Origin of the sequence: Clostridium thermosuccinogenes, from assembly GCF_002896855.1 — a bacterium.
GTDB classification, from domain to species: domain Bacteria; phylum Bacillota; class Clostridia; order Acetivibrionales; family DSM-5807; genus Pseudoclostridium; species Pseudoclostridium thermosuccinogenes.
In genome coordinates, this window is the sequence record NZ_CP021850.1 from 3633307 (window position 1) to 3690977 (window position 57671).

General features: G+C 43.2%; 51 protein-coding genes, 3 tRNA genes, 1 pseudogene and 1 other annotated feature (2 of these 56 only partly in view). Of the genes and pseudogenes, 16 read left to right on the forward strand and 39 right to left on the reverse strand.

Going from position 1 to position 57671, the window contains the following annotated elements; all coding sequences use genetic code 11:
• Window positions 1–260, reverse strand: partial view of a hypothetical protein gene (locus tag CDO33_RS16010; RefSeq protein WP_242973932.1) — the 5' portion only. It extends 145 nt beyond the left edge of the window; the window shows 260 of its 405 coding nt (coding positions 1–260); it begins with the start codon at window positions 258–260; the stop codon falls past the left edge of the window.
• 589 nt (window positions 261–849) lie between these two features.
• Here CDO33_RS16010 and CDO33_RS16015 point away from each other — a divergent pair.
• From CDO33_RS16015 to CDO33_RS16060, 10 genes are all read left to right on the forward strand, one after another.
• On the forward strand, window positions 850–1923 hold the full coding sequence (locus CDO33_RS16015) for a mannose-1-phosphate guanylyltransferase (RefSeq protein WP_103082303.1): 1074 nt from the start codon (window positions 850–852) through the stop codon (window positions 1921–1923).
• A gap of 28 nt (window positions 1924–1951) precedes the next feature.
• Entirely contained in the window at window positions 1952–2875 is a 924-nt protein-coding gene (locus CDO33_RS16020; RefSeq protein ID WP_103082304.1) for an O-fucosyltransferase family protein, read from the forward strand.
• A gap of 19 nt (window positions 2876–2894) precedes the next feature.
• Window positions 2895–3860 carry a thiamine pyrophosphate-dependent dehydrogenase E1 component subunit alpha gene (locus tag CDO33_RS16025; protein ID WP_103082305.1) on the forward strand — a complete coding sequence of 322 codons (966 nt, stop codon included), beginning with the start codon at window positions 2895–2897 and terminating at the stop codon, window positions 3858–3860.
• Window positions 3861–3933: 73 nt separating this feature from the next.
• Entirely contained in the window at window positions 3934–4977 is a 1044-nt protein-coding gene (locus CDO33_RS16030; RefSeq protein WP_103082306.1) for an alpha-ketoacid dehydrogenase subunit beta, read from the forward strand.
• Between the two features lie 13 nt (window positions 4978–4990).
• Window positions 4991–6040, forward strand: a complete 1050-nt coding sequence (locus CDO33_RS16035) for an NAD-dependent epimerase/dehydratase family protein (RefSeq protein WP_103082307.1) — start codon at window positions 4991–4993, stop codon at window positions 6038–6040.
• A 128-nt stretch (window positions 6041–6168) separates the two neighbouring features.
• On the forward strand, window positions 6169–7350 hold the full coding sequence (locus tag CDO33_RS16040) for an O-fucosyltransferase family protein (protein WP_103082308.1): 1182 nt from the start codon (window positions 6169–6171) through the stop codon (window positions 7348–7350).
• The gene (locus CDO33_RS16045; protein WP_103082309.1) at window positions 7340–8431 is read left to right on the forward strand and encodes an O-fucosyltransferase family protein; all 1092 of its coding nucleotides are present in this window, start codon (window positions 7340–7342) and stop codon (window positions 8429–8431) included. The genes CDO33_RS16040 and CDO33_RS16045 overlap by 11 nt, the downstream gene beginning before the upstream one ends.
• Window positions 8391–9350, forward strand: coding sequence for an O-fucosyltransferase family protein (locus CDO33_RS16050; RefSeq protein WP_103082310.1), 960 nt, complete (start codon window positions 8391–8393; stop codon window positions 9348–9350). The genes CDO33_RS16045 and CDO33_RS16050 overlap by 41 nt, the downstream gene beginning before the upstream one ends.
• 33 nt (window positions 9351–9383) lie before the next feature.
• Window positions 9384–10316: a phosphotransferase family protein gene (locus CDO33_RS16055; protein WP_103082311.1), complete on the forward strand. Its 933-nt coding sequence runs from the start codon at window positions 9384–9386 to the stop codon at window positions 10314–10316.
• Window positions 10317–10381: 65 nt separating this feature from the next.
• Window positions 10382–10834, forward strand: coding sequence for a DivIVA domain-containing protein (locus tag CDO33_RS16060; RefSeq protein ID WP_103082312.1), 453 nt, complete (start codon window positions 10382–10384; stop codon window positions 10832–10834).
• Window positions 10835–11011: 177 nt separating this feature from the next.
• Here CDO33_RS16060 and CDO33_RS16065 read toward each other — a convergent pair whose 3' ends face one another.
• A complete protein-coding gene (locus CDO33_RS16065) occupies window positions 11012–11956 on the reverse strand; it encodes a GDP-L-fucose synthase family protein (RefSeq protein ID WP_103082313.1) in 945 nt (314 codons plus the stop codon).
• Window positions 11957–12230: 274 nt separating this feature from the next.
• Here CDO33_RS16065 and CDO33_RS16070 point away from each other — a divergent pair, with 274 nt between their 5' ends.
• Window positions 12231–13595, forward strand: a complete 1365-nt coding sequence (locus CDO33_RS16070; protein WP_207655289.1) for a DDE-type integrase/transposase/recombinase — start codon at window positions 12231–12233, stop codon at window positions 13593–13595.
• 287 nt (window positions 13596–13882) lie between these two features.
• Here the strand turns inward: CDO33_RS16070 and gmd are convergent, their stop codons facing one another.
• Window positions 13883–14938 (reverse strand): GDP-mannose 4,6-dehydratase, encoded by a 1056-nt coding sequence (gene gmd / locus CDO33_RS16075; RefSeq protein ID WP_103079661.1) that lies wholly within the window; start codon window positions 14936–14938, stop codon window positions 13883–13885.
• 356 nt (window positions 14939–15294) lie between these two features.
• On the opposite strand from gmd, the gene CDO33_RS16080 reads away from it, so the two are divergent.
• Window positions 15295–17163: a DNRLRE domain-containing protein gene (locus CDO33_RS16080; protein ID WP_103079662.1), complete on the forward strand. Its 1869-nt coding sequence runs from the start codon at window positions 15295–15297 to the stop codon at window positions 17161–17163.
• 87 nt (window positions 17164–17250) lie between these two features.
• Here CDO33_RS16080 and CDO33_RS16085 read toward each other — a convergent pair whose 3' ends face one another.
• From CDO33_RS16085 to CDO33_RS16180, 20 genes are all read right to left on the reverse strand, one after another.
• Entirely contained in the window at window positions 17251–17964 is a 714-nt protein-coding gene (locus CDO33_RS16085) for a histidine phosphatase family protein (RefSeq protein ID WP_103079663.1), read from the reverse strand.
• Window positions 17965–18149: 185 nt separating this feature from the next.
• Window positions 18150–18995, reverse strand: a complete 846-nt coding sequence (locus CDO33_RS16090) for a GNAT family N-acetyltransferase (RefSeq protein ID WP_103079664.1) — start codon at window positions 18993–18995, stop codon at window positions 18150–18152.
• Window positions 18996–19429: 434 nt separating this feature from the next.
• On the reverse strand, window positions 19430–20398 hold the full coding sequence (locus tag CDO33_RS16095; RefSeq protein WP_103079665.1) for a helix-turn-helix transcriptional regulator: 969 nt from the start codon (window positions 20396–20398) through the stop codon (window positions 19430–19432).
• A 503-nt stretch (window positions 20399–20901) separates the two neighbouring features.
• Complete coding sequence (locus CDO33_RS16100) at window positions 20902–21456, reverse strand: D-glycero-alpha-D-manno-heptose-1,7-bisphosphate 7-phosphatase (protein ID WP_161496393.1); 555 nt, start codon at window positions 21454–21456, stop codon at window positions 20902–20904.
• A gap of 156 nt (window positions 21457–21612) precedes the next feature.
• Entirely contained in the window at window positions 21613–22098 is a 486-nt protein-coding gene (locus CDO33_RS16105) for an NUDIX hydrolase (RefSeq protein WP_103079667.1), read from the reverse strand.
• An 811-nt stretch (window positions 22099–22909) separates the two neighbouring features.
• Window positions 22910–23404, reverse strand: coding sequence for a GNAT family N-acetyltransferase (locus tag CDO33_RS16110; protein WP_103079668.1), 495 nt, complete (start codon window positions 23402–23404; stop codon window positions 22910–22912).
• Between the two features lie 45 nt (window positions 23405–23449).
• Window positions 23450–24037, reverse strand: a complete 588-nt coding sequence (locus CDO33_RS16115) for a flavin reductase family protein (RefSeq protein WP_103079669.1) — start codon at window positions 24035–24037, stop codon at window positions 23450–23452.
• Window positions 24038–24119: 82 nt separating this feature from the next.
• The gene (locus CDO33_RS16120; RefSeq protein WP_103079670.1) at window positions 24120–25799 is read right to left on the reverse strand and encodes a putative ABC transporter permease subunit; all 1680 of its coding nucleotides are present in this window, start codon (window positions 25797–25799) and stop codon (window positions 24120–24122) included.
• Window positions 25799–26518: an ABC transporter ATP-binding protein gene (locus CDO33_RS16125; protein WP_103079671.1), complete on the reverse strand. Its 720-nt coding sequence runs from the start codon at window positions 26516–26518 to the stop codon at window positions 25799–25801. Before CDO33_RS16125 ends, CDO33_RS16120 begins: the two co-directional genes overlap by 1 nt.
• A gap of 208 nt (window positions 26519–26726) precedes the next feature.
• Complete coding sequence (locus CDO33_RS16130; RefSeq protein WP_103079672.1) at window positions 26727–28475, reverse strand: NADH-dependent [FeFe] hydrogenase, group A6; 1749 nt, start codon at window positions 28473–28475, stop codon at window positions 26727–26729.
• A 19-nt stretch (window positions 28476–28494) separates the two neighbouring features.
• Window positions 28495–30291 (reverse strand): NADH-quinone oxidoreductase subunit NuoF, encoded by a 1797-nt coding sequence (nuoF, locus tag CDO33_RS16135; protein WP_103079673.1) that lies wholly within the window; start codon window positions 30289–30291, stop codon window positions 28495–28497.
• A gap of 15 nt (window positions 30292–30306) precedes the next feature.
• A complete protein-coding gene (locus CDO33_RS16140; protein WP_103079674.1) occupies window positions 30307–30675 on the reverse strand; it encodes a (2Fe-2S) ferredoxin domain-containing protein in 369 nt (122 codons plus the stop codon).
• Window positions 30659–31225: an ATP-binding protein gene (locus tag CDO33_RS16145; protein ID WP_103079675.1), complete on the reverse strand. Its 567-nt coding sequence runs from the start codon at window positions 31223–31225 to the stop codon at window positions 30659–30661. The genes CDO33_RS16140 and CDO33_RS16145 overlap by 17 nt, the downstream gene beginning before the upstream one ends.
• A 176-nt stretch (window positions 31226–31401) precedes the next feature.
• A complete protein-coding gene (gene nuoE / locus CDO33_RS16150) occupies window positions 31402–31896 on the reverse strand; it encodes an NADH-quinone oxidoreductase subunit NuoE (protein WP_103079676.1) in 495 nt (164 codons plus the stop codon).
• Window positions 31897–32239: 343 nt separating this feature from the next.
• Entirely contained in the window at window positions 32240–33157 is a 918-nt protein-coding gene (gene metA / locus CDO33_RS16155; RefSeq protein WP_103079677.1) for a homoserine O-acetyltransferase MetA, read from the reverse strand.
• 87 nt (window positions 33158–33244) lie between these two features.
• Window positions 33245–33964 carry a PHP domain-containing protein gene (locus tag CDO33_RS16160; protein ID WP_103079678.1) on the reverse strand — a complete coding sequence of 240 codons (720 nt, stop codon included), beginning with the start codon at window positions 33962–33964 and terminating at the stop codon, window positions 33245–33247.
• A gap of 190 nt (window positions 33965–34154) precedes the next feature.
• Window positions 34155–34493: an AraC family transcriptional regulator gene (locus tag CDO33_RS16165; RefSeq protein WP_103079679.1), complete on the reverse strand. Its 339-nt coding sequence runs from the start codon at window positions 34491–34493 to the stop codon at window positions 34155–34157.
• 74 nt (window positions 34494–34567) lie between these two features.
• On the reverse strand, window positions 34568–35893 hold the full coding sequence (locus tag CDO33_RS16170; protein ID WP_103079680.1) for a [Fe-Fe] hydrogenase large subunit C-terminal domain-containing protein: 1326 nt from the start codon (window positions 35891–35893) through the stop codon (window positions 34568–34570).
• Window positions 35894–36015: 122 nt separating this feature from the next.
• Entirely contained in the window at window positions 36016–36450 is a 435-nt protein-coding gene (locus CDO33_RS16175) for an ATP-binding protein (protein WP_103079681.1), read from the reverse strand.
• The gene (locus CDO33_RS16180; RefSeq protein WP_103079682.1) at window positions 36441–36794 is read right to left on the reverse strand and encodes a DRTGG domain-containing protein; all 354 of its coding nucleotides are present in this window, start codon (window positions 36792–36794) and stop codon (window positions 36441–36443) included. Before CDO33_RS16180 ends, CDO33_RS16175 begins: the two co-directional genes overlap by 10 nt.
• A 275-nt stretch (window positions 36795–37069) precedes the next feature.
• On the opposite strand from CDO33_RS16180, the gene CDO33_RS16185 reads away from it, so the two are divergent.
• The gene (locus CDO33_RS16185) at window positions 37070–37240 is read left to right on the forward strand and encodes a DUF1540 domain-containing protein (RefSeq protein ID WP_103079683.1); all 171 of its coding nucleotides are present in this window, start codon (window positions 37070–37072) and stop codon (window positions 37238–37240) included.
• A gap of 85 nt (window positions 37241–37325) precedes the next feature.
• Here the strand turns inward: CDO33_RS16185 and CDO33_RS16190 are convergent, their stop codons facing one another.
• Window positions 37326–38987 carry a uridine kinase family protein gene (locus CDO33_RS16190; RefSeq protein WP_479690666.1) on the reverse strand — a complete coding sequence of 554 codons (1662 nt, stop codon included), beginning with the start codon at window positions 38985–38987 and terminating at the stop codon, window positions 37326–37328.
• Window positions 38988–39490: 503 nt separating this feature from the next.
• On the opposite strand from CDO33_RS16190, the gene CDO33_RS16195 reads away from it, so the two are divergent.
• Entirely contained in the window at window positions 39491–41098 is a 1608-nt protein-coding gene (locus CDO33_RS16195) for a peptide chain release factor 3 (protein WP_103079685.1), read from the forward strand.
• Between the two features lie 18 nt (window positions 41099–41116).
• Here CDO33_RS16195 and glpK read toward each other — a convergent pair whose 3' ends face one another.
• The 14 genes and pseudogenes from glpK to CDO33_RS16260 all read right to left on the reverse strand — a co-directional run bounded on the left by glpK (window position 41117) and on the right by CDO33_RS16260 (window position 55035).
• Window positions 41117–42613, reverse strand: coding sequence for a glycerol kinase GlpK (gene glpK, locus CDO33_RS16200; protein WP_103079686.1), 1497 nt, complete (start codon window positions 42611–42613; stop codon window positions 41117–41119).
• Between the two features lie 97 nt (window positions 42614–42710).
• Window positions 42711–43082, reverse strand: coding sequence for a DUF1667 domain-containing protein (locus CDO33_RS16205; RefSeq protein WP_103079687.1), 372 nt, complete (start codon window positions 43080–43082; stop codon window positions 42711–42713).
• Window positions 43083–43236: 154 nt separating this feature from the next.
• A pseudogene (locus tag CDO33_RS16210) lies at window positions 43237–44205 on the reverse strand (NAD(P)/FAD-dependent oxidoreductase); the annotation flags it as partial.
• Entirely contained in the window at window positions 44202–45668 is a 1467-nt protein-coding gene (locus CDO33_RS16215) for an NAD(P)/FAD-dependent oxidoreductase (RefSeq protein WP_202849463.1), read from the reverse strand. The gene CDO33_RS16215 and the pseudogene CDO33_RS16210, both read right to left, overlap by 4 nt.
• A gap of 281 nt (window positions 45669–45949) precedes the next feature.
• Window positions 45950–46627 carry a glycerol-3-phosphate responsive antiterminator gene (locus CDO33_RS16220; RefSeq protein WP_242973775.1) on the reverse strand — a complete coding sequence of 226 codons (678 nt, stop codon included), beginning with the start codon at window positions 46625–46627 and terminating at the stop codon, window positions 45950–45952.
• A gap of 396 nt (window positions 46628–47023) precedes the next feature.
• The gene (locus tag CDO33_RS16225; protein ID WP_103079691.1) at window positions 47024–47506 is read right to left on the reverse strand and encodes a spore coat protein; all 483 of its coding nucleotides are present in this window, start codon (window positions 47504–47506) and stop codon (window positions 47024–47026) included.
• 74 nt (window positions 47507–47580) lie between these two features.
• Entirely contained in the window at window positions 47581–47703 is a 123-nt protein-coding gene (locus tag CDO33_RS21520; protein ID WP_274540213.1) for a hypothetical protein, read from the reverse strand.
• A 152-nt stretch (window positions 47704–47855) separates the two neighbouring features.
• On the reverse strand, window positions 47856–48404 hold the full coding sequence (locus CDO33_RS16230; RefSeq protein ID WP_161496724.1) for a hypothetical protein: 549 nt from the start codon (window positions 48402–48404) through the stop codon (window positions 47856–47858).
• 842 nt (window positions 48405–49246) lie between these two features.
• Window positions 49247–49322 (reverse strand) — tRNA-Lys (locus tag CDO33_RS16235).
• 4 nt (window positions 49323–49326) lie between these two features.
• Window positions 49327–49403, reverse strand: a tRNA-Gln gene (locus tag CDO33_RS16240).
• Between the two features lie 53 nt (window positions 49404–49456).
• Window positions 49457–49533, reverse strand: a tRNA-His gene (locus tag CDO33_RS16245).
• A gap of 136 nt (window positions 49534–49669) precedes the next feature.
• On the reverse strand, window positions 49670–51604 hold the full coding sequence (locus tag CDO33_RS16250) for an NAD(+) synthase (RefSeq protein WP_103079693.1): 1935 nt from the start codon (window positions 51602–51604) through the stop codon (window positions 49670–49672).
• Window positions 51605–51986: 382 nt separating this feature from the next.
• Complete coding sequence (locus tag CDO33_RS16255) at window positions 51987–54653, reverse strand: valine--tRNA ligase (RefSeq protein ID WP_103079694.1); 2667 nt, start codon at window positions 54651–54653, stop codon at window positions 51987–51989.
• Between the two features lie 136 nt (window positions 54654–54789).
• The gene (locus CDO33_RS16260; protein ID WP_242973777.1) at window positions 54790–55035 is read right to left on the reverse strand and encodes a hypothetical protein; all 246 of its coding nucleotides are present in this window, start codon (window positions 55033–55035) and stop codon (window positions 54790–54792) included.
• 42 nt (window positions 55036–55077) lie between these two features.
• Window positions 55078–55298, reverse strand: a binding site (T-box leader).
• 427 nt (window positions 55299–55725) lie between these two features.
• Here CDO33_RS16260 and argJ point away from each other — a divergent pair.
• Together argJ and CDO33_RS16270 are read left to right on the forward strand one after the other, a co-directional pair.
• Entirely contained in the window at window positions 55726–56931 is a 1206-nt protein-coding gene (argJ, locus tag CDO33_RS16265) for a bifunctional glutamate N-acetyltransferase/amino-acid acetyltransferase ArgJ (protein WP_103079695.1), read from the forward strand.
• A 100-nt stretch (window positions 56932–57031) separates the two neighbouring features.
• Window positions 57032–57457 carry a chemotaxis protein CheW gene (locus tag CDO33_RS16270; protein ID WP_161496394.1) on the forward strand — a complete coding sequence of 142 codons (426 nt, stop codon included), beginning with the start codon at window positions 57032–57034 and terminating at the stop codon, window positions 57455–57457.
• Between the two features lie 24 nt (window positions 57458–57481).
• Here CDO33_RS16270 and CDO33_RS16275 read toward each other — a convergent pair whose 3' ends face one another.
• Window positions 57482–57671, reverse strand: the final stretch of a protein-coding gene (locus tag CDO33_RS16275; RefSeq protein ID WP_103079697.1) for an amidase domain-containing protein. 332 nt of this gene lie beyond the right edge of the window; 190 of the gene's 522 nt are visible here — the last part of the coding sequence; its start codon lies beyond the right edge, outside the window; it ends in the stop codon at window positions 57482–57484.

Here is a 57671-nt window from a genome sequence, read left to right on the forward strand (position 1 = left end):
TTCCCCCGGGAAGAATCCGTTAAGAATTGATCCCATAAACTCTCGTTGGCAACAAAATTATAATATCCCTTAACAAAATATCCGTCTTTTTGTGCCATTTCAGGCGTATAGTCCGACGGCATATCGTTAAAGCCTTCATAATTGCCTTCACTATCGAAAGAAAACTCCAAGGAAGAGTTTATATTTTCTTTTTTATTACACCCTGCAAAGAGAATCATAATGCAAATCAAACATGCTACCATCGAGGCCAATATTTTCATAATCAGCCCTCCCCTACCCCTTTCTTTATGTAAGGCATCCACTCCTTCATGTGTCTTCCCTGTTCAATCATTTATTATAATTGCAAGCCCGGCCAACTACATGCTTGTTCCTGAGATGCCCGGAAATTTAAAATATGCATTCCAGCTTGCCTATCTTGTCTGTGCTGCTTCTCTACGCTGGAAAATCCTTGTATCATCTTGTATCATAATATACATTTTATAGCGCTATTGCCTTCCAATCAATATAACACATATACAAATGTTTACTTGATTTTTTATCAACTCTTTGTCCCGCCAGACAATGTGAGCCGGCATGGACTGCTCCATTTTGCTCTACAGGCAAATGTCTTCTGAGTCCAGACGCTGTTTTCCTTGGGATTTTGATATAAACATCAACCGTTTCAGAGATAATTTTGAGGCTCAATCATCGTATCCTTCGGATTTTACCGCTTATATGAGCGCTCCATAGGAACCTTATCGAACTTATTTACATAATATAAACTAAAGTCGTTGTCTCAGGATGGTCCTGTATTGGCACACTTAACAATTAATACTTATTGAAGAATGTATGATGAAGGAGTGCAAAAATATGCAAAAATATGCAGTGCTCATGGCAGGTGGTTCGGGAACAAGGCTTTGGCCCCTTTCAAAGGAAGCCAGTCCGAAACAGTTTATTCTCGTAGAGGATGACAGTTCCATGCTGGTTCAAACCATTAAACGGCTATGCAAGGTTGTTCAACCGGAGCAATGCTATATTGTAACAAGCCGGCTATTGGCGGATATTACAAAAAAGGCAGTGAGCGGATACATTCCGGAAGATAATGTCCTGTCGGAACCGGAGAGGAAAAACACTGCCGCATGCATTGCTTTTGCAACACTTTTGTTGCAGAAAAAGTGCAAGGAAGGGGTTCTATGCTTTGTACCGGCCGATGGATATGTAAAGGATACGGAAGGATATGCAGAAGCTTTGCAGTTAGCATTCGACACCGCCGAACGGACCAACGGTCTTGTTGTAATCGGAGTCAAACCTGCCTATCCTGCAGACGGATATGGTTATATACATGTTGAACCCGTAACTGATGCCGGTGTCAAAACATCACGAGTTCTGAATTTTATTGAGAAACCGCCCCTGGAAGTTGCCCAAGAGCTTGTTCGCTCCGAAGATTACTTATGGAACTGTGGGATTGTGGTGGGCACAATGTATGCCATTATACGGAATATAAAGGAACACATTCCCGAGCATTACCATAAGCTCTCGGAAGCATTGGATAAAGATGAAAACCAAGCATCCGCCCTCTTTGAGAAAGCCTACCACGATATCCAAAGCATCTCCTTTGACAACGGAGTTCTTGAAAAATGTGCCCAATCCCTGTATGCCGTAAGGGCATCCTTTGATTGGGATGATATCGGCAGCATCGATGCTTTGGCAAAAACTCTGGAAGCGGATTCCGAAGGCAATCGGGTAAAGGGACGCCATATCGGAATTAATACAGCCAACTCCATAATTTACGCGAAAGATATCGCCATTTGCACAATAGACATCGATAACTTGATTATTGCCGGCACAAAAGACGAAGTGCTGGTTTGCCCCAGGGATAAATCCCAGAAGATTAAAATTCTAGTGGATAAATTAAAGCAGCAGGGCCATGAGGATCTCCTCTGAGGACCAAAGCATACATGGGGGAGATCGAATGAGCAGAACAAAATTCTTATTAATAAGAGAAATCGGTGCAGGATTATGGAACGAGATGCACCATGTTCTAACCCAGCTGCTTGCTGCGGAAATCATGCAGAGGATTCCTGTGGTTTACTGGGGTAAAGGCAGCTTATATGCCTCATCCGATGATTCTAACGCCTTTGAACAGTTTTTTGAGCCAATATCCAGCTATAGCGTGCAGGATCTGGCAAAGAAGGAGTTTTCTTTTCACCCGCAAAGGTGGAACAGTGGAAATATCCTCATGCCCGTATCGGGATTTTCCGAAAATGACGAACATTTGACAATGAACCCTTTGGAGGAATGTGAAGCGGATGTCTGTGTCCGGGATATTTATATCGACATGGGAAAAATCATCCCTTTGATACCGGAATGGCATCCGCTCTTCGGGCTAAAGCGAAGGGATTTATTTTACCACCTGATATGCAAATACATCCGCCTAAAAGAAGAAGTCCAAGCATTTATCGATGATTTTTACAATGAGAATATGAAGGGTACCCCTTTGTTGGCAGTGCATATCAGAAGCAGCGATAAAATCGTGGAGGTACAGCATCTGCATGAGTTAAATGAGCAGTATCCAAAGGAAATAGATAAGGTCCTTCAGGCAAATCCGGGTATACGGATATTTTTGATGACCGACTGCATTGAAATACTGGAAGAGTACAAGAAAAGGTATGGACATCTCATAATCCATACCAATTGCAGAAGGGTCCCCAGGAACGGTCAGGGTGTGCACTTCCAGGAATATCCGGATAACAAGCTGAAGGGTTTTGAAATAATCAGGGACGCATGGCTTGCTGCAAAATGTGACTTCTTTATAGGCAACGGATATTCCAATGTGTCATTAGGCATTTATGAGTTAAAGAATTGGGAGAAGGAAAGGATCAAGCTTTTATATTGACTGAAAGGAGGAAGTATATATGGAAAAAAGTAAATTGATCGAAATGTACAGAACCATGCGGCTTATCCGCTTGATTGAACAGAGGATCAATGATGAATACAAGTATGATGAAATCAAAACGCCCATCCATCTATCCATAGGACAGGAAGCAGTCGCAGCGGGTGTTTGCATACACTTAAGAAAAGATGATTACATTTTCGGTACCCACAGAAGCCATTCCCAATATATCGCAAAAGGCGGAGATATCAAAAAAATGATCGCAGAATTATATCTGAGGAAAACAGGATGCGCTTATGGAAGAGGCGGGTCAATGCATCTTGTTGACCCGGATGTGGGTATACTCGGGTCTTCCGCTATTGTTGGCGGCAGTATTCCGTTGGGCACCGGTACGGCTCTGGCATCCAAGCTTCTCAACAACGACAGGGTAACTGTTGTCTTTTTTGGTGACGGTGCCGTTGATGAAGGTACATTTCACGAAAGCCTGAACTTTGCTGCGCTGAAAAAGCTGCCTGTAGTATATGTGTGTGAAAACAATTTTTATGCCATCAACTCCCACCAGCTGGCACGGCAGGTCGGGGACAATATTTACAAATGGGCGCAAAATTATGGAATGCCTGGCTATCAGATTGACGGAAACGATGTATTGGAAGTTTCCGATTATGCTGAAAAAGCCATTTCCCGATGCCGAAACGGTGAAGGTCCCACCCTGATTGAATGCCTGACCTACAGGTGGAAAGGGCATATCGGAACGGTGGACGATGTAGGAGAAGGCTACAGGCCGAAAGAGGAATACGACTACTGGATTTCCAAATGCCCGATAAAACGCTTCACGGAATACCTTAAAAATATGGGAGTTTTGACTGACGAGCTCATTAAAAACATCGATCAGGAAATATATGATTTGATAGAAGAAGCATTCTGTTTTGCGCAGAACTCTCCAAAGCCCTCCCCCGATGAACTGCTGAATTTCGTATATGCAGACTAGAAATGAGGAGTAAGAGCAGGATATCGAGGGATGAGAATAATGTGCACTGTCTATTGGAAAGGAGGAAATTTATATGCCGTGGACGACAGTTCAAGTAGAAAAACTGGATAACTTTTTCATAAAAGGCGATTCTACGGGTGATCGCGTGCTCACCTATAGGGAAGCGCTGCATGAGGCTTTTGACCAATCGCTGGCAAGGGATCCGAAAGTGTTCATCATGGGTGAAGGTGTGGACGATGTTGCCGGCGTTTTTGGAACCACCAAGGGGTTGAAGGAGAAGTATGGTGAAAACAGGGTATTCGATACTCCTATATCGGAAAATTCATTGACAGGGATAGCTGCCGGTGCTGCCATGGCAGGCTTGAGGCCTATATTCATTCATGCGAGAATGGATTTCCTGCTGCTTTCCCTGGATCAATTGGTGAATCACGCATCCAAATGGTGTTATATGTTCGGAGGAAAGGTAAAGGTTCCCATGGTAGTAAGAACTATCAGCGCCAGGGGATGGGGATCCGGAGCACAGCATTCCCAGTGTATCCAAGGTATGCTCATGAATGTCCCCGGTTTGAAAATCGTTGCCCCTGCCACCCCCTACGATGCCAAAGGACTGATGGTATCCTCCATTATCGACAACAGTCCGGTTCTGTTTGTGGAGCATCGATGGCTGCATAAAACAACGGGACATGTTCCCGAAGAGCTCTATTCCATTCCCATCGGCAAGGGTGTGATCCGTCGGAAGGGAGAAGATATCACCATTGTTGCCGTGTCCTATATGCTTGTGGAGGCATTGAAGGCTGCTGAAAAGCTCCAGGAATCAGGCATATCCGCTGAGGTTGTAGATCCCCGGACATTGAAGCCCCTTGATGAGGAGATTCTGTTGGAATCCGTTGCAAAAACCGGAAGGCTGCTGATTGCCGACACCGGATGCAAAACTGGCAGCGTAGCTTCGGAAATAGCTGCTGTTGCGGCTGAAAAAGCATTCCACCTGCTGAAAAAGCCTATCAAACGGGTATGCTGTCCGGATACTCCAACGCCCACCAGTGATGTGCTGGAAAAAGCTTATTATCCTACTGCAGAGGATATTTTCAACGAAGCAGTAAAATTAGTAAAAGAATGAAAAGAGGATGATTATGGATAGGTTTATTGAGCAAGATTGCCTAGAGTACATTGAAAAAATCGATCTGACCCCGTTAAGGGGTAAAACTGTTTATATTACAGGAGCTAACGGGCTTATTGGTACGTATGTTATTTATATGCTTCATCTTGCCAATATCATCAAAAACGCCGGGATCAACATTGTCGCTGTCAGCAAGAGCCCTCCCGGCAGCCACCTTAAAGACATTTTCAAGGATCGTTATACATTTTATTCGGCGGACCTTATCCGCCCGGATTGCAATTGCTTCGAAGAGAAGGCTGATTATATCATTCATGGAGCCACCTATGCCCAGCCGAAAAAATTTATTCAAAACTACATGGAAACCATTCATCTGAATACAACAGTAACCGAAAGGCTGCTGAAAAAAGCAAAGAACGATGGTGCCACCCTGTTGTTCTTAAGCTCTTCGGAAGTATATGGCAATCCCGATGAGGAGCATGTTCCCACCGGGGAGGATTACCCCGGCTTATGTTCTCCTGTGGATGTTCGGGCAATCTACTCCGAGTCGAAGCGCATGGGTGAAACCTTGTGCTTTGCCTATAGGAATTTTGAAGGGGTCAACGCAAAAATCGCCCGCATTTCTATGACCTATGGACCCGGTATCGGATTGAAGGATGAAAGGGTCCTTGCTCATTTTTTGCGGCAGGCCTTGTATGAAAAAAAGATTACCATGCTGGATGACGGAAGCAAGATCAGAACATTCTGCTACATCGCCGACTGTGTATTGATGCTGCTTTATATAATGCTCTACGGGAAAGATTTTGTATATAACGTGGGAGGAAAAGACAGCATCAGCATTCGTTCCCTGGCGGAAGAAATATGTATGCTGACCGGAAGCACCCTGTCCCAGGAGATCGCATACAAGGAAAACCTGCAGAACGTCAAGGTTTCCCCTAAGCTGGTTAAGCTCGATATTACAAAAGTGATCACCGAATTTTCCCTACCGCCCTTCAAGCCTTTCCGGGAAGGCTTGATCCGCACCATCGAATGGAACAAGGCAGTTAACGGGTTATCAGGCTTTTAATCTAAAGCCTGAAACCCCTCCCTACCCGGGACCTTTATCTTTCCATAACCTTGCACACAAAATAGAGGGTATACATAATATAAACTTGAAGAAAAGAATAAATGGAAAAATTGTGAGGTGAACCTTACATGGCAGGTGACAGATTCCTTTTAATTAAGCCTTGGAGTTACAGGTTATGGTCTGATGTGGAACATGTCCTGGGTCAGCTTTTAATAGCCGAGATCACCAACCGTATTCCTGTTATCTATTGGCCGACCCACTGTCTGCATAATGGATTTATTCATACAAACGGATTTGAACTGTATTTTGAACCTGTATCCAACTATAGCATTTTTGATTTAACCAAGCCCGAATACACCTTCTATCCACCCGTCTGGGATGCAGACAATCTGCTGGTGGAAGATACTTGTAAGGATACCTGGATGTACAGAAGCATCGGCGATCTTATAAGCAGTGACGCTAATGTGGTCATCGGGGATGTATATTTTTCGATATCAGAAATCATTCCTTTCGTCAAGAAGGATAATGCAGCATACGGAATGACAGCCACAGAGATTTATCGTTACCTTTACAATAAATATATAAGACTCAAAAGGGACATTCTTATGGAGGTGCAGGGATTTTACCAGTCATGGCTCAAGGACGGGCATCCCCTGCTGGCAGTACATGTTCGTAGGGAAGAAGACGACAAGATCATCGACGTAAGAAAAGACATAGTAGATGAGCACTACTGGAGGAGAAACAGCAGAAAATATGGTACAAAGAATGCAAAGAAACAGAAAATAAAATACCGGTTTAGAGGAAAGGCGAAAATATTGAAAGCCAATACCCAATATCATTCTGAAATCCAAAAGCTGATAAACAAGTATGCGATTAAGAAGATATTCCTTCTCACCGACAGTGAGGAAGCGGTGGAAGAATACCGGAACATGTATGGTGATATGGTTGTGTATACAGACTGCAAGCGATTATCCGGCAGCGACCCGTCATACTACATGGAAAATCCCATGGTGAAAAGAAGACGAGGCATAGAGTCGATTAAGGACGCATATCTGGCCGCTCAGTGCGACTTTTTTATAGGAAACGATTTTTCAAGCCTGTCCCGGGCAATATCCCGGATAAAAGACTGGCCGGATGGAAATGTCAAGCTTCTTTTCCGACAAAGGGAAAAACGCAAATACCCCGTCAATGTAAAAATGATTGTGTCAAATGAAAAGAAAATGTTCCAGTCCTTTGTGAAGTTTATGGAAAAGCTCTACAACAAAATAAAGAAAAAACTGCACATTGGGGGTGACGAAAATGACAGCTGATCGATTTCTGCTTATAAAAAGCTGGGGTTGCGGTTTCTGGTCAGACGTAGACCATGTGATGGGACAGCTGCTGGCTGCTGAACTGACCAACCGGATTCCTGTCGTTTATTGGGGAACAAACAGCTTGTATTCCGAATCATTTAAAGGTAATGCTTTTGAGTTATATTTTGAGCCAGTATCCAATTACACAGTGGAAGAATTGATCCAGCCTGGTTTTACTTATTATCCGCCTATCTGGAATGAAAAAAACCTCAAGGTAGAGGATTTGGATAAAGTAGCCTGGGCTTACCGGAACCTGGGCGATATGATGAATAGCAATGCCAATGTGGTGGTCAGTGATACCCACTATTTCATCCGCCCAATTATCCATTACATTCCTAAGAGCCACTGGGCTTACGGAATGACTGCCCACCAGATATACCGATGCCTGTTTGATAAATATATCAGGCTGAAGCCTGATATCCAGGAAGAAATACAGGAGTTTTATGATGAACACATGAAAGAGTTCCATCCGCTGCTAGGGGTCCACATCCGTGGCGGCGACAAGGTAAAAGAAGTAGAAAACTTGTCGCACTTGAACAAAAAGTATCATCAAACAATACAAAACTTTATTAATAAGTATGATATCAAGAAAATCCTATTGTTGACAGACTGCGAGGATATTCTCACCGACTTTCAAAAGAGGTATGGTCAGATGGTGGTCTTTACCGATTGTAAAAGGGGACAGCTCAATGACACGAAAAACGCTCCCCATCTTACCAGCTATTCTGAAAGAAGGCGTAAAGGGATAGAGATCATCAAGGATACCTACCTGGCATCCATGTGTGACTTTTTTATTGGCAATGGGTATTCCAACGTATCATACACAGTAAAACGCCTGAAGGATTGGCCGGACACCAATATTGTCCTTTTTTACAGAGATCTGAAGCATGAAATGAAGTTGGCTAAAAAGCGTGTGAAAGCAGACCGGAAGAGAAGAAAATCGGAAAGAATTCGCCACAGATCAGAATATCCTGAATTATACGGAGGTGTGAATACGTATGCAGACGAACCGATATCTATTGATAAAATCATTGGGTAAAAGCATTTGGGCCGATGTGGATCATGTTATGTGCCAACTTCTTGCAGCAGAATTGACCAACCGGATTCCGGTCGTGTACTGGGGTATGGAAAGCCTGTATAGTGAGTCCATAGCTACAAATGCATTCGAGTTTTTTTTCGAACCGGTTTCCGCACTTACGGTCAATGATATTGTCCGTCCGGGATATTCTTTTTATCCGCCTACATGGAATATAGAGAAAATTCTTGCAGAAGACAGTGACAGGTTTAAAATGGAATACCGGGATTTGAAAAGCCTGATGAAAAGTGACGCCAATATCGTTGTCAGTGACATTTATTATCCCTTAAGCTCCATATTGGCATGGACCAACAGGTCGCATTGGTCTTACGGAAAAACTCCTTATCAGGTTTACCGGTGTCTTTTTGATAAATATCTGAAGCCAAAGCCTGAAGTGAAACGGGAAATCAAAAAATATATCAATACGACCCCCGATTTCAGGGATGAAAAGCCGATACTCGGAATTCACTGCCGTTCCAATGCTATTGTGAATGAAGTAGCACAGCTTTATGATTTGAATGAGCTGTATAAGCCTTATATCTGGCACTATATTGTACGGTACAACGTCAGACATATATTTTTGATAACCGACTCCAATAAAATACTGAAAGAATACAAAAAGCTGTACGGCGTGAATGGAATGCTTTTATATAGCGACAGCAAAAAACGTCCCCTAAAAGAGCGGATACCCACTTACCTTCAGGACTACCCGAACAAAAGGCACAAAGGCGTAGAACTCATCAAGGATACCATTGAGGTCATAAAGGATACGTACCTGGCTGCACAATGCGACTTTTTCATAGGAAACGGTTATTCAAACCTGTCCAATACGGTGATGAGGCTTAAGGATTGGCCTGAAACCAATATAAAACTATTATATTAAAAGGTTATTTCCAATGGAGAGGAGGAATAATTTTTGAATTCCAATGAACTCAAATACATGGAATTGATAAAGAGCAGATACCCCCAGCTGGATCTGTCAAAAATTGAATTTAATAAAACCGATGGCAGTTATAGCGATGTCGCTATTGTAAATAATGAGGCGGTGTTTAAATTTGCAAGGTATGACTGGAGCGCTACCTACCTGAGAAACGAAGCGGACGTGATCCGCTTCATCCAGGATTTTGTTGATTTGCCTTTACCGGATGTGGAGCTTGTTGATCAAAACGTAACCAAGCGTCGTTTTATCAAGGGTTCGCCTTTATATAGAAACCTTTTGTTGAAATCGGATTATCAGACACAGGATGCCATTGCCAAGCAGATTGCGACTTTTTTACATCAATTGCATACCATCCCGGTAAAAAAAGCACAACATGCAAACATCGGCTATTCTCAAATGAACCGTACACAGGAAGAATGGCTGGCCGAACTGGAAACCATGCAAAGAAAGATATTACATTACTGCACAGACTATGTAAAAGAGTATTTGCGGCAGATTATACAGCCTGTCATTGACAACGAAAAATTTTTTGATTTCCAGTCCGTGCTTATTCACGGAGATTTAACGCCTAACCATATACTGTTTGACAAATCGTCCCGAAAAGTCAGCGGCATTATAGGCTTCAGCAATGCAGGATTTGGCGATCCTGCCTATGATATAGGAATGCTTATAGATCATCTGGGAGAGAATTTTGTCAAACGGATGAGCAGATACTATCCAATTTCTCCTGCATGCTTGGATAGAGCCAGATTTTATGCTTATATCAGCAATTTTATGTGGTTCAGGGATGTATGCGACATGATTTCAACACGGGATTTTTCGCGTTTTCAAATTCCAGCAAAGGATCGGGACATTTTCCCTTTGGGGACATTAACCACGGCATTCGAAATTAAAGCGTCAAAAAAATGAATTGTGATATCCCGCTCAGTTCCTGAATAAAATTGTTACAGGAATATGTGTTGGGAGATGGTCGTGTGAATTACACCTCTACTGATTTAAGCCGCCTCACATTCAAGAAAGCACTTTTTGATGGGTACAACAAAAAGCAGGTAGACAGCCTGCTTGCAAAAGTCATTGAAGACTATACGGAAATGAGCAACAGCATTCATGATCTGAAAAGCCAGATATCCGCTCTGAATGAGACAGTGCAGCATTACAAGGTACTTGAAGAATCCCTGCAGCATTCCATCCTGGTTGCACAACATACTGCCGAGCAAATCAAGGCAAATGCATGCGACAAGGCAAAAAACATCGTGGAAGAAGCAGAGGTAAAAGCACAAAAAATCATCGAAAATGCTACCAATGAGGCCCGTAAACTTCAAGCAAAATATGAAGGGCTTAAAAATGAAGTATATACATTCAAAACAAAATCGGAGGCATTGCTCCAGGCTCAGATGGATGTTCTCAAGCAATTGTTTGCCGAATAAAAGAGTATTAAAAAAAGAAACAGGGGGACGGATTTTTTATATGTTCCACTTGCATTATACAGTAGAAACATGAAAACTGTTTATTGCAAGAAGGAACATATTTTTATGGCATGGAAATTAAATGCCGTTTGATATCCCCCTGTACTGACTGTGCCAAAGCTACTTCCCTTTTCCTTCCTATACCTGGGAGTTATTCTTCAGCATGTTTACGTAATATTCGTATTCCCTCTTGATTCCTTCCCTTATATCCATTTTTGGCTTCCAACCGGTGGCTGAAATCTTGGAATTGTCCAAAACTCTCCGAGGCGTTCCATCGGGTTTTGTGGTATCAAATACAATTTCACCCTGAAAACCTACAACATCCCGAATAATCTCAGCAAGCTCCCTTATGCTGATTTCCCTTCCGGAACCGATATTTATAAGCTCACTGCTTTCATAGTTCTGCATCAGATAAAGACATGCTTCGGCCATGTCATCCACATATAGAAATTCTCTAAGAGGCTTGCCCGTACCCCACAATTCAACGAAAGGCCGGTTTTCAAGCTTCGCTTTGTGGAATTTTATCATCATGGACGGGATAACATGGGAGTTGTATTCATCAAACCTGTCATTGATGCCGTATAGGTTGGCAGGCATTACCGAAATATAACGGGTGCCATATTGCTTGTTGTAAGACTGGCACATTTTGATACCCGATATTTTAGCCAGGGCGTAAGCTTCATTGGTAGGTTCCAGCGGGCCGGTAAGCAGGTATTCTTCTTTAATCGGTTGTGGGCATAATTTCGGATAAATGCATGCACTTCCAAGGAACATCAGCTTTTTCACTTTATTCTTAAAAGCGCTGCGAATCACATTGCATTCAATGAGCATGTTCTCCATGATGAAATCCGCAGGGTAAGTATCGTTTGCATGAATTCCTCCTACTTTTGCGGCAGCCAGAAACACATATTCCGGTTTTTCCTCTTCAAAGAATTTTTCGCATTCTGCCTGATTGGTTAAATCCAGTTCCTTATGTGTCCTCCGGATAATGTTCTCATATCCGTTTTGCTGAAGGCATCTGACAATGGCTGAACCAACCATTCCGGTATGTCCAGCCACATATATCCTACTGTTTTTTTCCATATAACCCCCTCCTTAATCCAATTGGTAGTGTCAAAAGTTTTGATATGCTTTTGACCTCTAACCCTTGGTTTTACTTGCTTTTATATTATTAAGGGTTTTACCCTCATTTAACTGGAAATTAAGAATGTATAGAAAGGCAAAGGTACTTGCCCTTTTTTTGGTATAATGTTGTTGCTGGACAACCCCCAAAGAAAGGAGTTAAGTACCTTTGAACAACATTATAACAGTTTTACTACTATACATTCAAATACAAGCTAAAATTATCATTTACCTCATGTGTGCACTCTTTAGTAAAGGATCCGTCCGCAAGTACTACGATGAGCCTGTTAGGAAGCCTTACCGCAAGCTTGTGGTGGATACCATGCCGATTATTGAGACACTTGAGAAGCTTGATTATAAGCAGCTTATTTCAAATCATCTCAAGGAAACCGGTAAGCTTATAACCCCTATTACAAGGAGAAAAGCTTCTACAGTCCCTGATACTATGGCCTGCCCAAGATGTGGAGCTCCTCATGAATACCTTTACGACAATACCGGTGGTAAAGGCCAGTACTTATGCAAAGTCTGCAAGTGCACTTTCAACAAGAAAAACCGTTACCTAAAAAATCTCATCTTCCTCTGCCCCCACTGTGGAAGGACACTGGAACTTAAGAAAGAGCGTAAGGACTTCAACGTACATAAGTGCACCAACTCCAAGTGCCCCTATTACCTTGACAGGCTCAATTCCATGTCCGAGGAAGACAAGCAGCGCTACAAGTCTTCTCCACATGATTTCAAGCTCCATTACATCTACAGGGAGTTTGATATTGACTTTGAGCCTTTGGTAAGAAAGCCTTCCCAGCCTCCGAGTGTAGATATATCAAGGCTTTATGTCTCTCCTCACGTCCTGGGGCTGATACTTACATACCATGTCAATTTTGGCCTTTCTACCCGGATGACAGCTGCCCTTATGCGTGAAGTACATGGTGTAAGTGTTTCTCATCAGTCGGTATCAAATTATGCCGATGCTGTTGCCACAAACATTAAACCCTTCATTGACAACTACAAGTATGATCTCTCAGATTCCATCTGCGGGGATGAGACGTACATAAAGGTTCTGGGCAAATGGCATTACGTATTCTTTATATTCGACGCAGTAAAGAAGATTATCCTCTCATACCCCGTCTCTGCCAACCGTGATGTTAAAGCTGCAATTTATGCTCTTGACGAAGCATTGTCCAAGTTCGATAAGCTTCCTGAGGATCTTACCCTGATCTTTGACGGGAACCCTATTTACATGCTTGCTCAACACTATTTCGCCCAGTACGGCATCCACTTTGACATAAAGCAGGTAATCGGTCTTACCAACGACGACCCTATCTCCGAAGAATACAGGCCTTTAAAGCAGATCATCGAAAGGTTAAACCGCACCTTCAAGGGAAACTACAGACCCACCAACGGTTTTAACAACTATGCAGGTTCAGTATCCTTCCTTACACTGTTTGTAGCCTACTTCAACTTCCTAAGGCCTCATTCCTCTCTGGAAGGCAGGGTGCCGGTGGTCTTAGAAGAGCTCAAAGACCGGCCTAATATGCCTGCCAGGTGGGTTACACTCATTAAAATGTCCCAAGAATACATCAAAGCCCAACAATCTGCTTAAGGAACGAAATTCATCCTCTTATTTTTGTAGCATAGCATAGCAAAACAGTCGCCGCCGAACCTGTGGAGTTTGTGGGTAACCCGCTGATTTGAGGGGTGTGGGTAACTTGTGTGATAAAGTGTTGGCAACACGCTTTTCGTTGCCAATGCTTTATCCACTTGTTATCCATGCCTCGGGCGGGTTATCCATCAAATCCACAGGTATTATATTCCCATGGTTTTTCTTGTTGCTTATTTGGTTTCCAATGTGCATATTTGGTAAATACTCTCATTTCTGGCGTCAAAATTTTATTCTTTCATAGAACTTTTGACACTACCATCCAATTTTACTCCCGCAGCCTCAAGATCGCTTTTCACCATCATAGCAACCAATTCTTCAAAGGACACCCTGGGTTTCCAGCCCAGCTTGTTTTTTGCCTTCGTGGGATCTCCCAAAAGCAAATCTACTTCTGCTGGCCTGAAAAACTCACTGCTCACCCTGACCAGTTCCCTACCGGTATCCTTATCAACACCCTTTTCATCCAGACCTTTTCCTGTCCAGATCAGGTTGATCCCGACATTCCTGAATGCCAGTTCGCAGAATTCCCTTACTGTATGTGTTTCTCCGGTTGCAACCACATAGTCGTCGGGTCTGTCTTGCTGGAGTATCATCCACATGGCTTCTACGTAATCTCCTGCATATCCCCAATCCCTTTTTGCATCCAGATTGCCGAGGTACAAACACTCGGAGTTTCCCTTCAGAATGTCGGCAATTCCGGTGGTAATTTTCCTGGTAACAAAATTTTTCCCTCTTCTGGGGGATTCGTGATTAAAGAGAATTCCGTTGCAAGCAAATAAATTATAAGATTCTCTATAGTTTACCGTTATCCAGTATGCATACAGCTTACTTACTGCGTAAGGGCTTCTCGGGTAAAAAGGTGTGTTTTCATTCTGCGGTATCTCCCTTACCTTCCCAAACAGTTCGCTGGAGGAAGCCTGGTAAAATTTAATGTCCGGGTTCACGTCCCGGATGGCATCTAACAACATGACTGTTCCGATAGCATTTACATCTGCAGTAAATTTCGGCATATCAAAAGAAACTTTCACATGGCTTTGTGCTGCCAGATTATACACCTCGGTGGGTTCAATCTTATACAGCAATCTACTCAGGCTGCCTGCATCGGTCATATCACCATAATGCAAAGTCACCCTTTTCGGCTCATCGAGCAGGTGGCGGATCCTTTCTGTATTATCTGTACTGTTTCTTCTGATAAGTCCATGAACTTCATATCCTTTTTCCAATAAAAATTCCGCCAGATAAGAACCATCCTGTCCGGTGATTCCTGTAATTAACGCTTTGCTCATTCGCATACCCTCCTATGGTATAAATGATTCTCTTTTTTTGCTTCCGTTCCATTTCTAAATGCTCTGCTACAAGCCTGGGCATGTAAGATAGTTTAAAACTGGCCTTGATACAATAATATGCAAACAGATTATGTAATGTTACATTCACATAACTCAAAGGAAGTGATAGCAAATCAGAACCCGTTAAGAATGATAACAGAGTATGCAACATTCTATGAAACAGTGAATATGATTTATATATATGGTAAAACGGAAGTATGGCCTGATTCGGCAGAAAAGGCCTACTCCCCTTTACCGTTGCATTTTTATAAAAGATGAAATATCTACTCTAAGAAAAAGAAAGGATGTGACTATTTATGCCGACAGTATCGGTTGGTATTCCCGATACAACGTTTGTATCTTCTTCTCAACCGACACAGAATTTTTCGTTTTACCCACTGATGTATGTGGGTAATGAGCCATCTTTTTCAGATTCTATCGGCCTAATGGAAATCGATTTGTCATCTATACCGGTAACCAATGTCGATAGTGCTGTGCTGCAACTGGCCGTAATTGTGAAAACCGGTACAGAGTCAAGCCCTATCGTTGTAAACAGAGTGACCAGTCCGTTTGATGCCAGCACTGTAACTTATAATACTCTGCCATCCTTTACGCCCACAGCTTCACAAATAAATGTGGAAACATCGGATCTGTATACGATTGTGGAAATTGATATCACAGAGCTTGTGAACCAATGGCTCAACGGAACTTATCCCAATTTCGGAATAGCATTGACCAATCCTGATGGGGTAACCTTAGTTCAGTTTGCTACAAATAATATAGTATATGAACCATATTTCCCGAGGCTGGTGATCACCTATTCGGATACTCCGACTCCTCCTTCGGATAACCCCTATGGGTATATCTATAACACCGGCAATCAGACGGTTGCAGTAAATGATTCCATTGCTTTTAGCAACAATGGTGCTTTGCTTGGGATCAGCCATGATACGAACACTGCTCCTATTATCATTGAGACTCCTGGAGTCTATGCAGTCTGGTATACTGTAACCGGAGCAGAGGCTAATCAATTTACTCTGTACCAGAACAACAATCCTGTACCAGGAAGCACTTATGGAACCAGCACGACTAATAACGGTTATACCGGAATGGTTATAATTAATGCAGCCGCTGGCGATCAAATAACCCTGAGGAATCATACCAGCGCTGGCCCGGTTACCCTTGATAATGCAGCAGGAGGAACAGAAACCGGAGTTAGTGCTTCCATCATGATTTTAAGAATTGGTGCACCTGTATCTACTGATCCACAGCTTGATGCTGTAAACAATGCCCAGGATATCACGCAAATGCGGGCAGCAATTACCGATCCTGCCCTTGGTTTGAATCTTGATGGCTTTAATTCCCTGAGTACGGCAGCCCAGGATATAGTGCTGCAATCCTTGTTGACAAACCGTCCTGATTTGGGATATCCATCGGTGTCCAGCTTGCAGGAAGCCCTGGACATGGCGGTAAATGAAGTGGTGGATCCCGAAAACATCCGTGTAAGAGCTGGTAGTGTGGGAGGAAACGGAAGCATCGCACACCCCTTTGGAACCATTACCGAAGGTATTAATGCGGTAGTCCCCGGTGGAACAGTTCATATAGAAGCCGGAACTTATCCCATTACAACCCAGATCAACCTGAACAAAGCAGGAGTAACCCTGCTCGGCGAACCGGGTGCGGAGCTAATCCTGCAGGGAGACTTCATTGCCATGTTGATTACGGGCAGCGGCGCAACCGTTCAGGGATTAACCATGACCAGCGATGTTCCTTATCCTAAAGAATTTATCCAAATAGGCGCACCTAATGTAAGGCTTATCGGAAATACCATTTTCGGACCTACGCAGCCACCGCCAATGGATAACTGGGTTGTGAACAGGGCTGTTGTATCGCAGGTAAATACCGTAAACGTTCTTTTAGAAGAAAATACCTTCTACTCCCTGAGAACCGGAATGTATATCAATCCAGGTACAACCGGCGCCATCAATAACAACGTTGTTTATAACACGAAAGGCGGATTCCTTGTGGATGGAGCACTTACTACATTCTTCGGGAACTCCTGGGGAACGCCTCCCAATGAATTCGATATTGTTCTCCTAGCCGGAACTACAATGGGACCGCCGTATGATAACCTTGCACAATTATCTCAGGATAATGACAATGCAACCATCTCAGACCAGAGATAATCGATATCGGGTTGCCCTATCCACTAGGGCAACCCGCTTTTTTGCTCTTTAGCACATATTTTGCCGGAATTATTCAAGAACAGAAGGTTAAATTTTTACTCTATTGCAGAATTCCAGCGGCAAACCATCAGCATACAGGTGTGATGTATCGGAAAGCGTCAAACAATATGGTGCAGTTATACCGTTCTCCGTGTTCATAAATTCAAGAATAGTAACCGATGAATGATTTAAACCAAAAGAAGACCAGAATATAATGGGATGAATGGCAAGAAGATATGAAATCCATACACTGCCAAAACCGCTATGACAAAATACCGCTACTCTCTCATCACTAGGACGAAGAATTCTATACAGAGTTCCTTCCCGTTTGTATCCCAGCATTTCTGTAAATTTATCGGACTCTCGTTGTATTCTTGCATACCCTTCACGGGCTTTTGTACGGCAAAAAGGATCTGCCTCATACCAACGCTCACCCAAAGCAAGAACCTCCGGAGCTTTGTATCTTACCTTTGGCACATTAAAACTCCATTCAATCTTGTCACCGAAGCTTTCATCGTTACATGCAAATTCTTGCCATGCCAAAGATTCACTGGTCCACTCAGCTACTTCCGGCTTTATTTTCAGCAAATCACATGTGGGCTGTGCCGTTTGTCTGGCACGTATCATAGGTGAAACAAAAATTCTGTCAAGGCCATGTACCGCCAATCTTTTGGCCAGCGCCTTTGCTTGTAAAATCCCCTTTTCAGTTAGTGAATCGGGATTGTATATGGGATCGCCGTGGCGTATTATATATAAGAGCATTCAGCTTACTCCTTTTCTAAAGATGGATAAATATTTTGTTCTAGTTAATTTTGCTTTCATAAATTCAAAGAGTTTTTGAACGGTAGTCTTACCTAAGTTTGATTGTATCAGCTTTTACGAAATATGACAACCTTAATGGCTAAATACTGCTTTCTCCATGATACTTAATGATTGCAGTTATTAATTTAAGTGTTACCCGGTGATATTTCCGCTCTGACGGAACTGCAAATTTTTTTCATTCCGGCTCTTTCATAGAATCTTTGTGCTCTTTTATTCTTATCTCCCGAGCATAAAGATGGTGGATTTTCAGAATCATGAAGTATTGAATGAAAAGCCTTTAAAAGCATTACATTTCCAAATCCACGATTTTGATATTCTTTTTTTACTGCCACATACTCGATACTGCCATCGTTATGGCTATACAACCCCACTGCCTTATCTCCATTGAAAAAAACTTCACAGCGCGCTTTATCTCTTGATTGTAATGATTTATTTATCCAGTCTTTTTCTCTTGCAAAAGAACCGGGAGCATCCAAAAAAGGGGTGAATGCTGATTCCAATATATCAATACAGTCATCCAGCATTTCAACAGAATATAACTTACTGGATAAGCCTTTTAAGTCAAGTTCTTTATTTATTGCATTGCGTGGCATGATGTATTCTGAAAAATAATAAGGCTCCCCTGCAATAGGCAATAGCTTAAATAGCTCATCACATTGCACGTTGCCATGTATTTGAGAGTACCAAAGCATAATCCTGTTCTTTTTATTTGCTTCACAAATTTGATTTATCATTTTCGCCAAAGCTTGAAATTCTGTATTTTCAGGAGCATTTTCAAAAATCAGCTTGAAGCGCAATGAATTACCGTATACAAACGCTTTTATGATACCATGATTTCCAGTTTGCCCTTCCAAAGCTAATTTGTAAAGCGTAGCGTAATTGCTTGCATTATATAGATGTGTATCTCGTTCAATTAATTCTAGTAAGATATTATCATGATCCGAATCATCTGTAATATCAGTTATTTTCATCGATATCCCCCTACAGTACTTATAGCTGGCTCATGTTGCAAAAAGGCCCATAAGCTTGCAAAACAATAAAGCGATCTTACCGGAACAGCCTCCATCAAACGAGTTTTGTCCCTTTAAAAACTAATTATTAGAATGATTATATCACAAATTTTCCCGGATAGTCCGGCTTGCATTTACAATAAAAGGGAGAAATTCGTATAACCGACCACATCTGCGACGCCTTTGGCATCAAAATAAACCTGTATACTTTGCAAAGCAAAATTGCTCGGACATACTTAATGAATATTTGCATTTTCTTAAGAAAAGTATTTGAAGTATTTGCTCTGATCGGTTATTGGACATAAAAATACCTCCTAAGCAGATTTTTCTCATTTCCCTTGTCTACTTAAGAGGTATCATATCCCCTTCACATTAGGTAAGTAGCTTTTTATTGATCATACCTTCCTCACCGGCCTGATATACTTCCAAAACTGCTCTGGATCATGATAAAAGTAAATCATTCTACCGGGGGAAGTGTCCAGGCAATATCCGGTGCCTGTGAAATCAAAAGCTGCCATTGCCTTTTCCATCTTTTCTTCCACACTGCGGTTTTCCTGCTCATAATCGAAAGGCCCATGTTCAAAGACAATATACTCGGCTTCGGGCACATCCATCATAATCATTTGTGGCGGTACTTCACCGTTATAATCAATTGGAAGACGTACACCATAACACTCTATACGTGGAATACCCCAATCACAGAGTCTACCGCTCGGGTCAATTATGTACGCCATAATCTGACCGCTGCCGCTGTTAGGTTCGCTCCCTCCGTAGTCATCCAATTTGCCTTTGATACTGTCAAGTAAGCCGCAAATTGTTTCGCAGTCCTGCCCCGGGATAAGGCTTTGCTTTTGCCAAAAATCCCAATACCCATTACTCTCATAGTTTCTAATGTGCAAAAATTTGTGTGCGGGAATGGTAACAAAATAGATTTTAATATCATCTGCAGATTTCACCATACCAATCTCTCCCAATCCGAAAAAATAGCGGTCGAAAGGGTTTATTTTTGTACGAAGGACGACAGGCATAGGGTTTTTTCGATATTCACTCGGAGCCACACCATATATTCCCTTAAAAGCTCTGGTGAAGGCTTCATGGGATGAAAAACCGTAATCAAAAGCAATATCCAGAATACTTTTTTCACTATCCCGAACTTCTTTCAGCGCAAAGGCTAATTTTCTATTCCGCAGATAATCCTTAAATTGCATGCCCGTTATTTCCTTAAATTTTCTCGTAGTATGAAATTCGGAATAACCCAGGTTGCGTGAAAGAAAGCGCAGCGTTATTGCTTCACAGTTGCGGTTTTTAATACACTCGTCAATTTCATCAACAATCACTTTGATTTGCTTATGCCACTCGTACATTCATCTTTTCACCTCATTTCAACCACTCTATAGTCATTATAAGATAAAGGAAATGGCATTGCTTGATTTTACTTGCGGAAAATAGAGGATATGCTTTAGCTTTTGACTCGCCCAATATAAATCTCAACGCTTACACAACATCAAGCATTAAGTGCAAATAAGGAAATTGCTCTGCCTTATATAATATCTACATCAACATAAATGACAATTCAAGCGCTTTGGCTCTAATCAAACACCAGCCTTATCCTATCGTAATAACGGAGGATTCAACCAGAAATATTGGACTTAATAACCACTTCTCCAGCTTTTTTGAATGTCACTCTTCCAGCTACCCCATCTTCATTTCTGCAAATTGCTTATAAACTCTTTGCTTATCCGTCAGCAACTCAGCCGCAAACGCTCTCTCTTAGCTTTTTTAACAATAAGGCTTCCCCCGCAAAGAATAATATTCTAGCGAAAAGAAACTCAAGTATTTCCCTAGCTTATAACAACTTATGAAGACACTATGTATTTATGCCGCTTAATATCCGATGGACAGCTTCCAATACATTTTCAGCGGTGAAATATGGCTCTACGTCTTTCCATGTATGCCTGTATTCATTAAGGCTTCCTTTTCCCACACCAGTCAAGACAAGAATACCTTTTGCGCCAATATTTTTTGCCAGTATCATGTCGGACATGCCCATATCTCCAATAACATATGAGCCTTTGACATCAATTTCAAACTCTTTGCATGCAGCGTCTATCATACCTGTAAGAGGTTTTTTACAGTTGCAGTTATCGGAACTAGTATGGGGACAGCAATAGACCGCATCAAAATAAGCATTATGATTTTTTAGTTCCTCTTTCAATGAGTTAAGTTTTTCGTTGTATTGGTCCCATGTGAGTTCACCTTTTGATATGTGCGACTGATTGGTTATACCTATCACAAGTATATCGTTGTCGTTTAATTTTTTAATTGCTTCGATGGAAAAAGGATAGAAGTCCAATGACCTTATGTCGTCAGTTCCCTTACCGCCGAGCGTACCTTGAAAATCAATAAAAGCAGCTTTTTTCATGGCCATCCTCCAAAATTTTTCAATGGACCTCAATAATTCATACGCAGAGCATACATTTTTCACCCGTCGGACGATGTCTTAAGTTATTATTTTATATGTCATTCCATGTTCCCGATGCCCTTTACCCTGCAGGCAACTGCACATTCCAGAGTACCTTTAATCATCAAATAATTTATATAAACTTTTATCCCTATGTTTTCTGATCAATTCATTCACTGACTGCTTTAATGGAGGACTAATATTCTCTGGAACATTGTCTATATCAAAAAACCTGACGTCTTTACATTCACTTTCATCAATTTTGATACAACCCCTATAATTTTTTGAAACAAATACTATATCAACAATATAAACTTCGTCTCCGTTAGGATAGATATAATGTAAATCCTCCCCTGAAAATACTCCAAACAATTTTAAATCAGAAACTATTAATCCTGTCTCTTCGAAAACCTCTCTTATTGCTGCATCTGCAACTTTCTCACCCAACTCAACTACTCCTCCAGGAAACCCCCAGCAATTATTATCCTTTCTTAGTTGCATTAACACCCTATTATCACCATCAAGTACAATAGTACTAGCTCCACATACAAGAAGAGGTTTGTTTCCGATAAGGCTACGCATATTCTTTATATAATTATTCACTGTATTTCCCCCTGTTTTTTATTATTCATCGTGATTAGCATTTTAAGATTTCGTAGAACTAAATCATTCCCGTACATGTTCACATTAACACTTAGATCTCAATCTTTATGCGAACATGTTCATAAAATCACTTATCTAATTACAGTTTCCGTATTTCATATCCCATCAAATAATCCAACAGGTTCTTTATAGCAGAAATATCATCGCTGATAACATGTGGATATATCTCTGTTGACTTAGAGTTTGAGCTTTCAGTCATGTTTGAATATCGAAGATCCATATCTGCTTCCGGAAAGTGTAAAAAGTGAATGAACTATCAATTATAACTATTCTATTTTAGATTATTCGACGAAAGCTTGGAAATTCCTTCAAAAAAAGTGCCTGCATCTAAAACTTTCAATACAACGATATGAATTATATAGCTAATGTAACTAGATTATAACCAATAAAATCTGAAAATATCAGATACCGATAGCATACATCAAAAGTCAGCAAATTTCCCATCCTTACAAACTAGGTTTTGAAGCATCCAACTAAATGAGTAATTATTCCGATAGAATCTATGCACATACCAGATTGCCTATATAAACAGGAGTTTAGCTACAAACTTTGAAGTGCTGCATTATATGTCATCTAAGTCGTATATCCTGAATGCCTCGAAGCTTGGAATCCCTGCTCCGCAATTAATACATCTATTATGAGTAAGCTTTGCAACAACAGAAGCAATTGCAAACAACCCTCCCATTGCTATACCCAACAAACAACAATAGCTAAAACAAAAAGTCACACAAACTGTGTGACCTTCTGCTACCTAAATAATCTTTTCATAATAAACCACGTCCAGCATCCTGCCGAACTTCATACCTACTTCCCTGAGATGCCCGCATTTCTCATATCCGTTTTTCTCAAACAGCCGTATGCTGGCAGTATTCTCACCACATATTACAGCGATAAGTGAATGTATTCCATTTTTAGCCGCCAGGTTTTCCAAATGCCGGAGCGCTGCGCTTCCAATCCCCAGGCCCGCATGGTCGTGCCTGATATATATGGTAACCTCGGCCGTGATATCATAAGCCTCCCGCTTTTTAAACGGGCAGAGGATGCAATATCCGCATATGTCCCTGTCATCAATTATGGCATATGCCTTATATTTGGGATTATCAAAAAATACGATATCTTTCATCTCATCCAGGCCTATCGGCTCTATATGGAAAGTAGCCGTGCTGTTGGAGACGTAGTAATTGTATATCTCCAACAGTGCCGGCAGATGCTCTTCTTTTACTTCTTCAAACCTTATATCATGCATTTCGGATTAACTCCAGATTGTTATATATTTTCGATTTATACTCAGTTATTTTTGATTCCTTTTAAGATTCTTCCTCTTAGCCACGGAGTAGCCAAAAAATCCCAGAGACTTCTCCAAGCTCCAGTACTCACCATGGGAGTAGCAGACCAGATCCGCCTTCTCCAGGCATAACTTGCCCTTTTCGTCCAGCAGGCTGTCCTCCACATCCACAGCAACAATCTCAGCTATAAACATATCATGGGTACCCAATTCAATCCTGTCTTTTACCACACACTCAAGATTGACGGGACTTTCCTTGATCAGAGGTACGTCCACCTTTGATGCTTTTTCCGCGGTAAGTTTGGTTTCCTCAAATTTATCTATGTCCCTGCCTGATTTCACCCCGCAGTAATCGGTCGCTCTTACAAGCTTTCTTGTCACGAGATTTATGACGAATTGTCCTTTATCCTTTATAAGATTATAGGAATAGCGCTCTTTGCGCACGGATATGGACACCATCGGAGGATCCGAATTGATGGTTCCAGCCCACGCAAGGGTTATAATATTGGGTTTGCCGTTTTCATCGGCACATGTCACCATTACCACCGGCACCGGATTAAGCAAGGTTGATGGTTTCCATTGTTGTTTAGCCATTTGCAGACACCTTCCTAACAATTACTATAAAATTATGACCTTACATATGAAAGAGTATGCATGCTTATATATTTTCACAGCCTTATGCTTCAATATGAGGATATTTGTATTCTGCTACCGCAAAGAGTCCAATTGACAAAGCCACTGCGAAAATAATCATCAATATGCCCAAAAGCAAGTATATCAGCCAATGGGGCAAATTAAGCAGCACCATGCCAACAGCTGCCGCGCTGAGAACTCCGAGTATAGCAAACGTAGCCAGCATGCCCAGAAAACCATTCATATTTGATTTCACAGCCTCTTGAGGATTTTTCCAATCCAGCTTGGGGCGTAATACATCAATCAAAAGGTTGATCGCTACCAATCCGACTGTCCCGATTACTCCCAGCAGCAATAATGCCAGCAAATGCAGGAACGAAATCCTGGTTACAAATGCAAACACAGCACCAGTCACAAGCACCCCTATAGTTTGGATAGCTATACCATGAATCAGCTTGGCTGTAACCTGCTCCTTCGGATGCACAGGTATCATCTTGGATATCCAGAACATCTGCCCTTCCCTCGATACCGATGTTGACGCGACAATGTTCATGCTGCTGGTAAAAAGCATTATCGCCAGCCCTACAAGGGATATGGGAAGTATGTAATCAGGATTTTGTATAAAGCTGAGCATTTTATCCTTATCTATTTCTTTATTTGCAAGAATGGGTATCAGCATGGCAAAAGGTGCAATAACCATTCCGGCTATGCCGTTCATAGCGTACACAGGAGTCCTGAGAAAGAGCTTCCATTCCCTCCAAAACAATGCAGAGACTGCACTTGAAGTCTTGACGTATTTTTTCCCTATCTCTTCCTTTGACAAAGCCTTGTGCTTCCTTGAAACTTCCTGTCCGGACAGCACGCTCTTGTAGAAAATCTGGTTGCCTAACCACATCAATGCTGCAAACAAGATTACAGACATACCTAAAAAGAGTGCAAGGTATCCGAGCCCTTCCAAGCCAGGCTTGGATAAAGCATAAGTGGCCCATATGCTGGGAGGAAACCTTTGTCCTATCATCTCAATTAAGTTGAACTGGCCGCTTAACAGGTTGTTGACTATCTCTTCCTCATTTACTTTTGGGAAGCTCTGCATAAAATAATTAACGCTCAGAGAAATAATTACACCGAATATTCCACCGATAACAGCCAGCAAATCCTTGCTCTTCCTGAAATTAATAAAGCGCATCAATATCATAATCAATAAGGAACCTATGATCAGCGGGATTACCGGAGCTGCAAGAAAAATCAACAATCCTTTGACCCAATACAAAAATCCCATTCTCATGCCGGCCCCATAGATCACTATTGCAGGAAGAAGCATGGGTAAAAGCGTCAGATACTCATTTATCATAATGACAGCAAACTTGCTTCCAAGCACCTGTGAAGGCTTCAGAGGCAAAGGTATCAATATGTTCAGGTCCGGCGAGAAATAAAAGGAACTCATTACATAAAGTATACCGAAAAACAGTATCAGAAACTGTCCAGCCAATACCGCCAAAGTTAACACCATTTCCGGTTTATTGACCTGTTTGCCTGCCAGAAATATTGCAAACATCAAAAATGAAATCGTCACTGTCATGAAACCCAAGCCGAGTATTACACATAAGCCTATAAGTATTGGCTCCCACAAACGCTTTTTTTCCTTTGTGAAGCGGTACTTCAGGGCGGAAATACCAAAATTAAGATTTAGGTTGATTTTTAACAAGTTAAAAAACGTTCTCATCACTCTGTCAACTCCAGAAAAATATTTTCCAGGGAATCTGCCTGATCTCCTTTTCTAAGTTCATCCATCGTACCTATCGCCACAAGTTTTCCTTTGTTGATGATAGCTAGCCGGTCGCAAAGTCTCTCCGCCACCTCGAGCACATGGGTGGAAAAAAACACGGTATTTCCTTTGTCACAGTGCTGGCGCATCAATTCTTTCAATTGATGGGCCGATTTGGGGTCAAGCCCTACCATAGGTTCATCCAAAATCCATAACGCAGGATCATGTATTATGGCCCCTATGAGGACTATCTTTTGCTTCATACCATGGGAATAGCTTTTTATCAAATCCGAAGCGGCATTTGTCAGGCCGAACATGTCGAGAAAGTATTCAATCCTCTCCTTGCGTACCTTCGAAGGAACCCGGTACACATCGGCCATAAATTTCAGATACTCCATACCGGTAAGTTTTTCATAAACATCCGGGTTATCAGGAACATAGCCTATGCTCCTTTTGACATCCAGCGGCTGTCTGCTGATGTCATATCCGTTTATAGATATGCTGCCGCTGTCAGGGTTTATAAGGCCAACCATCATCTTTATTGTTGTAGTTTTCCCTGCTCCGTTGGGTCCAAGAAATCCGAATATCTCCCCCGGACGCACATGCAGGTTCAGGTTGTCTACCGCCTTCACCGACCCTTTATTATAACCCTTTGAAAGGTTCTCTATTTTGACCACAGTCATCCTCCTGTTCCTATTGTTACTATACTAACGCTTAAGGTGATATTAACATTTTTATACATGTTCTGCAACAATCAGTGCAACATTTTGGCAATACCAGATAAAAATTTCCCATCGAGCAAGCAGATGCCCCATTATCCCCAATGTATAATATATACAAAACGAGGCCAGGTTTTAACACCTGACCTCCATGTTTTGAACAATCTTATTCTACAGGGTACTTCTCCCTCTTGACATAATGAGTATGCAAAAGCTCATGAGCTTTATGGCTTCCCGGTTTTTCAAAGTACTCTGTATAGAGCATTTGAACCTTCGGGTTTTCATGGGATTTCCTTATTGGCAGATCCCTGTCTTCTTCATATATAGCCTTTGCCCTTTCAGCTCTCAAGTCTATCCAGCTTCTGACTTCAGATGGCTGTATAGGTTGTCCTCCTCCGTTTACGCAGCCTCCCGGGCAAGCCATGATCTCAACAAAATGGTACTCTGCCTCTCCGGCTTTAATTCTATCCAGGAGGGTTCTTGCATTTTTAAGGCCATGGGCTACAGCCGCTTTTAGCTTCACACCGCCGGCTACTACCTCTGCTTCTTTTATGCCTTCAACACCCCTGACCTGAGTATACTCAATATTGTCAATGGATTTGCCTTCGAGGATTTCAGCCACTGTCCTTAAAGCTGCTTCCATAACACCACCGGTAGCTCCGAAAATTACACCGGCACCGCTGGCATCTCCCATCGGATCATCAAACTGCTCGTCAGCGGTATTGACAAAGTCTATACCAGCTTCCTTAATCATCCTTGCCAATTCCCTTGTGGTCAGAACTACGTCTACATCAGGATAGCCGCTGGAAGACAGCTCCGGTCTCTGAGCTTCATATTTCTTAGCTGTACAAGGCATTATGGATACAACAAATATCTTTGAAGGATCAATGCCCATTTTTTCAGCATAGTAGGATTTCAGCACAGCACCGAACATTTCATGGGGAGATTTACAGGATGAAAGATTATCCAGGAACTCCGGATAGAAATGTTCGCAGAACTTGATCCAACCAGGGCTGCAAGATGTTATCAGAGGGAGTTTTCCTCCGTTCTTTATCCTTTCAAGAAGCTCTGTTCCTTCTTCCATTATAGTCAAATCTGCTGCTGTGTCAGTATCAAACACTTTTTCAAAGCCCAATCTTTTGAGGGCTGCAACCATTTTTCCGGTAACCCTTGTTCCTATGGGCATTCCGAACTCTTCACCGAGGGCTACTCTAACGGCTGGCGCTGTTTGCGCAATCACATGCAAGTCCTTATTTGCAAGAGCATCCCATACCTTGTCCGTATCATCCTTTTCCCTCAATGCTCCAACAGGGCACACGTTGATGCACTGACCGCACATTGCGCAAGGTACGTCATTTAATGACTTGTTGAATACAGGTGAAACAATGGTTTTAAAACCTCTCTCATTGGTTTCAACTGCAGCAATACCCTGCACATTTTTACACATGCTGACGCAACGTCTGCAAAGAACACATTTGTTTGGATCCCTTACAACCGATGGTGAGAAATCATCCAGAGGACGGATTACGTTTTCACCTTCGAACCTCATATCCTTTACATTGAGCTTCTTAGCCAGACTCTGCAGCTCACAGTTTTCGCTTCGTACGCAAGTGAGGCATTTCTTATCATGGTTTGACAGTATAAGCTCCAGGGTTACCTTTCTTGCTTCTCTTACCGCCGGAGACTGAGTATTTACTACCAGTCCTTCGGATACAGGATATACGCATGCAGCCTGAAGGCTCCTTGCGCCTTTTATCTCCACAACACACATCCTACAGGCGCCTATTTCGTTTATATCCTTAAGGAAGCAAAGTGTAGGTATTTCTATATTGGCTTCTCTGGCTGCCTCCAATACGGTATAATGACTGGGAACCTGAATCTGCTTGTTATCTATCGTGATATTTACCATTTCCATCTCTTACACTCTCCCTCCATCAGTTAGCTTTGGCAATAGCCTTGAATGGGCATTTTTGCTCGCAAACTCCGCATTTTATGCATTTATCCTTATTGATCTTATAGGGTACTCCCTTTTGTCCACTGATAGCTCCCACAGGACACTGCTTAGCGCATATTCCGCAGCTTCTGCACTTGTCCTCAAAGACTGTATAGCTCATCAACGCTTTGCAAACTCCGGCAGGACATTTTTTATCCTTAACATGAGCGATATACTCATCCCTGAAATATCTCAGAGTACTCAAAACAGGATTGGGAGCTGTCTGTCCCAGACCGCAGAGTGCAGCAGCCTTAATGTTCTTGGCTAAGAGCTCCAGCTTTTCAATATCTCCCTCTTCGCCCTTACCGCTGGTTATCCTCTCCAGGATCTCCAGCATCCTCTTGGTACCTATACGGCACGGAGGACATTTACCACAGGATTCATCGACGGTGAACTCCAGGAAGAACTTAGCTATGTCAACCATACAGCTGTCCTCATCCATTACTATCAAACCGCCGGAACCCATCATAGCGCCAAGCTGAATCAGGGAGTCATAATCTATAGGTGTATCCAGGTGCTCTGCCGGAATACATCCGCCTGAAGGTCCACCCATCTGGGCAGCCTTGAATTTCTTGCCGTTAGGTATGCCACCACCGATGTCATAAATAACTTCTCTCAAGGTGGTTCCCATTTCTACTTCCACCAAACCGGTATGATTGATCTTTCCACCAACCGCAAAAACCTTTGTACCCTTGCTCTTCTCCGTACCTATGCTGGAGAACCATTCAGGTCCTTTCAATATGATCTGCGGTATGTTGGCATAGGTCTCAACATTGTTCAGAATTGTAGGCTTCTGCCACAAACCTTTTACAGCAGGGAACGGCGGTCTTGGCCTCGGCTCTCCTCTTTTTCCTTCTATTGATGTCATGAGAGCAGTCTCTTCACCGCAAACAAAAGCTCCTGCGCCAAGTCTGAGTTCCAGATCAAAATCGAAGCCTGTTCCTAAGATGTTTTTGCCCAGAAGTCCGTATTCCTTAGCCTGAGCAATGGCAATGTTAAGTCTCTTTACCGCTATCGGATATTCCGCTCTTACATAAATATAACCCTGGTTTGCACCAATAGCATATCCTGCGATAGCCATCGCTTCAATTACTGAGTGGGGATCTCCTTCAAGAACGCTTCTGTCCATGAATGCCCCCGGGTCTCCTTCGTCGGCATTACAGCAAACATATTTTTGCTCGTTTTGTGACTTGGAAGCAAACTCCCATTTCAAGCCGGTGGGGAAACCTGCTCCACCTCTTCCCCTGATGCCTGACCTTTTGACGATATCAATTACTTCCGCAGGGGTCATCTCCGTCAGAACTTTTTCCAGAGCCTTATATCCGTCATATGCTATATACTCGTCTATGTTTTCCGGGTTGATAACACCACAGTTTCTCAGGGCGATTCTCTTCTGCCTCTTAAAGAAATCAACGTTCTCCAGGGACTTGGTAACATCCTCAACATCTATGTCCCCTATGAGTAAGCGCTTAACCAGCCTTCCCTTCAACAGGTGCTCTTCTACTATCTCCTGGACATCCTCGACCTTGACCTGAGTATACATGCTTCCTTCAGGATATACTATAACTATAGGTCCCTGGGCGCAAAGTCCAAAACATCCTGTTCTTATCACTTTGACTTCGTTTTCCAGATTAGTTTCTTTCAGACGCGTTTCGAATTCTTTGATTATTTTTTCAGAGTTTGATGATGTACATCCGGTACCTCCACAAACCAAAACATGCGCTCTGTATATTTGCATTTCCACCCCTCCAAACTATTTTTCAGCTGCTCCTATGGTATACTCGGTGCATACTCTTCCGTTAACTATATGTTCGGCTACAATCCTGACGGCCTTCTCAGGAGTCATTTTAACGTATGTCACTTTTTCACCGTCCGGATTGATAACCTCAACTATCGGTTCAAGGCGGCAGACTCCTATGCAGCCAGTCATCACAACATTAACATTATTGATATTCCTCTTTTTGAGTTCTTCAAGGAAAGCATTCATCACAGGCCTTGCTCCGGCGGCGATACCGCATGTAGCCATACCCACAACTATTCTTATTCCGTCCTTGTTTTTTCTCATATTGATTTCATCCAGAGTCTTCCTTCTTATCTCTTCCAACTCAGCAATAGATTTCATCCAATACACCTCCAAACGTTATCTTAACGCCTTCATTTAAATACTCTTTAATCCATGCCAAAACCTCATAATGAGTTATGGGAACTTCACCAAGCTTTTGCTTTATCTCCTCTGTGCTGAACTCAAAACTGCCATTGGGGCTGGTGAGCTTAAATTCCACCTCTACCTCGGGGTTTGATGAGACCACGGTCGCGATGGTTTCTGAAATATCTCCCAGAGGAGGCCTGTCTATATGGGATAGCTTAAAACTTGCCATTAATACAGTGCCATTCCCTTTAGCGGAATCAATGCTCAAGCTTCCCGACGATCTCTCACAGGAAGCTGCCAGAAGCGGAATTCCCAGACCTACTTTTCTTGTATCTCTCGAAGTGACAAAGGGATCCATAACCCTTTTTACCAGCTCCTCGTCCATTCCTGTCCCATTATCGGCTACAGTCATTTTCAATATATCCATGCTTTTGTCAGCATCGAATGTAATATAGATACGGCTGGCTTTAGCAGTTATGGAGTTCTGAATTATATCCATAAGATGCAGCGATAAATCCCTCATTTTAACCCTCGATTAAAGCAAACTTAAGTCCGTAAATTGTGTATAATCTCATGGCATTGTTCAGCAAAATTCTGATTTTATAATGTACTGTTGCTTTTTATAATCTGCTTAAAATTTATTGTAAAAAAGATAATATAGATATGGTTTTTTATATTAGATCAATTTGTGCGATTAAACTACATATTCTTGTACTTTTCAATTATACCTTTGATATCATCCGGAACCAATTTTCCGTAAACATCATCATTAATCATCATAACTGGTGCCAAACCACAAGCGCCAATGCATCTGCATGCTTCCAGAGAGAACTTGCCGTCCTCGGTGCACTCTCCTACATCTATGCCAAGCATCTCCTTGAGCTTTTCAAGAATCAGGTTTGAACCTTTAACATAGCAGGCTGTGCCCATGCAAAGTTGAATCTTGTATTTTCCCTTGGGATTTAATGAAAACTGTGTGTAGAATGTTATGACTCCATATACTTCGCTGAGTGGTATATCTAAACCTTCAGAAATCTTTTTCTGGACGCTTAACGGCAAATAACCGTATACTTCCTGAGCTTCATGCAGAACCGGAATAAGCGCACCCTTGGTGTTCTTATACTTATCAATGATTTCCTGCAGCTTCAGCTCTCTTTCGTCAACTTGCCCACAGCAGCATTTGGTAGTACTCATTCGTTATACCCCCCTAATAATTTGGTTGTTGATAGTTTGTCAAGAAATTTGCATCAGTTGTTAAATACTTCACAATCACCGTTCATATTATATCAAATTTAATAGTAAAATACAACAGAATTTAATAATTCTGCGGATTAATATTTTCCTGAAAGCAACAAATGTATCAGCATTTCGAGCAACCACAAACGTTTATTGTATACAGAAATGCCCTATTATCTAGGGTCGGCGTATATACTTAATGAGCGCAACATAATTGTATATATTTTCCACTTGCGATTTTTTAAAGCTGTACCAGCCTTTTAGCCTCTAGGGCATATAAAAAATGCAGCTTATGCTGCATTTACTCTATTTTACTCAGATCGTAAGGTGTCTCCTGATATACATAATAGTTCAGCCAGTTGGCAAACAGCAGGTTTGCATGGGACCGCCATGAAACTATCGGGGCCTTTGAAGGATCATCACCGGGAAAATAATTCTTAGGAGGCTCTATTTCCAAGCCCTTGGCTACATCCCTGTCATACTCTGACTTCAAAGTTAGGGGATCATATTCTGAATGTCCCGTAACAAATATCTGCCTTCCCTGACGGGCGACAACTATGTATACTCCCGCTTCACTGGATTCCGACAGGATTTCCAGCCCCGGCACCCGTTCAATGTCGGCCTTCTTAACCTCGGTATGCCGTGAATGGGGAGCTTTAAAGACATCGTCAAAACCCCTCAGCAGCTTCACATTCTTTTTGCTTACCGTATGGTCAAATACACCAAACATCTTCTTGTCAAGCCGGTACTTGGGGATGCGATAGTGGTGATAAAGCCCTGCCTGAGCTCCCCAGCAGATATGGAAGGTGGAATACACATTGTGCACACTCCAGTCCATTATCTCCTTTAGCTCTTCCCAGTAATCCACCTGTTCGAAATCCATCAGCTCCACAGGGGCTCCTGTTATTATCATTCCGTCAAACTTCTGGTCCTTTATGTCGTCAAAGGTATTATAGAATTTAATTAAATACTCCTGGGGAGTATTTTTAGACACATGGGTTCTAGGATGAAGCAACACAATATCCACCTGCAGCGGTGAATTGCCAAGCAATCTGAGAATCTGAGTCTCAGTTTCTATTTTTTTCGGCATCAGATTTAGTATTGCGATTCTAAGAGGTCTAATGTCCTGGTGATAAGCCCTGAACTCGTCCATTACAAAAATGTTCTCATTATTTAGCACTTCCACAGCCGGAAGATCATTTGGTACTTTTATAGGCATTAATGCTGCCTCCCCCTTAAAAAAAATACAAAGTATTTTTAATTTTATATTTCTTGCAGAGATTTGTCAATGAAACCCTAAAGCCTTTTATAATCTTCTTTTCTTCAGCGTTTCAATCAGGCAAGGGGCACTTATCTCCTCCAGCTCCAGAAAGCTTGACCTCTCCAATATATCTCCCAGGCGGTGGGCATCTGAAGACTTGATGAAATTATGTTCCCTAAGGTGAGAATGCCTGTTCAAGAAGACCTGCAAATCGCATTCATTGGATATTTCCAGAGTTTTTATTCCAAGATAATCGGGAATAATGCCGAGGTTTGACAAAATACTGTAGGATTCCCTGTCTACATGGGCTGGGATAACCGTTCCCCCAAGCAAATCCACCTTTTCAAAAACATCGTCCACACTGAGGTCTGCGGCGGTTATCAGCAGCTTTTGAAAACATCCGGCTATGCCGTCATCCCTATCCATTATCAACTGCCTGCCAAAGACATCCTCCCTGTTATCAATATCCGGCAGGGCGGCATGAACCAGTTCCTGCATCTTAAGTGCTGATTCTACGGATGGAAACAAGCATACCAGATGCACTTCCTCTCTGGTCTCCACTTCCATGCCGGGAATCACAAGGATGCCTCTTTCCTTTGCACACATCGATACCGCCGCGCAGTTCATGGATGCATTGTGGTCTGTTACCGCAATGATGTCCAGCCCTTTCAGCCAGGCCATACCAGCTATATTATTAGGAGTCATGTCATCCTCCGCGCACGGCGACAGTGCAGTGTGAATATGCAGGTCTACGGCTGCCTTCATATTTGCCCCCTGTTTTAATATTGATTCCTGGGTTCAAACCCGTTTTGCAATAGCCTTAATGAATTTATATCCAGCGCAAAAGCGGCTTTTTACATCATCATTGATTTGCATCGTCATTGACCTTCATTTTATAAGAATCGCTCAATTAATAAAGCCAAGAAGCCCATCCCTTATAGAGATGGGGAGAAATTCACTTTCCGGCCAAAAGCTCTCTGCTCCTGAAGCACACTTCATAGGCAGTCATTTCGGTGCCCAATATCGCTATTCCTTCCTGCTTTGCCTTGTTTATGGTCGCTTCATCGGCACAAACTCCTTCCGGCAGTATAATGCAGCTTATCCCTGTAAGCAGGGCAACTGCGACTATATTGATGTGGGATTGTACAGTTATCCATGCATCTCCCGACGAAGCGTGGGACATAACCCAGCTTAGAAGGTCACAGGTATATATGCCGGATACATCCTTATCCATGCCGGCATCCTCCGTGAGAATCCTCATTCCCATTTGTACTGCGAAATCCCGTACTTTCATATCATCAATCTCCTTTTGTTTATTGGATTTTAGCACCTGGTCTTCAAATTCTTATTTTTGCTTTAAAATTTATGTTATCTGTTTTTCTTTCTTACCCTGTCCATCACTGGAGGCATCTTGTCTTCAAGCTCTATCATCTGTGCAGCAAGGTTCCTGACTTTTTCCCTGAGCTTGAATATGCAATCCGTTTCATCCGCATTTCCCCTTACGATATCCTCCGCCAGAGCCTTGCAGCTGGGTGCTCCGCATGCTCCACAATCCAGGCCAGGAAGCTCAGCATAGATATTTTTCATATTCGCCATCATCTCCATGGCTTTCTGAATATCATCATCCAGCTTCATCACAGGCCTGTGTTCAATAACCCCCAGTACGTCCACTTCATCCTTGTATTTTTCGGGGCTGTCCTTCACCACGGCATCGGCTTTCATCTCATCCAGAATCCTTTTAAACCTGTTCTTTGCCACATACAGATTTTCTACCGTCAACGGTCCTCCCAGGCAGCCTCCCGTACATGCCAAAGCTTCTATAAACTCCACATCCTCCAGCCTGTCGTCTTCAACATCGTCAAGAATTGCTATGACATTATGAATTCCATCTACTGCAAGAAATTTATCGGTTCCCAAAGCGAGGCTTTCTCCTCCCGAATTAGCCCATCGTACTCCGTCATACCCGGCCAGGTCGAAATCTTCGGCTTTTCCGGCGGCTTTATCCAGTTTGCTGAGGACTTTCAGATAAATATCCTTTATGGAAATCGCTCCATTGACATAAGAACTGGTTTTGCCATAGGGAGCCTTAATGCTGGTGACCTTTGCAGCGCACGGAGTTATAAAGAAAACTCCTATATCTTCTCCGCGAATCCCTTTATCCCTGCTGATCTTTTCCTTGGCCATTTTGGCTGTAACCTCCATAGGGGAGTCCAATCTCAATATGTTATTGATAAGGTTCGGAAACCTCACCTGTATAAGCCTGACCACCGCAGGACATGCTGAAGAAATTAGGGGTTTTTTGACATCAGTTTTCTCAAGAAGCTCCCTTGTAGCAGCGGATACAATCTCTGCCCCTTTTGCTACTTCATAAACTTCATCGAAACCGATCATTTTTAAGGCCGTAAGCAATTGCCTTCTGGTGATATTAGCTTTAAACTGCCCATACAAGGTAGGAGCCGGTATTGCAACCCTGTACTTATACGCATAAATCAGGCCGAAAGGATCACTTATCGCTTTTTTTGCATGATAAGGGCATATGCGGATGCATTCTCCGCAATCTATGCAGCGTTCGTTGATAATCCTCGCCTTGCCTTTTCTTACCCTTATCGCCTCGGTGGGGCAACGCTTTATACAGTTGGTACAACCCCTGCAACTCTCCTCATCCAGCGTTACAGAGTGAAAATATGTTCCCATGGAATCACCCCCGGGTTATAGTTGATCGGTTGTTAATTTATTAACATTCCATCCGACATTTCCCGCATATGCAAATCAACATGCATTAATCATCGAGCATTTAAGTGCCTCTATAGTCCCATCTATTTTAAATACACTATCATTGTAACTTTAGTTCCTTTTCCGACTTCTGTATCTATGATCATTTCATCCGAGTAGCGTTTCATGTTGGGAAGTCCCATTCCGGCGCCAAAACCCAGTTCCCTTACGCTGTCAGGAGCGGTAGAGTAGCCTTCCTGCATTGCCAGTTCAACGTCTTCTATCCCTGGTCCATGATCTGTTATTTCTACTACAATTTTTTCCGGGCTAATATCTATATCGGCAGTCCCGCCGCCGGCATGAATTACAGCATTTATTTCCGCTTCATACATGGATACCGTAGTCTTCTTTATCAGCGCGGGACTAATACCCAGCTGGCTGAGGACTTTCTTTACATTGCTGGAAGCCTCTCCTGCAAGGGAAAAGTCGTCTGCAGGTATGTCATAATGAAGTTTTAGTGAAGCTCCGCTCAATCCCATGCACCTCTTCCTGTAAGACCTGCACTGTAGAGCTTTCCGCAGGCAATAAACATGGGCAGCTTCGTTGTCAAAACCGAAATCCCTTTTTCTTTGGCAAGGTCTATGATGTTCTCTCCGGGATTCTTACCTCTTACAAACACAACCACCTTTATGTCCATCATCTCAGCAGTGCGTATTACCTGAGGATTTACCAGGCCTGTCAGCAGGAGGACGCTGTCCTTCACATAAGCCATGACATCACTCATCAAATCCGAGCCGCAGGCTGACTTGATGTCTATATCGAGATTTTCTTCGCATGATAGAATTTCTGCATCAAGAATGCCGATTACTTCCCTGAGCTTCATAGAACACCTCAACTTTATTCCGGAATGCTGTGAAAAGTTTCATGCCTATATCTTCCAGATGTGAAAAAATAAAATATATTTAATTTTCATTATATAGCATTTATAAGCAGTACACAACAACATAAATTACCGGTCTTTTGAAAAAATCATCATCCAATTATTCCTCATGTCGTTTACCGCACCAATTCCAAGTACTTTTGCTAAACATACTGCCGAATAATTTATGAGCCTGAGAAAATAATAATAAAGAAATAATATTCAAGGAGGGAAACTGAATGCGGGTTAAAAAGATGGACCATCCCAACCATTCTATTAAATGTGTGGTTAACACTTGCCATTACTATACCAGCGGTGATTACTGCGCAGCTGAGCAAATAGAAGTACAGCCAAGGAATGCGGCTGACTCACAGGATACCGACTGCGCTACTTTCTTACCGGAAAAATAATGCAATAGATATAAGATATTTACAAAGGGGTGGTTAGCCACCCCTTTTATGCCAGATTGAACCCGCCGGCACAAAAGCCAATGCCTCACATGCCGTAAAAAACACTGCCACCGATGAATTCCCGTATTATCGAATTATTGGGTATCTCCTTATGGTCAATGGGCAGGAAATTCCCCAAAAATTCCAGAAGCCTTTTTGCCTCCGAATACTCCCTGCAGGATCTGTCGATTTTGCTGAGCAGGGGCTCGGCAAAGACCTTTAGCACACCCAACTCATAAATCAGCGATGAGTTGAACATTACATCCGCTTCCTCCTGGAAGGGGAATATGTTCCTGGTTTCACCCCTTCTTACCGAAGGCCACCGTTTGATAGTGTCCTCGGCAGAACTGGCTCTGAACTGGTAATCCCTTACGATCCTTCTTATAAACCTCGCATCCGTCGTAGGTATCCTGTTATGATCGTCAATATTCATGGAGGTTAATGCGCTCACATATATTTTGAATTTGTCCTCCCTTTTTATCGTGGATGTGAGCTTCTCATTGAGGCCATGGATACCTTCTATAATCAATATCTGATCTTCTTCGATTTTCAATTTTCTCCCGACGTTCCCTCTTCTCCCAGTGGGAAAATCAAAGATGGGGACTTCCACCTCCAGACCGCTTATAAGGCTGGCCAGGTGCAGATTGAACAGCTCCACGTCAATGGATTCCAAGGCTTCAAAATCCAATTCTCCTTTCTCGTCCCTGGGAGTATGCTCCCTGTCCACAAAATAATCGTCCAGGGATATGGTAACCGGTCTTACACCATTGACCCTCAGCTGGATTGACAGCCTCTGGGCGAAGGTTGTCTTACCTGATGAGGACGGACCGGAAATCAGCACGACTCGTTTTTTATGGCTGCTCCCGGTAATCATGTCGGCAATCTGAGCTATCTTCTTTTCATGTATGGCCTCGGAGACTCTGATAAGGTCGCCAATCCGGCCTGACGCCACAATATTGTTTAGCTCTCCCACCGTATCAACGCCCAGAATGCGGCCCCACCTTGTATATTCCGAGAACACATTAAACAACTTCTTCTGCTCTTCAAACTCAGGAAGAACATCCGGATTCGACTTTTCAGGGAAAAGCATTATAAGGCCCGGAGGATAGTACTTGAGGGAGAATACCTTCAAATACCCTGTATCGGGAACCATGTATCCGTAAAAATAATCATCCAGGTCATCGCACCTGTACATGGTGACATAGGGCTTCTTTCTGTGCTCTATAATCTGGAAGCGGTCCATCCTGTTATTTTTAATAAAAATTTCTCTGGCTTCATCTATGGGAACTTCCCGTTTGATAAAAGGAATTTTTGCTTCCACCAGCTCTGCCATACGCTGCTCCAGCCTTTTCACCTCATCGGAAGTCAGTTCTTTTTTTCCGATTATCTCACAATATATCCCTTTACTAATGGAATGGTCGATTATTACTTTTCTGTCGGGAAAAAGGTCATGAGCAGCCTTTATCAATAAAAAGTGCAGGCTTCTCCTGTAAATGCGCATTCCGTCTTCGTCGGTCAAATCGATGAATTCGACGCTGCAGGGTTCTTCCAGCCTATATGTCAGTTCCTTTATATCATTATCCACTTTTGCCGCCACAATGAGCGCTCTGTATTCATTTGCAAAATCCTTGCTCAGATCAAGCAGCATGGTTCCTTCAGGAACATCTATTTTCCTTCCGTCTGCTAAGGTTATCTTTATCAATTTCAAATCGCCCTCTTTCACAATCTATGCGTCCATGCAAATCGGAATTTGCGGTAGTTATAGTTATTGCTTCTCTTATTTTATTCTATGCATGAAACACAAATTCCTTCATACCCAACTCAGTACGCTTTTAATCAAAGCCACTGTTAATTGACAGAACCCATGGCTATAATATAAAATGTTTAAGTGCCTTAAGAATCATTAAAATGCAAAACAAGTTGGATTCATGCAAAGGATGATGGCCATGCCGTCCCTTTTTGCACAATCTATACGTCCATTGCCGGTTGATTTACTCCACAAGCAAAACAGTTTATTAACGACGCAGCGGAACTCTGACAGATATCCGTCATGCAGTCATAACTAAGAAGCAAAAAACCGGTATTTATATATTATAGCATAAAGTTTCAAATTGCTTATGACATAAAACAGGCACCGAATAATCGATAGGGTATAAAAAATAATATTTAGCAGATAGACTATATGAAATAGCCATGGAAAGAGGATTAGAAATGCAGGATTTAAAAGAAAAGATATCCAACGAAGTAGCAAGAAGAAGAACATTCGCCATAATATCCCATCCCGACGCCGGTAAAACCACCATGACGGAAAAGCTTCTTCTGTATGGGGGAGCAATAAGGCTGGCAGGCTCGGTCAAGGCAAGAAAAGCCGCCAAACATGCCGTATCCGACTGGATGGAAATCGAAAAGCAAAGAGGTATATCCGTTACCTCCAGTGTTCTTCAGTTCGAATATAACAATTTTTGTATAAACATTCTTGACACCCCGGGACACCAGGATTTCAGCGAAGATACCTACCGGACGCTCATAGCGGCCGACAGTGCCGTCATGCTTATTGACGGGGCAAAGGGCGTTGAGGAACAGACAATAAAGCTCTTTCATGTATGTAAAATGAGGGGAATTCCCATATTTACCTTCATCAACAAGATGGACAGGGCGAGCAAGGACCCTTTTGAATTGATGGAAGAAATAGAAAGAGTGCTGGGCATACGCTCATATCCTATGAACTGGCCGATTGGAACAGACGGCGATTTCAAAGGCGTCTACAACAGAAAGCTGTCCCAGATTGAGCTTTTTAACGGCGGAAATCACGGTCAGACCGCGGTATCTTCCTTAAAGGGACAAGTGGACGACCCGGTATTTGCTGATCTGCTGGGCAAGCATTATCATGACCGGCTCTGTGAGGAAATCGAGCTTCTCGACATGGCCGGAGATGAATTTGACAGGGAAAAGGTCATGCATGGGGAGTTGACTCCGATATTTTTCGGAAGCGCCATGACCAATTTTGGGGTACAGCCGTTCCTTGAAGAGTTTCTCAATCTCGCTCCGCCTCCGGGAATAAGGACATGCGCCAAAGGTGAAATCGACCCCGAAAGCGAGAAGTTTTTCGGTTTCGTGTTCAAGATCCAGGCTAATATGAATCCCACCCACAGGGACAGGATAGCTTTCATCAGGATATGCTCAGGCCGTTTCACCCGCGGTATGGAGGTTTTCCATGTGCAGGCCGGAAAAAAAGTAAGGCTGTCACAGCCGCAGCAGTTCATGGCCCAGGAACGAACCATAGTAGAGGAAGCCTATCCCGGAGATATCATAGGAGTTTTTGATCCCGGCATATTCAGCCTGGGCGATACTCTGACCGAAGGCGACCCCAATATCAAATTCGACGGTATACCCATATTCCCGGCAGAAAATTTCGCCAGGGTTACACCGGCGGACTCCATGAAGCGAAAACAGTTTGTCAAGGGAATAGAGCAGCTTTCCCAGGAAGGCGCAGTGCAGGTGTTCAAGCAGGTGGATATCGGCATAGAATCCTTGATCGTAGGAGTTGTTGGAGCCCTCCAGCTGGAAGTTTTGGAGCACCGGCTGAAGCATGAGTACGGAGTTGACCTTCGCATTCAGCATCTTTCCTACAGATTCGCCCGCTGGATAGAAGGAAATGTTGACCCGAAAACCCTTAATTTGACCAGTTCCACCATGATAGTCCGCGACAAGCATGAAAGGTATGTGCTGCTGTTTGAAAACGAATGGTCCATCAACTGGGCTCTGGAAAAAAACAAGAATTTAAATCTCACAGACATAGCAAACGCCGGAAACTCATAATTTCCGGCGTTTTAAAATTTATTCTGCAACCCAGTTCCTTGACCTTTCCACAGCTCTTTTCCACCTGGCATACTTGTCTTCCCTGGTCTTTTCATCCATTGCAGGCATAAAGGTCTTGCCTTCGGCGAACTCCTTTCGGATATCCAGCTTATCCTTCCATATTCCCACAGCAAGACCGGCAAGGTGGGCCGCACCCAGGGCGGTGGTTTCCGTCACGGCGGGTCGGTTTACCGGGATACCTAAAATATCAGCCTGGAACTGCATGCAAAACGGACTTACGCTCACTCCCCCGTCCACCTGCAGCACCTTCACCTCCGTGCCGGCATCGGCTTTCATGGCTTCAAACACATCCCTGCTTTGAAAAGCTATGGATTCCAGCGTCGCCCGTATTATGTGCTCCCTCCTTGTTCCCCTGGTTATGCCTATGATGATTCCCCGGGCATATGGGTCCCAGTAAGGAGCGCCCAATCCGGTATATGCCGGAACCACATAAACTCCACCGGTATCATCAACCTTTTCGGCATCAATATCCGCCTGGCGGGCAGTTTCGATTATTTTCAGCTCATCCCTCAGCCACTGTATGGAAGAGCCTGCGTTGAATACGCTTCCTTCCAGGGCATATTCTATTTCTTCCCCTATGCCCCAGGCTATGGTGGTCAGAAGGTTATTATTGGATTTTACCGGGATTTTTCCTACGTTCATCAATATAAAGCATCCCGTTCCGTATGTATTCTTGGCACATTCTTTTTCAAAGCAGCCCTGCCCGAAAAGTGCGGACTGCTGGTCACCGGCAATGCCGCTTATGGGTATTCTGACCCCCAATATCTCCTCGACGGTCTCTCCCACTATGCCGGAAGACGGTATTACTTTCGGAAGCATGCTTTCCGGTATGCCAAATGTCTCAAGAAGTTCTCTGTCCCATTCCAGAGTGTTTATATTGAACAGCATGGTGCGGGATGCGTTGGTGTAATCCGTGACATGAAGCTGTCCTCCCGTAAGGTTCCACACCAGCCATGTGTCTACTGTTCCTGCCAGAAGCTCTCCTGCTAAAGCTCTTTCCCTGACCCCTTCCACGTTGTCAAGAATCCATTGGATTTTTGTCGCGGAAAAGTAAGCATCCACCACTAGGCCGGTCTTATCCCGTATCATAGTGTCAAGGCCTCGGGCTTTGATTTCGTCGCATTTTGCGGCTGTTCTCCTGCACTGCCACACAATCCCATTGTACACAGGCCTGCCGGTATTCTTATCCCATACAATAACCGTTTCCCTCTGGTTTGTTATCCCTATGCATGCAATTTCTTCAGGAGAAATACCCGTGTCCTCGATCACTCCTCGAAGAGCCTCCAACTGGCCTTTCCATATTTCCTCCGGGTCATGCTCCACCCATCCCGGTTCAGGATAAATCTGTCTCAGAGGCACGCTCTTAATGCCCAGTATTTCACTTCTCCTGTTGAAAATTACAGCTCTCGAGCTGGTGGTACCCTGATCCAGCGCAAGGATATACTTTTTCTGCATCGCCCAACCCCCCGCTTTGATTTATGAAATTACAACCGTCAAAATACCGTCCCAATAAGTCGCTTTATATTAATTCTAACATATAGGCCTTGATATTTTAACAGGCCGTATCAACTTTTTTAGTAACTATTATATTCACCCCTGTATCAAGTATGTTTTCCACCACTATATCACCTACAGCCACCGGTGCAGTTAATCTAACCTGGTTCAGGTACTTCATGCAGTCCATGATTTTGCCTTTTGGCAAAGGCTTATCTGTCTTTACCGAGGTTAAGGGCGCTTCTCCGCCATAAACCCTGACTGTAGTGGTAAGGATTCTTCTGGGGTCCATGCATTCCATCCGGGCATATTCAGCGCCTCGTTTGCATTTATTCCCCTTAATCTCCTTTATCTGGCCATTTTCTATTAGAGCTTCGATACTGCAGCCTTTTGGACATACAATACAGGTCAGGTGTCTCGCCTCACCCATGAAAAAACTCCCCTTTCTACCGCGCAATATCCGTATCCATGTTGATCCCATGCCCGGATACCCGCTATGATGATCAGTCCAAAACCTTAATATTCCCGTTGAAATCCGGTGCATACCATCATCTCTCGCACCGGAATCATCATCCCTTCTTTATTCCAAGGACATATTCCGCTGCTGCCCTTCCTGCGATATAGCTTTCCGTCGTCACATTATCCACCAGATCATGCACATGCACCACATTACCGCAAGCAAATATGCCTTCTACCGAAGTCTCCATATTCTTGCTGACATATGGCCCGCCGGTGGACGGATCAATTGCTATTCCAGCTTCTCTGGAAAGCTCATTTTCAGGGATCAGACCCACTGAAAGCAGCAAGGTGTCACATTCCACATATTCCATGGTTTCGGGAATGGGTTTCCTGTCTTCATCCACATAAGCCACAGTTACCCCCTCAAGCCTGTCCTTTCCGTGTATTCTAACCACGGTGCATCTCAGCCGGAGAGGTATGCCAAAGTCATCCAGACATTGCACTTTGTTTCTAATCAGCCCTTTTGACTGGGGCATGATCTCACAAACCATTTTGACTTGTGCACCTTCCAGAGTCAGCCTGCGTGCCATTATCATGCCTATATCCCCGGAACCCAGTATCACGATTTTTTTGCCGGGCAAGTACCCTTCCATATTGACAAACCGCTGTGCCGCACCGGCCGTCAGTATGCCGGCTGGTCTCGTACCGGGTATGTTAAGGGCTCCCCGGGTTCTTTCCCTGCAACCCATGCATAGCACGACAGCTCCGGCTTTTATGTGTACAAGTCCATCTGTGCTGTTGACAGCGGTCACCACCCTGCCGGGAGTTACTTCCAGTACCATGGTGTTCAGCATATATTCAATGCCTTCGCTCTTTACCTGCTGTTCAAATCTCCATGCGTATTCCGGGCCTGTCAGCTCCTCCCCAAATACATGCAGACCGAACCCATTGTGAATACACTGCTGAAGTATGCCTCCCAGCTCTTTATCCCTTTCAATAATCAGCACATTTTTGACGCCGCATCTACGGGCTTCCAGTGCTGCCGCCATTCCGGCAGGACCTCCTCCTATAACAACAATATCCACATGCTTCATTTATCATCGCCCCCATCGGAAAAATCCTGCTCCTTTATTCTGCCTGTCAGGATTCTGGAATTGCCTCCGCTTTTTGTAACTTCCTCCATGGGAATTCCCAGCTCCCTCGATAAAATCTCCGCCACCCTCGGTGCGCAAAAACCACCCTGGCATCGTCCCATTCCGGCTCTAACCCTTCTTTTGACCCCGTCCAGAGACCTGGCGCCTACAGTTCTTCTTATGGAATCTATTATCTCGCCTTCACTCACCTTTTCGCAGCGGCATATTATCCTGCCATAGGCGGGGTTTATCCTTATCGCTTCATTTAGTTCACTATCATCCATCTCTGTAAATTTCCGGGTACGCTTCCGCAAGGGATTGAAATCCTCTTTTTCTTTCATCATGACTCCCTGTGATTTCATAACGCCCACAACATACTCTGCTATGGCCGGAGCCGATGTAAGCCCTGGTGAATCAATGCCTGCCACATTGATAAACCGGCTGTTTTCAGCAGACGGCTTTATTATGAAGTCATCTTCGTCAACAAGCTTTGCCCTCAGTCCTGCAAAGGATGTGATGACTTCATGCATATCAATGGTGGGTACGGATTTTAAAGCACCCTGCTTAACCTGGCTCAATCCTTCCGGTGTGGTGGAGGTATCCTCCTTATCCTGTATATCCTGAGCGTTTGGCCCTATGAGAAGATTTCCGTCTACCGTGGGGGTCACCAGAATGCCTTTTCCCATGGCGGAAGGCGGCTGGAATATCACCCTTTTTACCAAGCTTCCCTGGCTTTTATCCATAAGAAGGTATTCGCCTCTTCTCGGGATAATAAAAAAGCTGTTGTCCCCCACCATGGATGATATTTTGTCAGCGTACAACCCTGCGGCATTGATTATATATCTGCTCTCAATCTGGCCGCTGCTGCACTGCAGCTTGAAAATCCCATCCTCGAATGCAATGCTTTTAACTTCACTGCCGAGTTTCAGTTCCACTCCGTTTTCCACCGCATTTTCAACAGCCCCAAGGGTGAGCTCATAGGGACAAACAATTCCGGCTGTAGGAGCATATAGAGCACCTACCACATTTTCGGCAACAGCCGGTTCCATTTCTTTTATCTGAGCTTCGCTCCATATTTCAAGCCCCGGCACCCCGTTTGCTACACCCCTTCGACGTATATCCTCCAGCTTTCTCATGTCCTCATCGTTAAAAGCCAGCACTAAAGATCCTGTCCTTTTAAAAGGCACCTCCAGCTCCCTGCATACATCCTCCATCAGCCTGTTTCCCCGAACATTCATCAAAGCTTTCAGGCTTCCCGGTACAGGATCATAACCTGCATGCACAATTCCGCTGTTTGCCTTGCTGGCGCCCATTGCCACATCTTCTTCTTTTTCCACAACGCAGACATCCAGCTTGTATCTCGATAACTTCCTAGCAATGAATGCACCGGTTACTCCGGCACCTATGATTACTGCATCGTAAATCATTTGATCCCCCTCTCTCCGCAAAAAAATAAAGCCACAACAAAACAGAAGCGGTCAAGCTTCTATCTTATGTGACTCCATTTCTCCACACATCATATTCAATTCTGCTTGCCAAACCGCCATTTAAAGCAAGCTGGCAACTTTTTAACCCCGTTCTGAGATATTTGATCCTCTGTTATACATTATATGGAATATCCCAAACAGGTTTGCCTGTCTTAAGCAACTTTCCACAACAGGCATCCTAACAATTTCGAATAAATTATATCAAAAGGTGATGGCAATTACAACCCCCAGAGCTCTTTTTTACCTACCGATACACCGATGGCTCCCGCACTGAGCACCGAAATTATATCCTCCTTGTTGTCGATAAGCCCTCCGGCAATCAGCGGCATGGGAATCTGAGCCGTTATCCGTTTTACCACCGAAGGCATCACTCCCGGAAGAATCTCTATCATATCCGGCCGTACAGAATGGATTGACTTTACTGCCGTATCGTAGGACATGCTATCCACGATGAAAAATCTCTGAATGGTAAATATCCCTCTGTCTTTGGCGTGCTTTATGTGAGCACTCCTCGTGCTTATTATCCCATCAGGTTTTACGGTTTCAACTATATAATCCAGGGCCTTGCTGTCCCTTCCTAAACCCTCCAGAAAATCAATATGTATAAGGACACATTTCCCTGCCGCCTTAATGCTGCTCACCAACCTGTTAATATTAAAGATATCGGCATGTAAAACAAAAATCACATTCACATTGGAATTTAACGCATCTTCCAATTCTTCTTCACTCTTTAGCGCTGCTATCACCGGATTGTCATAGATTCTGCCGATTATGCCGTTCATCGCTGCTTCTCCCCTTCTGCCTGCACAAAATATTGAATTCTCTTGGAAAATTCTTTGGCGGAACACCTGCCGGTACCAGCGGCGCTTAAGTTCTGTAATTTTTATACCTGGCAATTAAGCCTTCATAGGATGCTTGAACTGACTTTCCGCCATTTTACCCCTAAATTTTGATTCATTTAAGCGGTGGTAATTTTAAGTTTCCGCCAAAGTCAATATGCTAATCAAAAACTGACCTTAAAACCCTATTGGTAATTCACTAGTTAGCCGGCATGATTTCTCATGCCATATTCAAATTATACCATAAAACAGTGCCGCCATTGCTCTAATTAGTCAAAATCGTCAAAAAGCAATATACAGGTGCCGTACAAATCCGGTATAAAATATCTGAAGGCATAGGATACTGCATTGATGCAAAAGCTGTTTACATACAAATGCCCAGACATATAAAAAGACTGTAGGATTCCCGCATCTTCTCCGCTTCGCTTCCTACAGCCTACGAACTAAAACAGGTTATTGCTGCACATTATACATACCATGGCTCTTCATGTAATTAAAGATACCTTCTCCGTGCTGCTGTTCTTCCTTCTGTATGTGGTTCAGCGCCTGCCGTACATTTGCATCGGCAAATTCAAAAATCGATATGTTGTACACTCCGGAAACATATTTTTCCGTCATAAGCATATCTTCGCAAAGGGCTGCATCATTCTGGTTTTTCATGCCTACCTGCCCTGCTGTTTGAGCCTGGCTCATGGCACTGGCTTGCTGACCCTGCTGACTTTGCTGCTGATTCGTGTTCGGAACCTGTCCGGCGAGGATCTGGTTGATCGTGTTCAAGTGTTGCTGTTCCTGTCCCGCATAAGTACTGAATAACCTTTTTAATTCAGGATCTTGTGCTTGACTTGCATAATTATTGTATTTTTGGATACAAATTTGCTCATGGCTTTTCTGATCGTTTAGCAGCATTCTCTCTTTTTGACTTAAATTTAAAGACATAATAAAACACCTCCAGATACTAGTTTTGCAAAGTAGGAGGTGTTTTATGCAAGCATATTTTTTGAATGTAACCATCAGCACCTGCAAGGTTTGATCATGGACATTACCGCATCCATCTCAAGTTCGGCATAGGCCATGAAAGTATCTGAGGTTCCATAGTAAAGCTTTATAATGCCGTTATCTGGTAACTTGCGCATGAAAGCAACTTGCAGATTTTCATGCCAATCCTTTTCTTCTGGATATTAACAAGCTTCGCTTTATTGATCTTTCAACAATACGTAATAAGAATTTATGCTGCTATCTTTTCTTTATGGTTGATGAGGGAATCGTTAATCTCAAGCCTCTTTGCTTATATATTGGTAAAAGATCGTATTATGAAGAAAGCATAAGTAAAGATACTCATTCCTACAGTTGCCGGATATCCTTTGAATTTCTCCTTCTTATGGAAAAGCCAGATTAATGCGACATCCAATGCTGTTCCGCACAATATTAGAAGATTGCCGTAAAGTAAATAGATTTTGTTTAAATTATACAACGATGTCAGTATTACAGATAAAAAATATACATCTCCTATGCCGAAAACAGGCAGATAGAAATGGTACTTCTTTACATCAGCAAAAATCAGCAGTTTAGCCAGAATTGGTTTGTTATTAAGTGCAACGCTGTTCAGGGTGTATTTCGAAAATCTAAGATTGGAAAAGCTGATTACATCAATTACCACCATAACCGTAACAAAAGTTAAAAGCCCTGGAACCTCTTTTATAGTTCTTTGTCCAACATTTATTGCAATAAGAATTACCGCAATGACAAAAATATAGTTAAACAGCAGATAAATATCCGGCTTTATTTGAGCCTTTATATACCAAATTATATACAGTACTGCAGCTACCATCAGCACATTTAATATTGCTGTACCTTGCAGCAGGATAATTAACAAGCAGCAACAGATCATAAAGAGGATTTTACCTATAAACATAGGAACAAACGTATCCTTAACAATCTGTGAAAAGTCCATTAGATCACCCCGATAATTATAAAATAAAAAAGCTATGTTGCTTCAGCACATTATATTGGCTGTAAAAATGTCCTTTTCAGTCAGAAATCCCAGGCTCTTTAAGAACTATCGACATTAATTGGCAGATCTTTTTCCAATGTTTCCTTTAAAAATGCCGATATAACTATTTTCTTATTAGTCTGAGTTTTTATTGAGTTTCTATATTGCATAAATAAAATTATAAATTACCATCCAATTGGTGTCAACTTTGTGCATATTTATCTCCATTGACACATTTTATATGATTAAACATTCAAAATTTTATATATTCTACCAGCACAAGCCGTTTTTGCCGCCACATGTGTATTGTCTATGGATAGAACTTGTGAAATGCCGCTTCTTCATAAGGCCACCAGTCATGAGATATAATAAATGCTATCGCACAAATAAACAGAAAACTATGCCCTGGCATTGGCGATACATACCATGTGAGATGCCAATGGGACAAGCTTCCCATGCTTCCACCTGCAGTATGGGCATAGCCATGCTAAAGGTGAGAAGCAAAGAGAAAAATCAACATTTTATGCGCATTTTAGCCGGTAGCTTCCACAGGTAATCAACACTAATACCGAGCATCCTGGTGGTGCGCGGAATAAAAAGGATTAAAGAATGAGGAGAATATCCAAATCCCGCAAAAAGAAAAATCAGTTGCTTCAAACATTGAAACAACTGATCCTCATTGCCACTGGTGAGCCATCCGCGATTCGAACGCGGGACACCTTGATTAAAAGTCAAGTGCTCTGCCTACTGAGCTAATGGCCCATATTGGCTGGGATGGCAGGACTCGAACCTACGAAATGCCAGAGTCAAAGTCTGGTGCCTTACCGACTTGGCTACATCCCAATATATAAGAAGTGCGAAATCGGATATTAATCACAACTTCCCACCTCTTTTTGTGGGGTGGATAATCGGATTCGAACCGATGGCCTCCAGAGCCACAATCTGGCGCTCTAACCAACTGAGCTATACCCACCATATTTGCTTTCCGTCAAAGGAACATATAAGATTTTAAAACAGAATTAGATAAAAGTCAAGGGAATTTTATAAAATCTTTAATAATTTTATGGTAACTTGGACGGGAAAAGTACATCCAAGTTACCATTATCCTTTTAATTCCTGATATTCTCCAATTCTTCCAGCCATAAGCTTGCCTGGGCATCGCTCGGCATGCGCCAATCTCCCCTGGGCGACAAGCTTATCGTACCCACCTTCGGCCCATCAGGAAGGCATGAACGTTTGAACTGCTGGCTGAAAAACCTTCGGTAGAACACTTTTAGCCATCCTTTTATGGTTTCTCTGGAATAACTGCCGTCAAAAGCCTGCTCTGCCAGGAACAATATCTTGGACGGCGAAGCGCCGTACCTTATCATATGATAAAGGAAGAAATCATGCAGTTCATACGGCCCGATGATGTCCTCGGTTTTCTGCTGTATTTCTCCTTTGGCATCCGGCGGAAGCAGTTCCGGGCTTATCGGAGTGTCAAGGATGCTGTAAAGCACTTTTCTTGAAGCTTCATCCACCATGTTATCCGCCACCCATTTGACAAGGAACTTAACCAGGGTCTTGGGAATACTGCAGTTCACTGAATAATTGGACATGTGGTCGCCATTATAGGTGCACCATCCCAGGGCCAGTTCGGATAAATCCCCCGTACCTATTACCAGTCCGCCGATTTTGTTTGCAATGTCGAATAATATCTGGAACCTCTCCCTGGCCTGCACATTTTCGTAGGTTATATCAAAATCGTTAACATCATGGCCTATATCCTTGAAATGCTGCAGGCATGCAGGGCGGATATCTATCTCACTAATATGCACGCCCATGGACTTCATAAACTGCATTGCATTATTATAAGTGGTACTGGTAGTGCCAAATCCAGGCATGGTGATGGCCCTTATATTCTCCCTGGGAAGACCCAGCATGTCAAAGGTTCTGACCGTAACCAACAGCGCAAGGGTGGAATCCAACCCACCGGAAATAGCTATGACCGCATGCTTTGCTCCCGTATGCCTCATCCTTTTTCCCAGTCCGCATGTCTGTATGGAAAAAATCTCCCTGCATCTTTCATCCCTTACGCCAACATCCGACGGCACAAAGGGATGCCGCTCAAATTGCCTGTAAAGCTTTCCAAACTCCATCTTCGGCAGTTCAAAGGGTATTTTTCTATATTTCTTCTGGGGGAGCATTTCCATGAAGCTGGTATTCCTGCGCCGGTCATTACCAAGCCTCTGAATATCAATCTCACTGCAAATCAGCTGTTCATCCTGGCTGAACCTCTGCGATTCTGCCAGCAGGCCTCCGTTTTCGGCAATTATCGCATGTCCTCCGAAAACCACATCGGTAGTGGACTCGTCTATTCCTGAAGATGCAAAAACATATCCGGCTATACACCTTCCTGATTGCTGTTTAACGAGGTTTTTCCTGTATTCGTATTTTCCGATCACCTCATTGCTGGCGGAGAGATTAAAAATAAGGTTGGCGCCGGCTAAAGCCTGAAAGGAGCTGGGAGGTACCGGAACCCACAGGTCCTCGCATATTTCCATCCCAAAGCAAACCCGGTAGTCGTCATGAGCTTCGAACAATATATCGGTACCAAAGGGCACCGTCTGGCCACATAACACCACATTATCACTGAGGTTGTTGGTACCGGGGGCAAACCAGCGCTCTTCATAAAATTCACTGTAGCCGGGTATATATATTTTAGGCACCACGCCGAGGATTTTCCCCCCCTGCACCGCTACACCGCAGTTAAAAAGCTGATTGTCTGCACGGACCGGCATGCCTATGAGAGCTACAATTCCGGTATCCCTGGTATTTTCAAGTATGTTTGCCAGCTGCTTTTCCGATTCCACCAGAATCGCTTCCTGGTGAAACAGGTCACCGCAGGTATATGCTGTTATTGAAAGCTCCGGAAAGACAACAAATTGCGCCTTCATGCTTTCCGCTTCATGAATGAGCTTGATTAAGTTTTTCGTATTATATGCACAGTCAGCCACTTTCAGGCGTGGCACAGCTGCAGCTACCCTGACAAATCCATGAGTCATCCTATCACCCAATCTTTTTTAATTCTTTTGCTTTGATGTTGCACTTCTATCTTTTTTCTTTAAGCTTCATACATCTGTCATTATACTTTTGACTCTGATCTCTGAGCCTTATACTTTTGCCTTAACCTTTAAAGCATCTTTTGAGCTTTATGCTTTGGATTTAACTTTTAAAAGCATCCTTGAGAATTATGCTTTAGTCCCTATCCTTTAAACCATATCCTTTACTTTATTATCCCATTATATCACTGCAAATTGCTGTAGAAAAGAAGAAAAGCAGCCAGAAATTCTGAACTGCTTTTCGATATTGCCTCGGCCACGCGGTCTGCCGCTCCAAGGGTAAGTTTAAAAACCCCCTCCCTATTGAGCCTTAGCTCATAACTTGTCAAGAGCGCGAGTGCTGGCTTTTCAATGCGTTAAGGCGCTCTACCACCTTGTCGTACATTTCCTGATATTTGACCTTCTTGGCTCTCTCCTCTTCTACAACCTTGGCAGGAGCTTTTGCGATAAACCCTTCATTGCTCAGCTTGCCGTTAACCCTTTCCAGCTCCTTCTCCAAGCCGGCCTTTTCTTTTTCCAGCCTCTCTATTTCCTTTTCTATGTCGATAAGGTCATCCAGAGGAATATAAATTTCAGCCCCTTCAATGATCGATGTAACGGCATCCGCCGGGATACCCTCCTTGCTGGTCTGCACTGAAATCTCCGATACTCCTGCAAGCCTTTCAAAGAAGCTCCTGCCTTCAGCCAGTATGCTTCTATTTTCACTGTCTGCCGCAACAAAAATCACTTTGGCCTTCCTCGATATGGGCACATTCATCTCAGCCCTTATATTCCTTATGCTCCTGATGGCATCCATGACCATCCGCATTTTCTTTTCTTCTCCGGGGAAGTTGTACTTTTCGATGTATTCCGGCCACTGAGATATCATTATGCTCTCATCGTCATTTATAAGGTGTCTGTAAATCTCTTCGGTAATGAACGGCATAAACGGATGCAAAAGCTTCATGGCCGTACCCAGAACATAGTTCAGAACATACTGGGCTTCCAGCCTTCCTTCCATTTCCCTGTCATAAAGCCTCGGCTTAACCAGTTCTATATACCAGTCGCAGAATTCATCCCATATAAATTCATAAATCTTCTGCAGTGCTATACCCAGCTCAAACTTGTCCAGGTTTTCGGTCACTTCTTTAACCAGTGTGTTTACTCTGCTCATTATCCATTTATCCGGAAGAGCGAATTTTCCCTCATCCACTTTTGAGAAATCCACATTCTCATCGAAGTTCATCAGCACGAACCTTGATGCGTTCCATATCTTGTTGGCGAAGTTCCTGCTGGACTCCAGCTTCTCATCGGAGAACCTCAGGTCATTTCCGGGGGAGTTGCCTATCGTAAGGGCAAATCTAAGGGCATCGGTGCCATACTTGTCTATAATCTCCAGAGGATCGATGCCATTTCCAAGGGATTTGCTCATCTTCCTTCCCAGGGAATCCCTTACGATACCATGGATGAACACATACTTGAAAGGCTCTTTGCCCATGTGTTCAACCCCTGAGAATATCATCCTTGCCACCCAGAAGAATATGATATCATACCCTGTCACCAGCACATCGGTCGGGTAGAAATACTTAAGGTCCTCTGTCTCATCCGGCCAGCCCAGTGTGGAGAAAGGCCACAGAGCCGAACTGAACCAGGTATCCAGTGTATCCGGGTCCTGTTCAATCCGCTGGCTGCCGCATTTCGGGCAAACATCGGGCATATCATAATCCACTGTCATATAGCCGCATTCCTGGCAGTAATAAGCCGGAATCCTATGTCCCCACCAAAGCTGCCTCGATATGCACCAGTCCTGAATATTTTCCATCCAGTTAAAATATATTTTTGAGAACCTCTCAGGCACAAAGCTGATGGTTCCATTCTTCACTATCTCAATGGCAGGCTCTGCCAAGGGCTTCATCTTTACAAACCACTGCTTTGATATCAGCGGTTCGATGACAGTACTGCACCGGTAGCATGTACCTACATTGTGGGTGTGTTCTTCTATTTTTACCAGGAGGCCCTGACTCTCCAAATCCTTTACTATCTGCTTTCTGGCTTCATACCTGTCCATGCCCTGGTATTGGCCGGCATTTTCGTTCATGGTCGCATCATCGTTCATAACCCTTATCTGAGACAGATTATGCCTCAATCCTACTTCAAAGTCGTTAGGATCATGGGATGGAGTAATTTTTACCGCTCCCGTACCAAAATCCTTTTCCACATATTCATCGGCAATGATGGGGATTTCCCTGTTCACCAGAGGAAGAACCACCATTTTGCCCACCAGATGCTTATACCTTTCATCTTCCGGATGAACTGCCACCGCTGTATCACCCAGCATGGTCTCCGGCCTTGTTGTGGCAATAATTATATATTCATCGCTGTCCTTCACAGGATATTTTATGTGCCAGAAATTACCCTGCTGCTCTTCATATTCCACCTCCGCATCGGAAATGGACGTACTGCATTTAGGGCACCAGTTTATGATCCTTTCCCCTCTGTAGATGAGTCCTTTTTTGTAAAGACGAATGAATACTTCCTTAACCGCCCGGGAAAGGCCCTCATCCATTGTAAACCTTTCTCTTTCCCAATCGCATGAGCTTCCCAGCTTTTTCAGCTGTTCGACAATTCTGCCACCATAATGCTTCTTCCAATCCCATGCTCTTTCCAGGAATTTCTCCCTTCCTATCATTTCCTTGGTCAAGCCTTCCTTGGCCATAGCCTCCACTATTTTTGCCTCGGTGGCTATGCTGGCATGGTCGGTTCCCGGAAGCCATAAAGTGCAGAATCCCTGCATCCTTTTCCATCTTATAAGAATATCCTGAAGGGTATTGTCCAAGGCATGTCCCATATGCAGCTGCCCTGTTATGTTCGGTGGAGGAATAACTATAGTAAACGGCTTTTTATTCCTGTCCACTTCCGCATGGAAATAGCCTTTTTCCATCCACTCCTTGTACAGCCTGTCTTCCACCTGCTTAGGTTCATAAGTTTTTGCAATGTTTCTTTTATCGTCCATAAGACTTCCTCCAATATTTATTAAGATAATTAACTTCTAGAAAATCTACGTTAAAATATTGTGAATAAAACGGGGTCATGCCGGTATCATCTGCCGGCATATCCGTTCCATATTTCTGATATGTGCTTAAATAGAGTTACCTGAAGGCAATAAAGGTCAGGATAATACCCGGCAGAGCAATAAGCATTCCCAACAGCTTAACGCTCACTACAGCCTTGTCATATTTGTACCTGCTTAACTCTTCTTCATCCATACTATGTTCAAAATTGATCTTCGCCTTCTTATCCAATTCAAACCTTTCCGCTACTCTGCGGGCTATAAACACCAAAGCAAATCCCGGAACCATGAACAAAAAAGCCAGTATCCTGAGGAAAATAATCATAAGCTACTCCTTTCAAATTAAAAAACCTTGTGTCCAAATACAAATTTGGACGCAAGGTCATAATCCTCCGTGGTACCACCAAAATTCCTTTTTCAAGGCACTTGATCGAAATAACGGCTCTTTACCGCTGCAATCTACTGTAATTTCGACTGCAGAACTCATAAGCTACCTTCAGCAGTTCGTTACCGGAAAGACTTTCAGCCGGTGATCTTTCCTCTCTGATGGTTCGTTTGCTGCTTACTCCTCTTAATCATCGCTTTTACATCTATTCATATTAATATATGTTGCACAAAATTTGCTTCCGTGCCGGCAAATCGGAAGTTAATCATCCGGTTATACCGACTCACTAATAAAATAACATATTTTATATAAAATCTTATATAATTTTGTGCCTTGTGTCAAGGAGCTAATCATGGGAAATAATATCATTTCAACCGAAATATCATTTCAATCGAAATGCAAAAATACATAAAAATTTTATTGAATACAAAATAATATTTCTGTATAATCTAAATATTCAAAATCAATTGAGTATAAATGCCATGATTTGCAAGCTCGACTGATTACATCCCGGAGTACAGGACGCAAACTCCGATGAACAGTGGCAATATCCGATAAATTATGCGAAGCATGCGTTATGATATATTAGGCTTCAGGCTTTGCACATAATAATCTAAACGAGGTGGGATTATGTTAAATATTATAGAAGGCGGAGTTACAGCTCCAAAAGGTTTCCTTGCAGCCGGCGTCGCATGTGGATTGAAAAAAGACGGGAAGAAAGATCTCGCAATAGTATATTCAGAGGACCCGGCAGCAGCAGCAGGCGTGTTTACGACCAATATCGTGAAAGGGCACTCCCTGCAGGTAACCATGGAACACATCAAAAACGGTTACGCCCAGGCTATCGTTATCAACAGCGGAAATGCCAACGCCTGTGTCGGTGAGCAGGGAATGAAGGATGCCCGTGAAATGGCCGAACTGACTGCCCAGCTTCTTGACTGCCCACCGGAGGATGTTCTGGTAGGTTCAACCGGTGTAATCGGTTCCCGTCTTAATATGCCTTTGATCCGCTCAGGAATCAGAACTGCTGTTGCAAGCCTATCCGCCGAAGGAGGTCGTGATGCCCAGGAAGCCATTATGACTACCGATCTTGTGGCTAAGGAAGTAGCAGTGGAGCTGGAAATACAGGATGAAACGGTAAGGATCGGAGCCATGGCAAAAGGGTCCGGCATGATACATCCGAACATGGCAACGATGATAGGAGTAATAACCACTGATGCAAACATTTCAAAAAGCCTCCTGGATAAGGCGTTAAGGGAAACAGTCATGCACACTTTTAACAGAGTGTCGGTGGACGGAGATACCAGCGTGTGTGATATGGTGATAATACTGGCCAACGGGCAGGCAAACAATGCCGGAATAGTAAGGGAAGGTATGGAGTATGAAAAATTCAAAGATGCCTTGGACCAGGTTTGCACCCATCTCGCCAGGATGATTGCCCGCGATGGTGAGGGAGCCACAAAGCTGGTGGAGATAGTTGCCCAGGGAGCCATTAATGCGGAAGATGCCTACAAGGTGGTCAGCGCCATAGCAAAATCACCTCTGGTCAAAACAGCCATCTTCGGCGAAGATGCCAACTGGGGAAGAATAATAACGGCAGCTGGCTATTCCGGAGCTTCCTTCGATCCGAATCTGGTGGATATTTTCATCGGCGATCTGATGGTATGCCAGAACGGTACAGCCTTGAATTTTGATGAAAATGCAGCAAAAAAAATACTCCAGAGAAAAGAGGTAAAAATAACCATAAACTTAAAGCGCGGCACTTTCTCCGACAGGATGTGGACCTGCGATTTTTCCTATGATTATGTAAAAATAAACGGAAGTTATAGATCCTGACCGATATATTGTTGCAGTCTTTTTGCAAATGTTGGTATAATGATGTATAATATGACAAGAAGGTTTATTTTTCTACATTGATAAAATGGGAGGGAAAAAGATGGCAGGCCATCAGTTGTTTGTTTTTAAGCTGGATGATAAATATTTCGGAATAGATCTGGAAAGCGTAGATCAGATAATACCTTACAGGAAGATCACGAAAATCCCCAACATGCCCGCTTATATAGAAGGTATAATCCCTCTGAGGGACAATATATGTACCGTATTCAACCTTAGAAAGAAGTTCAACCTCCCGGCCCGGGAAGCCGATGAAAGCACGAGGATTGTGATAGCAAATGTGAATTCGGAAATGATCGGGATCATTGCTGATAATACCAACGAAATAGTTCGCGAATATGACGGCAAAACTGTAGTGGCCCATGAAAATGCAGAAGAGTCCGATGAAAGATATATAAAAGGAACAGCTGACATCGGAGAAAATCACATAACCATAATCGACCTCAGCCAGCTTGTTCCGGCAGCATAGGAATAAAGCGTGAAAACATTGTTTTCACGCTTTTCTTACCCCTTTAATATGTAAAAACCTTATATCCGCCCATGTATAGTTGATCAGTTCGTAATAATCCACATCATAGGTATGGGCAGCCACCAGTATGTTATCTATCCGTGGAATACTTCCCGTCTGGACAATGACAGGAGAATGATTAAATATCCCTCCTCCCTGAAAAGATAGCTGAACT

Coding starts and splice junctions, on each gene's coding strand:
- CDO33_RS16015 (WP_103082303.1), top strand. CDS start 850: ATGCAAAAATATGCAGTGCTCATGGCAGGTGGTTCGGGAACAAGGCTT.
- CDO33_RS16040 (WP_103082308.1), top strand. CDS start 6,169: ATGGCAGGTGACAGATTCCTTTTAATTAAGCCTTGGAGTTACAGGTTA.
- CDO33_RS16045 (WP_103082309.1), top strand. CDS start 7,340: ATGACAGCTGATCGATTTCTGCTTATAAAAAGCTGGGGTTGCGGTTTC.
- CDO33_RS16225 (WP_103079691.1), bottom strand. CDS start 47,506: ATGTCTTTAAATTTAAGTCAAAAAGAGAGAATGCTGCTAAACGATCAG.
- CDO33_RS16270 (WP_161496394.1), top strand. CDS start 57,032: ATGGCAGGCCATCAGTTGTTTGTTTTTAAGCTGGATGATAAATATTTC.
- CDO33_RS16095 (WP_103079665.1), bottom strand. CDS start 20,398: ATGTACGAGTGGCATAAGCAAATCAAAGTGATTGTTGATGAAATTGAC.
- CDO33_RS16250 (WP_103079693.1), bottom strand. CDS start 51,604: ATGACTCATGGATTTGTCAGGGTAGCTGCAGCTGTGCCACGCCTGAAA.
- CDO33_RS16160 (WP_103079678.1), bottom strand. CDS start 33,964: ATGAAGGCAGCCGTAGACCTGCATATTCACACTGCACTGTCGCCGTGC.
- metA (WP_103079677.1), bottom strand. CDS start 33,157: ATGCCTATAAAAGTACCAAATGATCTTCCGGCTGTGGAAGTGCTAAAT.
- CDO33_RS16065 (WP_103082313.1), bottom strand. CDS start 11,956: ATGGAAAAAAACAGTAGGATATATGTGGCTGGACATACCGGAATGGTT.
- CDO33_RS16050 (WP_103082310.1), top strand. CDS start 8,391: ATGCAGACGAACCGATATCTATTGATAAAATCATTGGGTAAAAGCATT.
- gmd (WP_103079661.1), bottom strand. CDS start 14,938: ATGAGCAAAGCGTTAATTACAGGAATCACCGGACAGGATGGTTCTTAT.
- nuoF (WP_103079673.1), bottom strand. CDS start 30,291: ATGCAAATATACAGAGCGCATGTTTTGGTTTGTGGAGGTACCGGATGT.
- CDO33_RS16175 (WP_103079681.1), bottom strand. CDS start 36,450: ATGGGATTGAGCGGAGCTTCACTAAAACTTCATTATGACATACCTGCA.
- CDO33_RS16170 (WP_103079680.1), bottom strand. CDS start 35,893: ATGGGAACATATTTTCACTCTGTAACGCTGGATGAGGAGAGTTGCAGG.
- CDO33_RS16035 (WP_103082307.1), top strand. CDS start 4,991: ATGGATAGGTTTATTGAGCAAGATTGCCTAGAGTACATTGAAAAAATC.
- CDO33_RS16070 (WP_207655289.1), top strand. CDS start 12,231: ATGTGTGCACTCTTTAGTAAAGGATCCGTCCGCAAGTACTACGATGAG.
- glpK (WP_103079686.1), bottom strand. CDS start 42,613: ATGCAGAAAAAGTATATCCTTGCGCTGGATCAGGGTACCACCAGCTCG.
- CDO33_RS16120 (WP_103079670.1), bottom strand. CDS start 25,799: ATGAGAACGTTTTTTAACTTGTTAAAAATCAACCTAAATCTTAATTTT.
- CDO33_RS16260 (WP_242973777.1), bottom strand. CDS start 55,035: ATGATTATTTTCCTCAGGATACTGGCTTTTTTGTTCATGGTTCCGGGA.
- CDO33_RS16165 (WP_103079679.1), bottom strand. CDS start 34,493: ATGAAAGTACGGGATTTCGCAGTACAAATGGGAATGAGGATTCTCACG.
- CDO33_RS16145 (WP_103079675.1), bottom strand. CDS start 31,225: ATGAGGGATTTATCGCTGCATCTTATGGATATAATTCAGAACTCCATA.
- CDO33_RS16195 (WP_103079685.1), top strand. CDS start 39,491: ATGCAGGATTTAAAAGAAAAGATATCCAACGAAGTAGCAAGAAGAAGA.
- CDO33_RS21520 (WP_274540213.1), bottom strand. CDS start 47,703: ATGCGCAAGTTACCAGATAACGGCATTATAAAGCTTTACTATGGAACC.
- CDO33_RS16025 (WP_103082305.1), top strand. CDS start 2,895: ATGGAAAAAAGTAAATTGATCGAAATGTACAGAACCATGCGGCTTATC.
- CDO33_RS16115 (WP_103079669.1), bottom strand. CDS start 24,037: ATGGCTAAACAACAATGGAAACCATCAACCTTGCTTAATCCGGTGCCG.
- CDO33_RS16110 (WP_103079668.1), bottom strand. CDS start 23,404: ATGCATGATATAAGGTTTGAAGAAGTAAAAGAAGAGCATCTGCCGGCA.
- CDO33_RS16185 (WP_103079683.1), top strand. CDS start 37,070: ATGCGGGTTAAAAAGATGGACCATCCCAACCATTCTATTAAATGTGTG.
- CDO33_RS16205 (WP_103079687.1), bottom strand. CDS start 43,082: ATGGGTGAGGCGAGACACCTGACCTGTATTGTATGTCCAAAAGGCTGC.
- CDO33_RS16100 (WP_161496393.1), bottom strand. CDS start 21,456: ATGAAAAAAGCTGCTTTTATTGATTTTCAAGGTACGCTCGGCGGTAAG.
- argJ (WP_103079695.1), top strand. CDS start 55,726: ATGTTAAATATTATAGAAGGCGGAGTTACAGCTCCAAAAGGTTTCCTT.
- CDO33_RS16090 (WP_103079664.1), bottom strand. CDS start 18,995: ATGAAAATAACTGATATTACAGATGATTCGGATCATGATAATATCTTA.
- CDO33_RS16140 (WP_103079674.1), bottom strand. CDS start 30,675: ATGAAATCTATTGCTGAGTTGGAAGAGATAAGAAGGAAGACTCTGGAT.
- CDO33_RS16030 (WP_103082306.1), top strand. CDS start 3,934: ATGCCGTGGACGACAGTTCAAGTAGAAAAACTGGATAACTTTTTCATA.
- CDO33_RS16080 (WP_103079662.1), top strand. CDS start 15,295: ATGCCGACAGTATCGGTTGGTATTCCCGATACAACGTTTGTATCTTCT.
- nuoE (WP_103079676.1), bottom strand. CDS start 31,896: ATGAGTACTACCAAATGCTGCTGTGGGCAAGTTGACGAAAGAGAGCTG.
- CDO33_RS16085 (WP_103079663.1), bottom strand. CDS start 17,964: ATGCTCTTATATATAATACGCCACGGCGATCCCATATACAATCCCGAT.
- CDO33_RS16130 (WP_103079672.1), bottom strand. CDS start 28,475: ATGGAAATGGTAAATATCACGATAGATAACAAGCAGATTCAGGTTCCC.
- CDO33_RS16180 (WP_103079682.1), bottom strand. CDS start 36,794: ATGAAGCTCAGGGAAGTAATCGGCATTCTTGATGCAGAAATTCTATCA.
- CDO33_RS16255 (WP_103079694.1), bottom strand. CDS start 54,653: ATGGACGATAAAAGAAACATTGCAAAAACTTATGAACCTAAGCAGGTG.
- CDO33_RS16020 (WP_103082304.1), top strand. CDS start 1,952: ATGAGCAGAACAAAATTCTTATTAATAAGAGAAATCGGTGCAGGATTA.